General features: G+C 73.2%; 38 protein-coding genes and 1 pseudogene. 23 read left to right on the top strand and 16 right to left on the bottom strand.

Going from position 1 to position 49659, the window contains the following annotated elements; translation table 11 throughout:
• The first annotated feature begins 91 nt into the window (after window positions 1–91).
• On the top strand, window positions 92–964 hold the full coding sequence (locus IE182_RS28540) for a UbiA family prenyltransferase (protein WP_190112863.1): 873 nt from the start codon (window positions 92–94) through the stop codon (window positions 962–964).
• On the opposite strand, the gene IE182_RS28545 is transcribed toward IE182_RS28540, so the two are convergent.
• The 3 genes from IE182_RS28545 to IE182_RS28555 form a co-directional block, all read right to left on the bottom strand.
• On the bottom strand, window positions 957–2333 hold the full coding sequence (locus tag IE182_RS28545; RefSeq protein WP_190112864.1) for a cytochrome P450: 1377 nt from the start codon (window positions 2331–2333) through the stop codon (window positions 957–959). The two genes, IE182_RS28540 and IE182_RS28545, sit on opposite strands and share 8 nt — an antisense overlap.
• A 116-nt stretch (window positions 2334–2449) precedes the next feature.
• Complete coding sequence (locus tag IE182_RS28550) at window positions 2450–3910, bottom strand: glycoside hydrolase family 47 protein (RefSeq protein ID WP_190112865.1); 1461 nt, start codon at window positions 3908–3910, stop codon at window positions 2450–2452.
• A gap of 115 nt (window positions 3911–4025) precedes the next feature.
• Window positions 4026–4982 (bottom strand): LysR family transcriptional regulator, encoded by a 957-nt coding sequence (locus tag IE182_RS28555; protein WP_190112866.1) that lies wholly within the window; start codon window positions 4980–4982, stop codon window positions 4026–4028.
• A gap of 99 nt (window positions 4983–5081) precedes the next feature.
• Between IE182_RS28555 and IE182_RS28560 the strand changes: the two genes are divergently transcribed.
• From IE182_RS28560 to IE182_RS28570, 3 genes are read left to right on the top strand one after another with little or no spacing between them, the layout of a single operon-like run.
• Entirely contained in the window at window positions 5082–6059 is a 978-nt protein-coding gene (locus IE182_RS28560) for an L-tyrosine/L-tryptophan isonitrile synthase family protein (protein WP_190112867.1), read from the top strand.
• Window positions 6060–6085: 26 nt separating this feature from the next.
• A complete protein-coding gene (locus IE182_RS28565) occupies window positions 6086–6943 on the top strand; it encodes a TauD/TfdA dioxygenase family protein (protein WP_190112868.1) in 858 nt (285 codons plus the stop codon).
• Window positions 6940–8463, top strand: a complete 1524-nt coding sequence (locus IE182_RS28570) for a 4-hydroxyphenylacetate 3-hydroxylase family protein (RefSeq protein ID WP_190112869.1) — start codon at window positions 6940–6942, stop codon at window positions 8461–8463. The genes IE182_RS28565 and IE182_RS28570 overlap by 4 nt, the downstream gene beginning before the upstream one ends.
• A 62-nt stretch (window positions 8464–8525) precedes the next feature.
• Here the strand turns inward: IE182_RS28570 and IE182_RS28575 are convergent, their stop codons facing one another.
• Window positions 8526–8996 (bottom strand): VOC family protein, encoded by a 471-nt coding sequence (locus IE182_RS28575; RefSeq protein ID WP_190112870.1) that lies wholly within the window; start codon window positions 8994–8996, stop codon window positions 8526–8528.
• A 141-nt stretch (window positions 8997–9137) separates the two neighbouring features.
• Here IE182_RS28575 and IE182_RS28580 point away from each other — a divergent pair, with 141 nt between their 5' ends.
• On the top strand, window positions 9138–11018 hold the full coding sequence (locus IE182_RS28580; RefSeq protein ID WP_190112871.1) for an ABC transporter ATP-binding protein: 1881 nt from the start codon (window positions 9138–9140) through the stop codon (window positions 11016–11018).
• Between the two features lie 50 nt (window positions 11019–11068).
• Here IE182_RS28580 and IE182_RS28585 read toward each other — a convergent pair whose 3' ends face one another.
• Window positions 11069–11437 (bottom strand): arsenate reductase family protein, encoded by a 369-nt coding sequence (locus tag IE182_RS28585; protein ID WP_190112872.1) that lies wholly within the window; start codon window positions 11435–11437, stop codon window positions 11069–11071.
• 115 nt (window positions 11438–11552) lie between these two features.
• Here IE182_RS28585 and IE182_RS28590 point away from each other — a divergent pair, with 115 nt between their 5' ends.
• From IE182_RS28590 to IE182_RS28605, 4 genes are all read left to right on the top strand, one after another.
• Window positions 11553–11840 carry a hypothetical protein gene (locus IE182_RS28590; protein ID WP_190112873.1) on the top strand — a complete coding sequence of 96 codons (288 nt, stop codon included), beginning with the start codon at window positions 11553–11555 and terminating at the stop codon, window positions 11838–11840.
• A 357-nt stretch (window positions 11841–12197) separates the two neighbouring features.
• On the top strand, window positions 12198–12995 hold the full coding sequence (locus IE182_RS28595; protein WP_190112874.1) for a VOC family protein: 798 nt from the start codon (window positions 12198–12200) through the stop codon (window positions 12993–12995).
• 102 nt (window positions 12996–13097) lie between these two features.
• Entirely contained in the window at window positions 13098–14168 is a 1071-nt protein-coding gene (locus IE182_RS28600; RefSeq protein WP_190112875.1) for an aminotransferase class I/II-fold pyridoxal phosphate-dependent enzyme, read from the top strand.
• A gap of 84 nt (window positions 14169–14252) precedes the next feature.
• The gene (locus IE182_RS28605; RefSeq protein WP_190112876.1) at window positions 14253–16985 is read left to right on the top strand and encodes a helix-turn-helix transcriptional regulator; all 2733 of its coding nucleotides are present in this window, start codon (window positions 14253–14255) and stop codon (window positions 16983–16985) included.
• Window positions 16986–17027: 42 nt separating this feature from the next.
• Here the strand turns inward: IE182_RS28605 and IE182_RS28610 are convergent, their stop codons facing one another.
• Window positions 17028–17432 (bottom strand): rodlin, encoded by a 405-nt coding sequence (locus IE182_RS28610; RefSeq protein WP_190112877.1) that lies wholly within the window; start codon window positions 17430–17432, stop codon window positions 17028–17030.
• 224 nt (window positions 17433–17656) lie between these two features.
• Here IE182_RS28610 and IE182_RS28615 point away from each other — a divergent pair, with 224 nt between their 5' ends.
• The 5 genes from IE182_RS28615 to IE182_RS28635 all read left to right on the top strand — a co-directional run bounded on the left by IE182_RS28615 (window position 17657) and on the right by IE182_RS28635 (window position 25942).
• Entirely contained in the window at window positions 17657–19900 is a 2244-nt protein-coding gene (locus IE182_RS28615; protein WP_190112878.1) for an MMPL family transporter, read from the top strand.
• Window positions 19901–20133: 233 nt separating this feature from the next.
• Window positions 20134–21261: a L,D-transpeptidase family protein gene (locus IE182_RS28620; RefSeq protein ID WP_190112879.1), complete on the top strand. Its 1128-nt coding sequence runs from the start codon at window positions 20134–20136 to the stop codon at window positions 21259–21261.
• Between the two features lie 715 nt (window positions 21262–21976).
• Window positions 21977–23464: an amino acid permease gene (locus IE182_RS28625; RefSeq protein ID WP_190112880.1), complete on the top strand. Its 1488-nt coding sequence runs from the start codon at window positions 21977–21979 to the stop codon at window positions 23462–23464.
• 203 nt (window positions 23465–23667) lie between these two features.
• Complete coding sequence (locus IE182_RS28630; protein ID WP_190112881.1) at window positions 23668–25041, top strand: cryptochrome/photolyase family protein; 1374 nt, start codon at window positions 23668–23670, stop codon at window positions 25039–25041.
• Window positions 25042–25177: 136 nt separating this feature from the next.
• Window positions 25178–25942: a PLL family lectin gene (locus tag IE182_RS28635; RefSeq protein WP_190112882.1), complete on the top strand. Its 765-nt coding sequence runs from the start codon at window positions 25178–25180 to the stop codon at window positions 25940–25942.
• Window positions 25943–25967: 25 nt separating this feature from the next.
• Here IE182_RS28635 and IE182_RS28640 read toward each other — a convergent pair whose 3' ends face one another.
• Window positions 25968–27506, bottom strand: a complete 1539-nt coding sequence (locus IE182_RS28640) for an ABC transporter substrate-binding protein (protein ID WP_190112883.1) — start codon at window positions 27504–27506, stop codon at window positions 25968–25970.
• A 54-nt stretch (window positions 27507–27560) separates the two neighbouring features.
• Window positions 27561–29564 (bottom strand): hypothetical protein, encoded by a 2004-nt coding sequence (locus IE182_RS28645; RefSeq protein ID WP_190112884.1) that lies wholly within the window; start codon window positions 29562–29564, stop codon window positions 27561–27563.
• Between the two features lie 191 nt (window positions 29565–29755).
• On the opposite strand from IE182_RS28645, the pseudogene IE182_RS32565 reads away from it, so the two are divergent.
• Window positions 29756–30400 (top strand): annotated as a pseudogene (locus IE182_RS32565) (phosphatase PAP2 family protein); the annotation flags it as partial.
• Window positions 30401–30445: 45 nt separating this feature from the next.
• On the opposite strand, the gene IE182_RS28655 reads toward IE182_RS32565, so the two are convergent.
• The 3 genes from IE182_RS28655 to IE182_RS28665 form a co-directional block, all read right to left on the bottom strand.
• Complete coding sequence (locus tag IE182_RS28655; protein WP_190112885.1) at window positions 30446–31129, bottom strand: response regulator; 684 nt, start codon at window positions 31127–31129, stop codon at window positions 30446–30448.
• Between the two features lie 7 nt (window positions 31130–31136).
• Entirely contained in the window at window positions 31137–32594 is a 1458-nt protein-coding gene (locus IE182_RS28660) for a sensor histidine kinase (RefSeq protein WP_229845193.1), read from the bottom strand.
• Between the two features lie 70 nt (window positions 32595–32664).
• Entirely contained in the window at window positions 32665–33888 is a 1224-nt protein-coding gene (locus IE182_RS28665) for an MFS transporter (RefSeq protein WP_190112886.1), read from the bottom strand.
• Window positions 33889–34097: 209 nt separating this feature from the next.
• Between IE182_RS28665 and IE182_RS28670 the strand changes: the two genes are divergently transcribed.
• The 4 genes from IE182_RS28670 (at window position 34098) to IE182_RS28685 (ending at window position 38400) form a co-directional block, all read left to right on the top strand.
• Window positions 34098–35714 (top strand): APC family permease, encoded by a 1617-nt coding sequence (locus IE182_RS28670; RefSeq protein ID WP_190112887.1) that lies wholly within the window; start codon window positions 34098–34100, stop codon window positions 35712–35714.
• 34 nt (window positions 35715–35748) lie between these two features.
• Complete coding sequence (locus IE182_RS28675) at window positions 35749–36360, top strand: phosphoribosylanthranilate isomerase (protein ID WP_190112899.1); 612 nt, start codon at window positions 35749–35751, stop codon at window positions 36358–36360.
• 111 nt (window positions 36361–36471) lie between these two features.
• The gene (locus tag IE182_RS28680) at window positions 36472–37557 is read left to right on the top strand and encodes an alpha/beta hydrolase (protein WP_190112888.1); all 1086 of its coding nucleotides are present in this window, start codon (window positions 36472–36474) and stop codon (window positions 37555–37557) included.
• Window positions 37558–37587: 30 nt separating this feature from the next.
• Window positions 37588–38400, top strand: a complete 813-nt coding sequence (locus tag IE182_RS28685; RefSeq protein WP_190112889.1) for a maleylpyruvate isomerase N-terminal domain-containing protein — start codon at window positions 37588–37590, stop codon at window positions 38398–38400.
• A 22-nt stretch (window positions 38401–38422) separates the two neighbouring features.
• Here IE182_RS28685 and IE182_RS28690 read toward each other — a convergent pair whose 3' ends face one another.
• Window positions 38423–39790, bottom strand: a complete 1368-nt coding sequence (locus IE182_RS28690; protein ID WP_229845195.1) for an alkaline phosphatase — start codon at window positions 39788–39790, stop codon at window positions 38423–38425.
• An 85-nt stretch (window positions 39791–39875) separates the two neighbouring features.
• Entirely contained in the window at window positions 39876–40109 is a 234-nt protein-coding gene (locus tag IE182_RS28695; protein ID WP_190112890.1) for a hypothetical protein, read from the bottom strand.
• Between the two features lie 244 nt (window positions 40110–40353).
• On the opposite strand from IE182_RS28695, the gene IE182_RS28700 reads away from it, so the two are divergent.
• Complete coding sequence (locus tag IE182_RS28700) at window positions 40354–41616, top strand: serine hydrolase domain-containing protein (protein ID WP_190112891.1); 1263 nt, start codon at window positions 40354–40356, stop codon at window positions 41614–41616.
• A gap of 200 nt (window positions 41617–41816) precedes the next feature.
• A complete protein-coding gene (locus IE182_RS28705; protein ID WP_190112892.1) occupies window positions 41817–42923 on the top strand; it encodes a PP2C family protein-serine/threonine phosphatase in 1107 nt (368 codons plus the stop codon).
• Between the two features lie 31 nt (window positions 42924–42954).
• On the opposite strand, the gene IE182_RS28710 is transcribed toward IE182_RS28705, so the two are convergent.
• Window positions 42955–43926 (bottom strand): FG-GAP repeat domain-containing protein, encoded by a 972-nt coding sequence (locus tag IE182_RS28710; RefSeq protein ID WP_229845198.1) that lies wholly within the window; start codon window positions 43924–43926, stop codon window positions 42955–42957.
• A 275-nt stretch (window positions 43927–44201) separates the two neighbouring features.
• On the opposite strand from IE182_RS28710, the gene IE182_RS28715 reads away from it, so the two are divergent.
• Complete coding sequence (locus tag IE182_RS28715) at window positions 44202–46064, top strand: DNA/RNA non-specific endonuclease (RefSeq protein WP_190112894.1); 1863 nt, start codon at window positions 44202–44204, stop codon at window positions 46062–46064.
• An 85-nt stretch (window positions 46065–46149) separates the two neighbouring features.
• Here IE182_RS28715 and IE182_RS28720 read toward each other — a convergent pair whose 3' ends face one another.
• Both IE182_RS28720 and IE182_RS28725 read right to left on the bottom strand, forming a co-directional pair.
• Window positions 46150–47796, bottom strand: a complete 1647-nt coding sequence (locus IE182_RS28720; RefSeq protein WP_190112895.1) for an ABC transporter permease — start codon at window positions 47794–47796, stop codon at window positions 46150–46152.
• The gene (locus tag IE182_RS28725; RefSeq protein WP_190112896.1) at window positions 47793–48728 is read right to left on the bottom strand and encodes an ABC transporter ATP-binding protein; all 936 of its coding nucleotides are present in this window, start codon (window positions 48726–48728) and stop codon (window positions 47793–47795) included. Before IE182_RS28725 ends, IE182_RS28720 begins: the two co-directional genes overlap by 4 nt.
• A 116-nt stretch (window positions 48729–48844) precedes the next feature.
• Between IE182_RS28725 and IE182_RS28730 the strand changes: the two genes are divergently transcribed.
• A complete protein-coding gene (locus IE182_RS28730) occupies window positions 48845–49429 on the top strand; it encodes a GbsR/MarR family transcriptional regulator (RefSeq protein ID WP_190112897.1) in 585 nt (194 codons plus the stop codon).
• Window positions 49430–49659: the final 230 nt, after the last annotated feature.

Consider the following 49659-nt stretch of genomic DNA (forward strand, 5'->3'; position numbering starts at 1 on the left):
CTCGACACCTCCACCACACCGGAGGTCTTCGCCATGAACAAGACCCACGACTGTCAACAACGCTCGTGATCAATACACCTAGGCTCTCCCCGTGGAGACCTGCGAGCGGCCGGGCCCGGGCGAGGTGGTCCGGCGCGGGCCGGGACGGGCCGTCGCCGCCCTGGCCGGGGCGTGCCATCCGGGGCCGGCGGCCGCCGTCACGGGCCTGGCGACGGCCCTGGCCGCCGTCGCAGGGCAGAGCGGGGGCCGGTGCGTGCTGGCCGGGACGGCCGTGCTGGCGGGCCAGGTGTCGGTGGGCTGGTCCAACGACGCCTTCGATGCGCGCCGGGACGCCGCCGCCGGCCGGCGGGACAAGCCCGTCGCCTCCGGGGCGGTGGGGGAAGAGGTGGTGTGGGGCGCGGCGTTCACGGCGCTGGCGCTGTGCGTGCCGCTGTCGCTGGCCTGCGGTCCGCTCGCCGGTGCGGTGCACCTGGCGGGGGTGGCGGCGGCGTGGGCGTACAACCTGCGGTTGAAGGCGACGCTCTGGTCCTGGCTGCCCTACGCCGTGGGCTTCGCGAGCCTGCCGGCCTTCGTCGTCCTCGCTCTGCCCGGCCGGCCGTGGCCCGCCTGGTGGCTCGTTGCGGCCGGTGCGCTGCTGGGCGTCGGCGCCCACCTGGCCGACGTGCTGCCGGACATCGCCGCGGACGTGGCGACGGGGGTACGGGGCCTGCCGCACCGCCTGGGCGTGCGGCGCACCGGGCCGGCCCTGCCCGTTCCCCTGCTCGTGGCCACCGCGGTGCTGGCCTTCGGGCCGCCGGGCGCGCCGGACGCGGCGGGGCCCGCGGCGCTGGCGGTGGCGGCGTCGGCCACGGCCGCCGGGGTGCGGTGCGGCCGGTGGTGGGAGCGGGCGCCGTTCGCGGCGGCCGTCGTGGTGGCGGCCGTGGACGTGGCACTGCTGCTCGTCCGCGGAGCGGCCCTCACGTGACGGGGGCGGCGGTGCGGCTGACGGGCCGCAGGGTCGCGCGCAGCGGCACCGCCGGCTGGAGGAGGAGGCCGGCCTCGGGCTTCACCTCGCCCCCGTCGACGTCCACGTGGAAGCGCTGGGCCAGCGTGGCGAGGACCAGCGCGGCCTCGACGAGCGCGAAGCGCGCCCCGAGGCAGGTGCGCTGGCCGCCGCCGAAGGGGAACCACGCGTGGTCGGGGACGGGGTCGGGGGCGTCGGCGGCCCAGCGCTCGGGGCGGAAGGCGGCCGGGTCGCGGAACCAGCGGGCGTCGCGGTGGGTGGACCACTGGCTGCACCACACGATGGTGCCCTGCTCCAGCGGTCGTCCGGCGAGGGTGGCGCCCTCCCCGGCCACCGCGGGCATCAGCCAGGCGGGCGGGTAGAGCCGCATGGCCTCCTTGACGATCTGCTGGGTCCAGGTGAGCCGTTCGTAGTCCTCGTACACGGGGGGCCGGCTGCCCAGGACCCGGTCCAGTTCCTCGGTGAGCCGGGCCCGGGCGGCCGGGGACGCCGAGAGCAGGTACCAGGTCCACGTCAGGGTGGTGGAGGTGGTCTCGTGTCCCGCCGCCCACAGCGTCACCGCCTCGTCCCGCACCTCACGGGCCGACAGGGAGCGGCCCTGGTCGTCCCGGGCGGCCAGGAGCCTGCTGAGCAGGTCGTCGCGCTCCTCGTCGGCGGGCCCGGTCTGGCGGGCCCGGATCAGCCGGCCGACCTCGGCGTCGATGACGCCGACGGCGGCGAGGAGCCGGCGTCGGGAGGGCGTGCGCACCCAGGAGGGCAGGAACAGGTTGATGCCCCGCAGCTCGGTGCCGGTCTCGCGCTGGACCACGGCCATGGCGTTGGCCAGCAGGCTGCCCCGGCCCTGGAGGTCGTTGCCGAAGAGGGTGCGGACCACGATCCGCTGGGTGAGCCGGGCCATCTCGCGGCGCACGTCGATGCGCTGGCCCGTGCGCCAGCGCCCGGCGAGGACCTCCGCGCAGTCGACCATCGTCGCCGCGTACGAACGCACCTGGCGGGGACGGACGGTGGGCTGGACGAGGGCCCGCTTGCGGCGCCAGTCGGCGCCCCGGGCCAGCAGGACGCTGTTGCCGACGACCTGCTTGAGCGCCCAGCCGATCTCCAGGGTGTCGTAGGTCTGCTCGACGGCGCCGAGGACCTCGGCGATGTGCTCGGGGCGCGAGATGAACAGGCTCGGGCGCGGGCCGAGCTGCCAGGACACGACGTCCCCGAAGTCGTCGCGCAGCCGGACGAAGAAGGCGAGCGGATCCTTGCCGAAGGTGAGGAGGTTGCCGAGCAGCGGCAGGCCGCGGGGGCCGGCCACGGGCTGCACGGCGACTTCGGACGCGGCCATGAGGGGCGGACCTCCCGGCGTCGGCGACGGCTGGCGTGAGGGGCGGCGGAACCATTCTGTCCTACCCCGACGGGGCGAGAAATAATGCTTTCCGGTGATATCGGCGGCCGGGGCCGTCACGCCGGGGGCGGGCGCAGGCCCCGCAGGACCTTCCCCTCCGTGCTGAGGTAGCCGTGGGCGTAGTCGAAGCGCGGGGTGTCGGCGAAGGTGAGGTAGAGCCACTTGAAGTTCTCCGCGAAGACGTACGCGGGGCAGTGGTCGCCCCGGGGCATCGGCCGCCGGGTGACGTCGGTGACGACGGTGTAGCCGCCCGGCACCCGGTGGTGCTTGCGGAGGTTCTCGAAGTAGCGCCATGCGGTGGTCCGGTAGTACGGGTCACCGGTCTGCCAGTACAGCTGGAAGGCGCAATTGGCGTACTCGGGGCGCAGCTGGTTCCTGGCGTCCAGGACGGTGAGCCGCGCGTAGTCGATGGCCTCGGGGATGACGGCGTACTTGTCGAGGACGGCGGTCCAGGAGCGGTAGTAGTCCGCCGCCAGGGCGTTGTCGCCGCCGACCGGCAGGATGGCGACGGCCAGCGAGGACTGCCGCCGGTTGAGGAGCGCTCCGGTGCGGAAGTCGACGTGCTTGAACCACAGCAGGTCGCCGATGCGCTCGGCCTGGTGGCGGCGCAGCGCGGCGTCGAACATCCGGAACCAGTCCCGGCACTCCTCGTCCCCGAACATCACCCAGGCGCCCCACAGGTACTCGTAGAAGGAGTCCACCGGGGGGTCGACGGCACTGCCCTGCCGGTCGGTCCACTGGCCGCTCTCCACGTCGAGGGTGGTGGCGAGCAGGTCGAGCGACGAGCGGCGCTGCACCACGGCGCGCACCGCGCGCTTGGCGGCCCGCCCGTACCGGCGGTCTCCGGTGAGCTCGGACAGCAGCCCGAACTCCAGCATGTGGGTGCCGATCTCGGCGACCGGCAGCGTGGTGCCGGACACGCGGCCGGTGCGGAGGTTGACGTAGCGGTAGGGCATGCCCGTCGGCGACTTGGTGAAGGCCGGCAGCAGCCGGTCGGCCAGGTCCGTGCACCGGTTGAGCAGCCGTGTGCGGCCGGTGGCGAGGTAGCCGGCGAGCAGGCCGCCCACCAGGCGGATGGTGGTCTCGAACACCTGGAAGTCGGCGTCGATGTCGAAGTCCAGGCGCTCCGTGATCCATCCGGTGCACAGCTCGACCTCGTCGTCCAGCTCCATGACGTAGTGCGTGTCGAGCGCCTCGACGATGGACAGCCCCACCGGGTGGCCGCGGGCGAAGAACTCGCCGTGGCCGCCGGAGACCGGCAGCACCTCGTCGTGGCCCCAGGCGAACCGCTTGTAGCCCTCCCAGGCGTGCACGAACTCGGTACGGATCTCCCGCGCCTTCGCGGGGTCCGGCCGGTGCGTCGCAGGCGTCGCGGCCGGTGGCCGCGGAGCACGCGCCGGCTGCGGGACCGCCGCCCGCGCCGCCGGCCCGCGGCAGGTGGTGAGGCCGCCCGCCGCCGCGAGCGCGTAGAGCATGCGGCGCCGGGTCGTCCGCACGGAAAGCGATTCGTCGAGCATGACGGGCTGATCCTCCTGACCACCGGCTCCGGGCCGTGCTCGCAGTATGGAGCTGATCGGCCCCGGAGCCCGGCAGGCGCGGCGTCGCACGCCCCGGCCCGTGTGCGACGCGGCGTCAGGACTGCGGTGCCGGGTGGTCGGCCAGCCAGTCCAGGTAGTGCGGGCTGCGCCGCACGGCCGTGGCGTAGACGCGTTCGGCGCGGGTGGCGATGGCGGGGGCGTGGGCGTCGAGCGCTCCCTGGCGGTGCCACAGCAGCCGGTGGCGGATGAGCAGCGGGGTGCCCGCGAGCGGGCGGGGGACGATGCCGGGGGTCGCGCGGAAGGTGGCCTGGCCCAGGCCCACCGCCTGGCCGTCGGCGATGAGTTCACGGGCCGAGCCGGTCTCGGCGTCGTGGCGGACGGTCGCGGTGAAGCCCGCCTCGGCGCAGGCCGCCGCGAAGCATTCGAACAGACCGTTGCCCTGGCTCGCGGACAGGGTCCACTCGGCCTTGGCCAGTTCCGCGAGGCCGACGAGGGGTTGCCCGGCCAGCGGGTGGGTGGCCGGCAGCAGGACGAAGGCCGGTTCGGTGGCGACGGTCGCCGACCGCAGGTCTGCCGGCAGCCCGAAGCCGGGACGGATGTACTCCACCACGGCAGCCAGGTCCTGCTGTCCGCTGAGCACGAGGTCGGCGGCGGTGGACAGCTTCGTCTCCGTGCGCAGGGTCGGCAGCGCGCCGGGGAAGAGGCTCTTCAGCTCCCGGAGCAGGCCCACCGCCAGCGGGCCCGGCGTGGCGACGTAGCGCAGCGGCCGCCGGCCGTCGGTGGAGCCGGCGTGCAGCGCCGACTCGCGCTGGATCGCCTCGACGGTGGGCAGCACCGTGCGCGCCTTGGCGAGCACGAACTCGCCCAGTGCCGTGGGTGAGGCCCCCTGTAGGGACCGTACGAACAGGGCGCCGCCGAGCAGCCGCTCGATCCGTCGCAGCTGTGTGGTGAGCGTCGGCTGGGAGACGCCCAGCGCAGCCGCCGCTTTGGTGATGCTGCCCGCGTCCGCTATGGCGCAGACCGCTCTGAGGTGGCGAACTTCCAGGTCCATAGCTCGATACTATGAACGAATGGCATTACTTGAAAGTTCTAATTCTTTGTCAGAATGGCCCTAGTAGATCTTGAACGTCAGATCCTGGGAGGGCACCGAATGTCGGACTCCGACGTCACGCGCGTCGCACGTGGAGTCATGGAGCTGGTCCTGCGTCACCAGCGCAAGGGCCAGCGGACGGGCACCTGCGCCCTCACCCCCTGCCCGGACTGCCGGGACGCCCACGTCGCCCGGGTCGAGCGGTACGTCGCGGCAGGCGAGCCGGTGCGCTTCGTCCTCCCCGCCTTCCCCGGGAAGTCGCCCAACACCGCCAAGGTGCTCGGCTTCCTGCCCGACAAGGCCGAGCAGCTGGCGCTGGAGTTCCTCAGCGGCCTGACCGCGGACATCCGCGAGGTGTACGCGCCGGGCGCCGAGATCCTCATCTGCTCCGACGGCCGGGTCTTCAGCGACGCGGTCGGCATCCCCGACGAGCACATCACCGCCTACCAGCGCGAGATGCAGGCGCTGATCGACGCGCTGCCCCGGCCGAGCGGCATCGGCCTGTTCAACCTGGAGGACCTGCCCGAGCTGGCCGGCCTCGGCCACGACCGGATGCGGGAGATCCTCTCCGAACGCTACGCCGAGCCGCTGGAGCAGCTGCGCAAGCGCGTCCGGGCCGGTGAGGAGGCGCCGCTGTACCGGGCCATCACCCGCTTCCTCTTCGAGGACGGCAACACCCCCGAATACACCGGCAGCAGGGCCGCCCTCCAGCGCGACGCCCGCGCCCGCGCCTACGTCGTCATCCAGCGCAGCAAGGCGTGGGGCGACCTGCTCGCCGACCGGTTCCCCGGCGCGCTGCGGCTGTCCATCCACCCCCAGCCCTGCGGAGCGGAGAAGCTCGGCATCCACCTCGTCCGAACGCCGGACAACTGGCTGACGCCCTGGCACAGCGTCGCCCTCGACACCGGGGACGGCGACTACGTGCTCGTCAAGCGCAGCGAGGCCGAGGCCCGGGGCGCCCAGCTGGTGCGGGCCGGCGGCCGGCCGAGCCACTACGCGCTCACCGAGCCCCTCGCCCCCGCGACCGCCGCCGCCTGACCGGCCCTCCCCACCGAAGGACCCAGATGACCACCACCCCGGACACCACCCACCTGGCGGGCCACCCCCTCACCGCGCTGGAACCGTTCGGCGTCCGCGTCGACGCGGCCCGGCCCGGCGCGCCGGTCACCGACCTGCCCGTACCCCGGCTGCGCGAACTGGTGCGCGAGCACCACCTCCTGCTGCTGCGCGGCTTCACCGGCCCCGGCGGGCCCGGGGAGCTGACGGACTACAGCGCCCGCTGGGGCGAGATCGGCATGTGGCCGTACGGGGCCGTCCTGGAGCTCGTCGAGCACGACGACCCCGACGACCACATCTTCGACCACCGCTACGTGCCGCTGCACTGGGACGGCATGTACCGCGAGCAGGTCCCGGAGTTCCAGGTCTTCCACTGCGTCAGCGCACCCGGCGAGGGCAACGGCGGCCGGACCACCTTCACCCAGACCGAGGCCGTGCTGCGGGAGGCCGAGCCCGGCCGGCGCGCGCTGTGGGAGCAGGTCACCGGCCGCTACCGGCGCGAGGTCTCGCAGGTGTACGCAGGCGAGAGCGTCTCCCCGGTGGTGACCACCCACCCCGACGGCTTCCCGGTCATCCGCTACAACGAGCCGGTGCCGCCGGGCGAGGAGTTCCTCAACCACCCCGACCTGGAGTTCACCGGCGTTCCCGCGGAGCGGCTGGCCGAGTTCCACGCCACCCTGCAGGAGGCGCTGCACGACCCGCGCCACCTGTACGCGCACGAGTGGCGGACGGACGACGTGGTGGTCGCCGACAACTACACGCTGCTGCACGGACGGGAGGCGTTCGCCAGCCGCTCGCCGCGCCACCTGCGCCGCGTCCACGTGCTCGGCACGCCGCCGCTGACGAACCCGGCGCTGGTCCGATGAGCGGGCACGCCGCCCCCCGGTCGCTGATGACCGGCGAGGAGTACCTGGAGAGCCTGCGCGACGGACGCGCGGTGTACGTCGACGGCGAGCGCGTCAAGGACGTCACCACCCACCCCGCCTTCGCCAACTCCGCCCTGTCCGTCGCACGGCTCTACGACGCCCTGCACGCGCCCGCGACCCGGGACGTGCTCACCGCCACCGACGACTTCGGCCTGCGCACGCACCGCTTCTTCAAGCCCAGCCGGTCGGCCGGCGAGCTGCTGGCGGCGCGCGAGGCCATCGCCACCTGGTCGAGAATGGGGTACGGCTTCCTCGGCCGCACCCCCGACTACAAGGCCGCCTTCATGTCGGGACTGGCGGCCAACGCGGACTTCTACGGCGAGTTCGCGCCCAACGCGACCCGCTGGTACCAGGAGTTCGCCGGCCGGGGCCTCTACCTCAACCACGTGATCATCAACCCGCCGACCGACCGCAAGCAGGCCATCCACGACATGCGCGACGTCTTCGTGCACGTCGAGAAGGAGACCGACGAGGGCATCGTGGTCTCCGGCGCCAAGATGCTCGCCACCGGCTCGGCGATCACCAACGCGAGCTTCGTCGCGCCCGTCGCCTCCGCGGCCCTCACCCCCGGCCGGGGCGAGGACTTCGCCGTGGTCTTCTTCGCCCGCATGGACAACCCCGGCGTGAAGCTGATCTGCCGCACCCCCTACGCGCGACGGGACCGGGCCCCCTTCGACGCGCCCCTCTCCAGCCGCTTCGACGAGAACGACGCCGTGCTGGTGCTGGACCGGGCGCTCATCCCCTGGGAGGACGTCCTCGTCCACCGCGACATCCAGCGCTCCACCGGCTTCTACGCCAGGTCCGGCTTCGCCAACCTCTACAACTTCCAGTCCGGCGTGCGCCTGAGCGTCAAGCTGGAGATGATGGCCGGCCTGCTGTCGCTCGGCACGAAGGCGAACGGCACCGACGCCTTCCGCGGCGTCCAGGCCGCGGTCGGCGAGCTGGTGACGATGCGCAACATGGTCTGGGGCCTGACCACCGCCATGGCGATGGACCCCGAGCCGGGCACCGACGGCATCGCCCTGCCCAAGCTGGAGTACGCCTCGGCCGTGCGCATGTACAACGCGCAGGTCTGGGACCGGGTGCACGAGATCTTCGAGACCACCCTCGGCGGATCGCCGCTCGTGGTCCCCTCCAGCGCCCGCGACCTCGACCACCCCGAACTGCGCCCGCTCATCGACCGCTTCTACCGGGGCTCGGACACCACCGCCCAGGACCGGATCAAGCTGTTCAAGCTCATCTGGGACGCGATCGGCACCGAGTTCGGCGGACGGCACGAGCTGTACGAGCGCAACTACTCGGGCAACGGCGAGCAGGTGCGCCTCGACGCGCTGAAGTGGGCGACCGGACGCGGCGCCGTCGCCGCGTACGAGGAGTTCGTGCACACGTGCATGGCCGACTACGACACGACGGGCTGGACCCGGGGCCCCTGGCACACGGACCCGGCGGACGCCTGGTAGGCCGCGGAGCCACGGGTGCCGGGCCTTGCGCCCGGCACCCGCCGGGCCGGGCCCGTGCGGACTCATCCCCCGGCGGCGTCCACCAGCTCCTGGATGTCGATCTTCTTCATGCCGAGCATGGCCCGCATCACCCGGTTCGACCGGACCGGGTCGGGGTCGCCCAGCAGCTCGGTCAGCGCCCTGGGCACGATCTGCCACCACAGCCCGAACCTGTCCTTCAGCCAACCGCAGGCGCCCTCCTGGCCGCCGTCGCCCAGCTTCGCCCAGAGCTCGTCGACCTCTTCCTGCGTCCCGCAGTCCACGCTCAGCGAGACGGCCTCGTTGAACGTGAACTGCGGGCCGCCGTTGAGGGCAATGAACCGCTGCCCCGCGAGCTCGAAGGTGACCACCATGACCGTGCCCGCTTCCCCCGGACCCGCCTCGCCGTACCGCTGGACCTCCACGATGCGGGAGTCGTCGAAGACGGACGTGTAGAAGCCGGCGGCCTCCTCGGCCCGGTCGTCGAACCACAGAAACGTCGTGATCTTCTGCATGCCGTGTCCTCCTGGACCCACCTTCGGGTGGAATCGGGCCGTTCGCCACCCGGCCACGACGTCCGTGCGGCATGGTGCAAGCGCACACGCAGCACCGGAGCGCCCACCCCCACCACGGGAGGCGAGTTGTCAGCCGAGGCCATGAGGCCGCACCAGGAAGAATTACGGTATCGCTCCGCCACGTTGACCGTCTTCGAGAAGAACCCCCTCACTGCCCGGTCCATGGGACGCCGCCTGCCCCAGCTCGTCCGCAAGGCCCTCTCCCTGGGCTGGCGGGTGGACCGGCGCGCCGTGGTCCTGCTCCTGACGTGCCAGGTGCTGTCCGCGGCCTTCGAGGCGTTCGGACTGCTCGCCACCACCCGCACCATCACCGCCCTCATCACCTCCGGCCACATCCAGGACCGCCTCTGGGACGCGCTGCCCTCGCTCGTCCTCCTCGCCGGGGCCGCCGGGGCCCGCGCCCTCCTCGGCATCGTCATCCACAACATCTCCAGCCGCCTGGCCCCCCGCATCTCCCGCGAGGCGGAGATGCAGATGCTCGACGCCGCGATCCACACCGAGCTCGTGGCCTACGACAACCCCGGCTTCAACGACATGCGGGAGGCGGCGGACCGGGGCGCGGACGTCGCCCAGGACCTGCTCATCGAGTCGCAGGACCTCATGGCCTGTCTCGCCTCGCTGATCGCCGCGGCGGGCGTGGCGACGCTGCTGCACCCCGTCCTGCTGCCCCTGCTGCTGCTGGCCACCTTCCCGCAGGGCATCGCCAGCGTGCAGGGTGCACGCATCCACTACACGACCTCCCGCGCCCTGAGCGGCGAGCGCCGCGTCCTGAGCCTGCTGCGCTGGCACATGACCGACAAGGCCCCCGCCGACCAGCTCCGCTCCTGCACCATGGCCGACTTCCTCCTCGACCGCTACCGGGCGATCGGTCACCGCATCGACATCGCCACCGACAAGGCCGTGCACCGCGGCGCCCGCTACGCACTGCTCGGCGCCGTGGCCGGCGGGCTGGCCTCCGCCCTGGTGTGGGCGGCCCTCGTGCTGCTGCTGGCCACCGGGCACGTGTCCGTCGCCTCGGCGGGCACGGCGGTCTTCGCGCTGCGCACGGTCGGTTCGTCCCTGCGCGGCGTCGTCGCCTACGGCTCGCGCCTCTTCCGCACGGGGCTGTACCTCGACGACTGGGCCGAGTTCATCGACAAGGCCGGCGGCCACCGCATGGCACGGGGCACCATGAGCCCGCCCGCCCCGCTGTCCGTCAGGACCGAGGGCCTGACCTACCGCTACCCCGGCTCGGACCGCCCCGCGCTGGAGAAGGTCAGCCTCGAAGTGCGCCGCGGCGAGGTCCTGGCGCTGGTCGGCGAGAACGGCTCGGGCAAGACCACGCTCAGCAAGCTGCTGTCGGGCCTGTACCTGCCCACGGAGGGGAGCGTGAGCTGGGACGGCGTGCACACCTCCGACCTCGACCCGCAGGCGTTGTGGACCCATACGGCCGTCGTCCCGCAGGACTACGCCCACTGGCCCATGACCGTCCGCGAGAACATCACGCTCGGTCAGCCGCACGGCGGCGACGCCGCCGTCCTGCGGGCCGCCGGGCACTCGGGCGCCGACGAGGTGATCGAGGACCTGCGCAGCGGCCTGGACACCCTGCTGGCCCGCGAGTGGTTCGGCGGAGTGGAGCTCTCCGGAGGGCAGTGGCAGCGCGTCGCCATCGCCCGCGCCTTCCACCGGCCGGCCGGACTCCTCGTCATGGACGAACCCACCAGCGCCCTGGACGCCCGCGCGGAGCACCGCATCTTCACCGGACTGCGCAAGGTCGCCCAGGACCGGGCCGTCGTCCTCGTCACCCACCGCCTGGCCAACGTGGCCGTCGCCGACCGCATCGTCGTCCTCGACCACGGCCGCGTCATCCAGCAGGGCAGCTTCCCCGAACTCGTCCGGGCCCCGGGGCTCTTCCGGGAGCTGTGGGAGCTGCAGAACGACCGCGGTGCCAAAGCGCCCCGCGACGGCGCCCACCGGTCCTGACCCCGGCGCCCCGCACCCGCCGGCCCGGCGGGCGCGGGGCGCGGGCCGGGTCAGCGCGCGGAGCGGGAGAGGGCCTCCTGGACCGCTTCGTCCGTACGGCCCACCACGGCCGAGCCGTCGTCCGCGGTGATGATCGGACGCTGGATCAGCTTCGGGTGCTCCGAGAGCGCAGTGATCCACCGCTCGCGGGCGCCCGCCTCGCGCGGCCAGTCCCCCAGCCCGAGCTCCTTCGCCACCGCCTCCTGGGTCCGGGTGATGTCCCACGGCTCCAGCCCGAGCCGGTCGAGCACGGCGCGGATCTCCTCGCCGCTGGGGACGTCCTCCAGGTAGCGGCGGACGGTGTAGTCGGCACCTTCCGCGTCGAGCAGGCTGATGGCGCTGCGGCACTTCGAGCAGGCCGGGTTGATCCAGATCTCCATGGCCCCCACCGTACCGCGAGCCCCTGGAGGTGGCGTCTGACCAGGGCCGTTGTCAGTGCCCGGCAGTAAAATGGGGGGAGTTGAAACAGTGCAGGACCGCGTCAGGAGGATGCCGATGGCCGTAGCCGCAACACCCTGCCCCCTTCCCGACCTGCCGACCCTTCCGACCTTGCCGAGGAAGCGCCTGCCGGCGGGGCGCCCGCGCGACTGGTACGAGTCGCACAACCGCCGGCTGAAGGCCATGCGCCTGGCGATCGCCCTGCTCCACTCCGGCGTCAACCGTCCCCGGACGGCGACGAACCGCCGGATACGCCTGGTGGCCACGCAGATCGGCGTGCACCGCCCGTCCGACACCACGTGCCGGATGGTGCGCACGCTCATTCACCACGACAGCGGTCGCTGACCGCCGTCGACCCCTGCTCGGTGCAGCGGTCCCCTTCTCGCCGGCGGGGCGGGAGGGGGACCGGCCGGCAACGGTTCCTGGCCGGGGTGTTGAGCAAACCGAGCACTGCGGCGGTTCCGAGGGTCATGACGGCGGCACGGCGCATGAAGTACCTCTTATCCGGTCATCGGTTTTGACATATCACGCTTGCCCCGCCCGTGTCCCGCCAAGCGTGATGTCGCCCGTACGGGGCATGGCGAAACGGTGGCCCGGCCGCATGTTCGGCAATCGTTGCCTGCGGCACCCGCCTCGCGGTCCGGTGGACGCGTGACTAGCGTGAAAACCGGACCACCCCGTCGAGTGGAAGGGGCCGGAGCCATGCCCGTGCAACCGGAAGGCATGCCGTGCTGGGCCGACGCGATGTTCACCGACCTGGAGGACGCCAAGCGCTTCTACGGTGACGTGCTGGGCTGGACGTTCGGCGAGAGCGCCGCGGAGTACGGCAACTACACGCAGGCGTACTGCGACGGCAAGGCGGTGGCCGCCATCGTCCCCCCGATGCCCGGGCAGGAGGGCGAGACCCGGTCGGCCTGGTGCCTGTACCTCGCTTCGCCAAACGCCGCCGCCACCGCGGGCGCGATCCGCGACAACGGCGGCACGCTCCTCATGGAGCCCCTGCAGGTCGGGGCCTTCGGTTCGATGCTGCTCGCCAGGGACCCGGGCGGAGTGGCCTTCGGCGTCTGGCAGGCCGGCAGCCACGAGGGCTTCGAGCTGCGCGGCGTGCCGGGGGCCTACTGCTGGGCCGAGGTCTTCACCCGCCACCCGGCGAAGGCCGACGCCTTCTTCCCCGCCGTCTTCCCGTACACGGTCAGGCGGATGGAGGACGACGCCGTCGACTTCACGCTCTTCGGCCTGGGCGACGACACCGCCCTGGGCCGGATGGCCATGACCGACGAGTTCCCCGACGACATCCCGCCCTGCATCAACGTGTACTTCGGCGTCGGCGACTGCGACGCCGCCGTGGCGAAGGCGACCGAGCGCGGCGGCACCCTGCGGTTCGGACCGATGGACAGCCCGTTCGGCCGGTTCGCGGCGCTGACCGACTCGCAGGGGGCCGCCTTCTCCGTCATCGACCCGGGCACGACGAAGGGCGACATGCCCCGCATCACCGGCTAGCGGCCCCGGGCCCTCACCCCACCGGGCCGGGTGCTCGGGCGGGCGGGAGCCCCAGGGTTCCTCCCGTAGTGCCGCCGGCCCGGCGACCGGCAGCCTGAGGGCATGACGTCGCAGCCGTACGGAAAGACCACGGCGCTGGTGATGAACACCGGCGACTACCTCGGGCTCGCCGGACACCCGGAGATCACCCGGGCCATGCGCGCGGCCCTGGACCGCTTCGGTTCCGCCGCCCGCGCCGCCGGCCCCAGGCCACCGCACCGCGAGCTGGAGGAGAGGCTCGCCCGCTGGCTGGGCGCCGAGGCGGCGCTGACCTTCGGCTCCGGCTATCTGGCCTGCCTCGGCGCGCTGCCCGCGCTGTGCGACTCCGCCACGGTCGTGGCCGCCGACCAGTACAGCCACCCGGGCGTCGTCGACGGCTGCCGGCTGGCGGAGGGCCGCATCAGGATCTTCTCCCACAACAGCATGGCCAAGCTGGAGTGCGTCCTGGAACGCAACGCCTCGGCGGAGAAGCGGTTCATCGCCGTCGACGGCGTCTACGCGGCCGACGGCGAACCGGCCCCGCTGGCCGCGATCGCCGCACTGGCACGCCGTCACGACGCGATGACCGTGGTCGGCGAGGCCCACGGGCTCGGTGTCCTCGGACCGGGGGGCCGCGGCGCCTGCGCGGGTGCCGGCATCGTCCCGGACCTGCTCACCGGCACGTTCGCCACCGCACTCGCCGGAACCGGCGGGTTCGTCGCGGGCCGTCGCGAGGTCGTCGGCCGGCTGCACGGCACCGCACACCCCGCCGCCTTCGGCAGGGGCCTGCCCCCCGTCGCCGCGGCCGGTGCGCTCGCGGCCCTGGACCTGCTGCAGCGCGAACCGTGGCGCCCCCTGCGGCTGCGGGAGAACGCCGCACGGCTCCGCGCCGGGCTGCGCGCCCTCGGGTTCGACGTCACCGACACCCCCGCCCCCGTCGTCACCGTCCCCGCCGGTGACGCCGCGACCGCCCTGCGCCTGGCCGGGGACCTGCGCGCACGCGGCGTGGACGTGGTCGTGCCGCGGCACCCCGCCGTCCTCGCCCGCTGCGCCCGCCTGCGGCTGACGGTCACCGCCACCCTGCGGCCCCAGGACATCGACCACGTGCTGGAGGCGCTGCACGACGTCGCCGCGGCCGACGGCCTCGTCGGCTGACGCACCACCCGCCCCCACCCGCAGGTGTCGCTTTCCCGCGGGACGCCCTCCCCGGGGGCCGGCGGCTCCGTTAGCCTCGGTGACGTGCTGTGGGGGAGGAAGCCCGAGTGCGAACGGCTGGGCCGGCTGCTGGACGCCGCCCGCGGCCTGCGCAGCGGCGTCCTGGTGCTCGGCGGTGAACCGGGCGTCGGCAAGAGCGCGTTGGTGGACCACGCCGTCAGCACCGCCCACGGCCTGCAGGTCCGTCAGGTCAGGGCGGCCGAGACCGAACAGGGCCTGCCCTTCGCCGGCCTCTCCGCGCTGCTGCGCCCCTGGGAGCGCGAGATCGGGCGGCTGCCGACGGTGCAGGCGGCCGCCCTGAGGGGCGCGCTCGCGCTGGGGCCGCCGGTGGGCGGTGACCGCTTCGCGGTGGCCGCCGCCACCCTCGGCCTGCTGACCGCGGCCGCCGAGGGGCAGCCGATGCTGCTGGCGCTCGACGACTTCCACCGGATGGACGAGGCGTCGGCGGAGGCCGTCCTCTTCGCCGCCCGCAGGCTCGACCGCGAAGGCATCGCCGTCCTCATCGGCACCCGCGTACCGCCCCCGGAGTGGGAGACCCTCCACCTCGCGGGGCTCGACACGGCCGCCGCCACCGAGCTCCTGACGGCCCACGGGGGCACCGTCGCCGCCGACGTGGCCGAACGGCTGGTGCGGGACACCGGCGGCAACCCCCTGGCCCTCATCGAGCTCGCCCGCCTGCTGGGCCCCGACCACCTGGCCGGCCGGGCCGCGCTGCCCGTGCCGCTGCCCGTCGGGCGGGCCACCACGGCGCTGTTCGCGCCCCGGCTGGCGGGCCTCGGCCCCGGCCGGCGCTCGGCGCTGCTGCTCGCCGCGCTGACCGACACCGACGTGGACACCGTGGCCGCCGCGGCCCGCGAACTGGGCCTGCCGGCGGAGGCGGTGACCGAGCTGGACGACGGCGGGCTGGTGACCTTCGACGGCGGGCGGATCGTCTTCGCCCACCCACTGGTCCGCTCGGCCGTCGTCGACGTGGCGGGCCCGGCCCGGCTGCGGGCCGCCCACGGGGCCCTCGCCCGCGTCCTGACCGGGCCCGCCCACGCCGACCGCCGGGCCTGGCACCTGTCCGCGTCGGTCGTCGGCCGCGACGAGGAGGCCGCCGCCGAGCTGGAGCGGATGGCCGACCGCATGCGGGACAAGCGCGCCTATCGCGTCGCGTCGGTCAGCTACGAGCGTGCCGCCGGCCTCACCGCGGACCGTGACCGGTACGGCCGGTGCCGGTTCCAGGCGGCGGCCGCCGCCTGGTTCGCCGGGCAGTTCCACCGCGCCCGCGACCTGGTGGCCGAGGCGACGGCCGACGAGCCGGACGGCGACTGGGCGGCGGAGGCGCAGTACGTCCTCGGCGGCATAGAGCTCTTCCTCGGCCACCCCGGGCACGCGGTGCGGCGCCTGGCCGACTCCGCCGCGCGCCACCGCGCGACGGCGGTGGAGGTGGCGGTGCGGCGCCAGCTCGACGCCGTGCTCGCGGCCTACGTCGGCAACGACTTCCCCGTCGCCGCCGAACTGGCCACGGCCGCCGCGGCGTGGGGCTCCACCGACCGGGCCCTGACCGGGCTCGCCCACCTCCTGGCCGGTGTCAGCGTGCTCGCCTGCGGCGACCCGGCGCGGGGCGCGCGCCTGCTGCAGGCGGCCGTGGACGTCCCGGAGCTGGTCCGCGGGCACGGCCTGGACGGCCAGCACGCCGTGCACGCCGCCCACGAACTCGTCCGCGTGGGCCTGCCGACGGCCGCGAAGCGGATCCTCGACCCGCTCGTCGAGGGGCTGCGCGCCGACGCCGAGCTCGGCATGCTGCCCTACGCCCTGCACATCGCCGCCGTGGCCGAGGTGGGCTCGGGGCAGCTGAACGCGGCCTTCGCAGCGGCCTCGGAGTCGGCGCGGCTGGGCCACGAGACCGGGAACCCGCTCTGGCACTACCGGGGCACGGCGGTCCTGGCGTACGTGCAGGCTGTCCGCGGCGAGGAGGACGACTGCCGGCGGCGGGCCGCCGAGGCCCGGCGGCTCGGCGAGCAGCTGGGCACCACCTCGGCGCGGTACGTCGACGAGGCGCTCGCGGCCCTGGAGTTCGCGCTGGGGCACACGGAGGCCGCCCTGGCCCACACGGCGGACGTCGGCTACTTCCGCGTGTGCTCCTCCGCCCTCCTGCTGACCTGGCCGGGCGCCATGGACGTCGCCGAGGCACACGTCCGCAGCGGGCACCGCCTGCCCCACGCCCTGGCCGGAGCGCTGGAGCGCACCCTGGCCGGGGACGTCGCGGCCGCACTGCCGGGCCAGGCCGCGGGGCTGGCCCGGCTGCGGGCCCTGACGACGGCCGACGGCGACGAGGCCGAGGAATGGTTCGGCCGGGCGGTGGCGGGTTACACCGGCGCCGGGCTGCGTCTGGAGGCCGCCCGCACCCAGCTGTCGTGGGGGCAGCGGCTGCGCCGGCAGGGCGGGCGCACCGCGGCCCGCGCCCGGCTGCGGGCGGCGCACGCGAGCCTGGAGGCGATGGGCGCCCGGCTGTGGGCCGGGCGCGCGCTGGCCGAGCTGCGGGCCACGGGGGTCAAGCACCTGCCCGCGGCCGGGCGGCCGGCGCAGCCGCTGACCCCGCAGGAGATGCAGGTGGCGCTCGCCGTGTCGGGCGGCGCCACCAACCGGGAGGCGGCCGCGGCCTTGTTCCTGAGCACCAAGACGGTGGAGATGCACCTGACCCAGGTCTACCGCAAGCTCGGCCTGCGCTCGCGGACCGAGTTGGCCCGCCGCTTCGCCGACGAGCACGACTGAGCTCTGCCCGTGCCCGACGGGCCGCGCCGGCCCGGTGCCGGCTCAGTGGTGGCCGTCTGCGTTCCCGGAGCCGTTCCCGGAGGCGACCGGGATGTCGTCGAGCAGGTGGCTCAACGGGTCGTCACCGTCCTGGAGCGTGGAGATGTCGGTGCACTGCTGCTGTTGCTGCGAGGTGAGCACCGGGATGTCCTGCAGGTTGACGCCGCCCAGCAGCAGCGACTGCAGGTTCACCTTGCCGATGCCGATGCACAGCTTGTCGAGCGACCCCTGAACGGCGCTCAGCTGGGGGCTCTCCGTGCCGCCCGTCTCGGTCAGGCCGTGCGTGGTGCGGGCGCCGTTGCCGTTGGCGGTGCTCCGCCCGTCGTCGCCGCTCGCCGCGGCGGGACCGGCGATGCACCCCACTGCGGACGCCGTGAGAACAGCCGTCGCGAAAACCTTCTTGAGCACGTCCCGGCCTTTCGATGGGTGATGTCTTCTGCAGGGAAGTCACCTGGGTAACCCGGGGAGGACGGGGAAGTTTCGGACGCTCACTCACTTGCCGCAAGGGGCCGTCCGGACCAGGCCGTCACGGCCGCCGCGCCGGATATCACGCTCAATACTGGCATTTTTACGCTTAGTCCTATTCTATGGATGCGCGCGGCCCGGTCCGACCCTGCGAAGGACGCCATGTGATGCTCCTCCATCAGCCCCGCCGAAGGTTCTGGGCGACAGCGGTCTACGGAACGTCCCGCCGCGCCGTCGTCTCCCTCCTCGTCCTGTGCCTGGTGGCCACGGCCGCCGCGGTGGGCGCGTACGGGGTGGGGGAGCGCCTGGCCCCCGGCGGCTGGACCCCGGCCGACGCGCAGTCCACCCGGGCCGACGCCTTCCTCGCCGACCGCTTCGGCGCCGGACAGCCGCACCTGGTGCTGCTCGCCACCGCCAAGGAGCCCGTCGACTCCCCCCGCGCACAGCAGGCGGGCCAGGAACTGACCAGCCGTCTCGCCACCGATCCGCGCACCGCCTGGGTGCACGGCTACTGGCCGCACCGCACCCCGCACCTGCGCAGCCGCGACGGCCGCAGCGCCCTCGTCGCGGTCCGCTTCAGCGGCGAGGAGAAGGACGTCCTGGCGGCCGGCAAGGACATCGCCGCCCGCGAGACGCAGCGGGCCGGAGCGCTCACCGTGTCGGTCGCCGGCGAAGCCGCGCTCTTCTCGGAAATGGAACGCCTGAGCACCGACGGAGCGATGGTCGCCGAGATCATCGTCGCCCCGCTCGTCCTGCTGATCCTCCTGTGGGCCTTCGGCAGCCTCGTCGCCGCCCTCCTGCCCGTCGCCGTCGGCGCCTTCGCCGTCCTCACCACCACCGCACTGCTGCGCCTGCTGAGCGAGACGATGACCGTCTCGGTGTTCGTCCTGAACATCGCCTCCGCACTGGGCTTCGGACTCGCCGTCGACTACAGCCTCCTGCTGGTCAGCCGCTTCCGCGAGGAACTGGCCCGCGGCGCCCGGACCGTCGAGGCGGTCGAGTGCGCGGTGCGCACCGCCGGCCGGGCCGTCGCCTTCTCCGCGACGACCATCGCCGCGGTCCTGGGCACGCTCATGGTCTTCCCGCTGACGCTGACCCGCTCCCTCGCCGCCGGCGGCGCCGCCGTCGCCCTGTGCTCGGCCGGCGGGGCGCTGCTCGTCCTGCCCGTGCTGCTGGCCCTGCTGGGCAAGCGCGTCAACTCCCTGGACCTCTTCGCCCGCTGGCGCACCCGCCCCGACCGGCCGGTGAGCGAGGGCCGCTGGTACCGGCTGGCGGTCTGGGTGACGCGGCGGCCCGTGCTCGTCACCCTCGGCACCCTGCTCCTGCTGGGCCTGCTGGCCGCCCCGGGCGCGGGCGCGCGGTTCGGCATGTACGACGACCGCATCCTGCCGTCCTCCTCACCGGTGGCCCAGGCATCGCAACGCCTGCGCACCGACTTCGCCGCCGAGAGCGGCAGCGCGGCCACCGTCGTGCTCCCCGACGTCCACGTCGCGCCCCCCGTACCGGCCGTGGCGGCCGCAGCCCTGCCCGGCCCGGCCCCCCACCCGGTCTCCTCCTCCACGGTCCACACCTATGCGGCCCGGCTGTCCCGGCTGCCGGGCGTGCGCCAGGTGCAGACCGCCACCGGCATCTATCGCGACGGACGGCGCACGGCCGCCGCCGGTCCCTGGGCGGCCGGCTTCACCGGGCCGGCCGGCACCTGGCTGAGCGTCACGCCCACCACCGACTCCCCCCTCTCGCCGGACGGACGGCAGCTCACCGAGCGGCTGCGCGAGGAGCCCGCCCCCACCGCGGCGGCCCTGGTCGGCGGCCCCGGGGCCCGGCTGACGGACACCGAGAAGGCCCTGAGCGACCGGCTGCCCCTCGCCATGGTGCTCACCGTGGCCGCCACGCTCCTGCTGATGTTCGCCTACACGCGCAGCCTGCTCGTGCCCGTCAAGGCCGTCGTCCTCAACGCGTTGAGCCTGGCGGCGACCTTCGGCATCATCGTCGCCGTCTTCCAGCAGGGCCGCCCGGAGGCACTGCTCGGGACCGTGAACAGCCCCGCCACCACCGACGTCGTCATCCCCGCCGTCATGTTCTGCACGGCCTTCGGCCTCTCCATGGACTACGAGGTCTTCCTCCTCTCCCGCATCCTGGAGGAGCACCGCCGGGGCACCCCCACCACGCTCGCCGTCGCCGTGGGCCTGCAGCGCACCGGACGGCTGTTCACCTCCGCCGCCCTGGTCTTCGCCGTCGTCATGGCCTCGCTCGCCGCCTGCGACCTCGTGCTGCTGCAGCTCATCGGATTCGGCCTCGCGGTCGCCGTCGCCCTCGACTGCACGCTGGTGCGCGCCCTGCTCGTCCCCGCGGTCATGTCGCTGGCCGGCCGCGCCAACTGGTGGCCTGCGGGCCGCCGCCGGGCCCGCTGACCCGCCCTCACCGGCACGGACGGCGGGTCAAGGGCCTTTGGTCAGTACAAATGCTTCTTTCTCCGTGCAACCGTACAAGCGTGCAGATCATCTGTAGTGGTGTGGTGGGGGGCGTCGCCGGTCGTACCGGCGGCGGAGGCTGTGACCCGCCGCGACGTTTCGTCACTGCAAGAAAGGTCACTCACGTGCACGTCGGATCGGGCCGTCGCTCCGTCCTGTTGGCATCCGCCCTCATGGGTTCCTTCGTCCTCACCGCCTGCTCGGGGGGCTCCGGCAGCGCCGATGCGGGCCCGGAGGCCCGCATCTCGGTCACTCCCGCCGACGGCAAGGAGGTCGCGCTCGGCTCGCCGATATCCGTGAAGGCCGACGGCGGACGGCTCACCGGTGTGGAGGTGAAGGACGACAAGGGCCAGAAGGTCACCGGGCAGCTGGCGGCCGACGGTTCGTCCTGGACCTCGGACGGCAAGGTGGGGCCGAAGACGACCTACACCGTCCGCTCCACGGCGAAGGGCGGCAAGAACGGCAAGGGCAAGGAGTCCTCCTCCACGGCCACCTTCACCACCCGGCAGGCCCCGAAGGTCAACAAGCTCACCAACCAGCCCGGCAACGGCCAGACCGTCGGCACGGGCATGCCGGTCTCGATCCTCTTCGACCACAAGGTCGACCAGGGCAAGCGCGCGGAGATAGAGAAGGCCCTCAAGGTCACCACCGAGCCGAAGGTGGAGGGGGCCTGGGGCTGGGTGACCGACTACTCCGGCCAGGACCGCATCGACTGGCGGCCGAAGGACCCCTGGCCCACCGGGACCAAGGTCTCCGTCAACGGCAACCTGACCGGCATCGACTCCGGCGAGGGCGGCTGGTTCGCGCGCAACTACGACTTCGGCTTCACCATAGGCGCCGACCGCAAGGCCGTCATCGACGTGCCGGCCCACGCCCTGACCATGTACGAGAACGGCAAGGCCGTCGGCACCATCAAGGGCTCCGCGGGCTCGCCCGTCGACCCCACCCGCGGCGGCATCCACACGGTGCGCAGCAAGAACGCGGACGAGGTCATGGACTCGGCCACCATCGGCCACGGCAATGAGTGGATGCTGGCCTCGAAGTGGGTCACGCACCTGACCGCGTCCGGCACCTTCCTGCACTCGGCGCCCTGGAACAACTCCGTCGGCGTGGAGAACAACAGCCACGGCTGCTTCGGCATGACCACCGCCGACGCCAAGAAGGTCTACGACTTCCTGCTGATCGGCTCCACCGTCGAGGTCAAGAACACCACCAGCACCAAGAAGACCGACGTCGGCAACGGTCTGGAGGTCTGGCAGGAGACCTGGCAGCAGTGGCAGAAGCGCTCCGCCGTGAAGTGAGCGCCTCCGGCACCGCCTGACCGCCTTCTCGTGCCCCCGCTCCCGCCGACGCCCCGACCGGCGCCGGGAGGAGCGGGGGCACGGTGCTGTCGTTGATCTTCACAGGGGCTTTTCAGGCCCCGACGAGGCCCGCTGTGGTCTATGTCACCCCAGGTCAGAGGGGTGGTTACCGCTCGTTACCCGAGGTCCGGCGCGTCAGGCGCCGACGGCCCCGTGGTCACTGGGCAGTCGGCCCGTGTGCAGGATGAACGGGGTAAGACCCGACCTCCCCCCTAGCCCCTGACCAGCGCGTATCCAGCGCGTACGCAGGGCAAAGTCAAATTCCCGTGAACTCTTGACGCCGCCCTTACGCGCCTCACACCATTCACGGCATGGACTCAACCGACCGGCGACCGCGCTTAGCTCCGAGGAGCTGACCCGCACTCCCGCCCCTTCCCCGGTCGGCCAGGCTTCGGGGCCTGGCCTCCCCCAAGACCGTTCCCAGGGGAAACGGGGCACCGCCCGTCACAGCTGAATCCACATTCCCCCGAAACCCGCCCGGGAGCAGGCGTCGCCAGCCGGATCCCGGGTACCGGGCCCTCGTCGAACGGCCTCCCGTGCCCGCGGGTGACGATCACGCATGCCGTGACCCGTCCGCCGCGCGCGCAGGAAGCCACCAGGCACCACCGACACGCGGCCCGGTCCTGCACCCCCTCCAAAGAAGGCGAAGACACACATGAGTGACCGCACCCTTACTGCGGCCGACACCGAGACCGGCGTCTCCGCTCCGGCATCGACGTCCACGCACGTCGACGCCGGTGACGCCGGCTACAGCAAGGACCTCAAGTCCCGCCACGTCAACATGATCGCCATCGGTGGAGCGATCGGCACCGGCCTCTTCCTCGGCGCCGGTGGGCGCCTCGCGAACGCGGGCCCCTCGCTCTTCATCGCCTACGCGGTCTGCGGCCTCTTCGCCTTCTTCGTCGTCCGGGCGCTCGGCGAGCTCGTGCTGTACCGCCCCTCCTCCGGCGCGTTCGTCTCGTACGCACGTGAGTTCATGGGGGAGAAGGGCGCCTACACGGCCGGCTGGCTGTACTTCCTGAACTGGGCCACCACCGGCATCGCCGACATCACGGCCGTCGCCACGTACACCCACTACTGGGGCATGTTCAGCGACATCCCGCAGTGGATCCTCGCCCTGATCGCCCTCGCGGTCGTCCTCACCGTGAACCTCATCTCGGTGAAGTACTTCGGCGAGATGGAGTTCTGGTTCGCGATCATCAAGGTCGCCGCGATCACCATCTTCATGGTCGTCGGCATCTTCCTGCTGGCCAGCCAGCACAAGATCGGTGACAGCACCCCGGGCCTGGCCAACATCATGGACCACGGCGGTATCTTCCCGACCGGTGTCGTGCCGATGCTGATGGTCATCCAGGGTGTCGTCTTCGCCTACGCCTCGGTCGAGCTGTGCGGCGTCGCCGCGGGTGAGACCAAGAACCCCGAGAAGATCATGCCGAAGGCGATCAACTCGATCATGTGGCGCGTGGGCCTCTTCTACGTCGGCTCGGTCATCCTGCTGGCGCTGCTGCTGCCCTACACCTCCTTCATCGCCGGCGAGAGCCCGTTCGTCACCGTCCTGTCGAAGATCGGCGTGCCGTACGCGGCCGGCGTGATGAACCTCGTGGTCCTCACCGCGGCGCTGTCCAGCCTGAACTCGGGTCTGTACTCCACCGGCCGCATCCTGCGCTCGATGGCCATGTCGGGCTCGGCGCCGAAGTTCACCGGCCTGATGAACAAGGGCCAGGTCCCCTACGGCGGCATCCTGCTCACCGCGTTCTTCTGCGTCCTCGGTGTCGGTCTGAACTTCGTCGTCCCGGCGGACGCCTTCGAGATCGTGCTGAACTTCGCCGCGATCGGCATCATCGGCACCTGGGGCATGATCATGGTCTGCTCCCTGCTCTTCTGGAAGCGCTCGCAGGACGGCCGGGTCACCCGCCCCGGCTACAAGCTGCCCTGGGCCCCGTACACCCAGATCATCACCCTGGTCTTCCTGGCCGGCGTGCTGGGCATCATGGCCTCCGACGAGGGCGCGAGCCGCACCACCGTGCTGTGCCTGCCGCTGATCGTGGCGGCGCTGGTCGGCGGCTGGTTCCTGGTCCGCGGCAAGGTCGCCCGCATCCAGGGTGAGGCCGCGCTGCAGCAGGCCGGGGCCGACAAGGAGTAACCCCCGCCGCACCGCAACCCCCAACGAAGGCGCCCACCCGGCACGACCGGGTGGGCGCCTTCGTGCTGCCCGCCCCGCCCCGGCCGGGCCCGCCGCCGCGCCGGGCTCACAGGCCCCGGCCGCGGGTAGCGCATCGGTTACGCTACGTACCCCCTGCCCGTCCCCGCGCGACCCGGAGCCGCCATGCCCCCGCGTCAGCACCGGTGAGCGCCGCGGTCGCGCTGTTCACCGCGGACCTGCGGGTGCACGACAATCCCGTGCTGCGGTCGGCGCTCGCCACGGCCGAGCAGGTCGTGCCCCTGTTCGTCGTGGACAGCGGGGTGGCCGCCGCCGGCTTCCTCGTGCCCAACAGGGCCGCCTTCCTCGCCGACGCCCTCGCAGCTCTGGACGCCGCCCTGCGGGCCCGCGGCGGACGGCTGGTCGTCCGGCACGGCGAGGTGGTCGAGGAGACCTGCCGGGTCGCCGAGGAGACCGGCGCCCCCACGGTCCACGTCGCCGCCGGGCCCAGCGGCTACGCCGCCCGTCGCGAGAGCCGCCTGCGGGCGGCCCTGTGCCGCGCCGGGCGCGAGCTGCGCGTGCACGACGGCGTCGTCACCGCGGTGGCCCCCGGGGCGGTCGTCCCCTCCGGCAAGGACCACTACGCGGTCTTCACCCCGTACTTCCGCCGCTGGCAGGCCGAGCCCGTCCGGGACGTGCTCCCGGCACCCCGCGCGCTCACCGTCCCCCCGGTACGCTCCGACGCGCTGCCCTCCGCGGCGTCGCTGGCCCCCGGCACGGCGTCACCGGGCCTCCCCGAGGGCGGGGAGGAAGCCGGCCGCGAGCGGCTGCGCCGCTGGGAGGCAGGGCCCCTGGACGCCTACGCCCGGCAGCACGACGACCTCCCCGCGGACGGCACCTCGCGGCTCTCCCCGTACCTGCACTTCGGCTGCCTGTCACCGGTCGAGGTGCTGCACCGGGCCCGCCGGCACGGCGGCGCGGGCGCCGACGCCTTCGTGCGCCAGCTCGCCTGGCGCGAGTTCCACCACCAGATGCTGGCCGCACGCCCCGACGCCGGCCGCCACGACTACCGCCCCCGCGGCGACCACTGGCGGGACGCCCCGGAGGAGGTCGCGGCCTGGCGCGAGGGACGGACCGGCTATCCGATCGTCGACGCGGGCATGCGACAGCTCCTGCACGAGGGCTGGATGCCCGGTCGTGCCCGGCTGCTCGCCGCCAGCTTCCTGACCAAGACCCTCTACGTGGACTGGCGGGTCGGCGCCGCACACTTCCTGGACCTGCTGGTCGACGGAGACGTGGCCAACAACCAGCTCAACTGGCAGTGGGCCGCCGGCACCGGCAGCGACACCCGCCCCCAGCGCGTCCTCAACCCCCTCACCCAGGCCCGCCGCTTCGACCCGCAGGGCGACTACGTACGCCGCTGGGTGCCCGAACTCGCCGGCATCGAGGGCGCCGCCGTCCACCGCCCGTGGCTGCTCCCGGCGGCCGCACGCGACGGCCTCGGCTACCCCGGACCCGTCGTCGACCTGGCCGAGGGCCTGGCCCGCTTCCGGCGGGCCCGCGGCGAGCCGACGCCCTGACGCGGGGGCCCGGAGGCCGGCAGCGGAACGCGGCGCTCTGGTCAGTCCCGATCCCGTGGGCAAGGATGTGCACCGCCCGTCAGGATCGATCGATTGGGGAGGTTCGGCGATCGTGTACCGAAGACCGTTACGAGCAGTGCTGAACAGCGTGATCACGGTGGTGCTGGCGTGCGGGGGAGCGGCCGTGACCGCCCCCGCCGCCCGGGCCGCCACCCCGTGCACGGCCGACAGCAGCGCCCCCGGCAGTCCCGCCCGGGCCTCGGGCGACATGCTGTCGGTGTCGCGGGGCGACGGCCGCATCGACCAGTTCCAGCAGTTCTACGACGAGCCCGGCCCCGCCTCGTACCTGCCCTTCCTCTGGCACCGGCAGCAGGACGAGCCGGGCGGCGCGTACGGCGCGTGGGAACGCGTCAGCGGCACCGCCGTCGGCCCGAAGCTCTACCAGGTGATCCCCGTCGCGAACGGCAGCGGCCGCCTTGAGGTGTTCTTCTCCTCCCGCGGCGGCTTCTGCCACACCGTCCAGGACCCCGACGGCGAGGGCTGGAGCCCCGCCGAGGGCTTCGGGCTGAGCCCGGCCCCCTACCACGGCGGCCTCTACCTCTTCCGGGAGCGCGACGGCAGGCTGCACGCCTTCGCCTCCGCCACGGGGGCCGACGCGATGCAGGTGCGCACCGAGGACGCCACCGGCTCCGACGGGTGGGGACCCGTACGCGGCATGGGCAGGCTGCCCGACCCCTACGCGGGGCTCGGCTCGCCCACCTCGGTCACCCAGCTCACCGACGGGCGGCTGAGCATCGTCGCCCGCGAGTGGAACCGCGACCGCTCCTGGCAGATCACCGAGGACGAACACGCCGGGTCGTGGGGCCCGTGGGAGCTGTGCGCCCGCAAGGACTGCGCCTGAGCCGCTCCCGCAGGCCCGGCCCGGCTCAGGGCGTCCGGTACGGAGGTTCCGGGCGCCCGTCGGCCGGGGGAACCTGGATCATGGGCACGGGTTTGTTGTGCGGCCAGCCCGCCGAGTGGTCGTCGAAGCTCAGGTCACCGCTGGCGAGGGTGACCCGCCCCGCGTCGTGCAGGTTGGTGATCTGCAGGTACACGGTCTCGACGTCGGGGGTCGCCCGGCCGGTCTGGGCGGTGACCATGCGCGTCGCCAGGACCGCGACCTGCACGGCGTCGTGGTGCATGATCGCGTAGCCGTCGTGGAGCGCCGAGTCGGGGAACTTGAGCTCCTTGAAGCTCTGGTAGAAGGGCTTGAAGCCGGTCGGCGCCTCGGCGCCCTTGATCCACTGCTCGGCGGCGGCCGAGGAGGCTTCGAGGATGGTGATGTCGCTCTGCTTGAGCAGGTTGACCACCTGGTGGGCCTGCTGCACGGCGCCCGTCGAGCCCGTCGCGATGGTGATGGGCCTGGTGTGGCCGCACTGGCCGCGCGTCGAGAGGGCCTTCACCAGACCGGGCAGGTCGCGGCCGCGGCCGGCGTACAGGACCAGCTCCGACTTGGTGTGGCAGATGTTGTTGAGGGCGTTGACGAAGAGCCCCGGCTCGCCCTCCGTGTTGTTGCCGGTCGTTCCGACGAAGGAGACGCTGCGGTTCTCGATGTACTCCGGGAACGTCTCGTCGAAGGACTTGCGCATCGTCTGCACGTAGTTGTCGTTCCGGCTGTCGAACACCAGGTAGGCGTGGCGCTGGTCGGCGGGCAGCTTGTCCAGGCGCTGCCGCAGCGCCCTGGTGTAGTCGGAGTTGGACGGCGAGACCTTGAACAGGCGCTTGGCGTCGAGGTCGGTGGCGGTCAGGACGGCGCCGATCGCCGGGATCCTCCGCTTGCTGAGCTCCTCCGCGGCGGCCTGGGTGTCGGGGACGCTGATGCCCAGGCCGGCCACGGCGACCAGGGGATGGCTGCCGCCGGTCAGCCCGGCCAGCTGCTCGACCACCGGCTGCCACCGGTCCTGGTGCTTGCCCTCGCTGGCGAGGAGCAGCTGGATCTGGGGCGTCGTCCCGTGGATGCCGGGGGAGTCCTGCGACAGGCCGGGGCACACGTTGGCCCGGCACTGGGCGGTGTAGGCGCCCTCCAGACTGCTCTTGATCTCCTCGATGGGCAGGGCGCTGGTGTCACTCGTCGTCATGGGCGTCAGCAGGGCGACCTTGACGTACGGGACCGGGCGTTTGCCGGCCTCCGGCTTCTCCCACTGGTCGCGGACCCGCTGGTTCTCCTTGGCGATCCGCTCGGTGATGTCCCTCAGCTGGGGGGCGAAGGCGAAGTGCGTCTCGTCCATGACGCCGATGCACTCCCGCTCCGCCCCCGAACCGTTCCAGACCAGGTTCGGCTCCCCGTCCGTGCACCGCTCGGCCTCGTCGGCCCGTTGCACCAGCCACAGGGAGACCCCGGCGACGAGGGCGGCGACGACGACGAGCACGCCGATCCCCAGCCACCCCTTCCACCACGGGCGCAGTTCGTCGGGTCGTGGGCTCACGGGCATGATCGGGGCTCCTTGCTGACCGGACAGGCGTGGGATGCGGTGCGGTGCTCACATGTACTTCGCGGCCTCGTGCCGGAGCCCGACCCTGCGCGGGTCGGAACGCATGGCCAGGTCCTGGAACATCGAGCTGATGGTGAGGTTGAGCTCGGGCCGCGCCCGCGGCAGCCGGTTGCGCGGGTCGGTCGCCAGCCACAGCGAGGTCACGAGGACGGTCAGGGCCCGCCGCCCGGCGAACGAGCGCGGGGCGAGCGCGGCGGCGAGCCGGTCCGCCCGCAGGGTCGCCGTCAGCCCGGCCACCACCGGTTCGCGCAGCGGCGCGGCGGTGATCGCGTACAGCTCGTACAACCACGCCTCGGTGCTGTCGAGTTCGACCAGCTGCCCGGCGAGGTGGTCGACGACGTCGTCCAGCCGGCCGAGGGCGAGGGCGTGGTGGAGCACGTCGAGCGGATGGCCGTGCTGCAGGTGCCAGACCCTTAATCGTTCGTGCACCGCCTCCCACTGCTGCGGCGAGCGGGCCAGCTCCTGGCAGAGCAGCAGCCGCAGCCACGGATGCAGGACCGGACCACCGGGCAGCGGCCTGGGGTGGGAGCCGTTCAGATAGCCCGAGCCGCGGCCGCCGCGCACCCCGGCGTCCTGCGGAACGGGGTCCACCAGCCACAGCCGGGTGCCCATGGCGCGGGCCAGGGTGCTGCTCGTGTGCAGGGAGAAGGTGTCCAGCAGGCCCGCGTCGCACGCGGAGTCGAACGCGCGGGCCGCGCAGCACGTCACCAGCGCGGCCCGCTGGTCGTCGGTCAGCTCCTGGAGGACGTCCGTCAGCACCGCGCTGTCGACGGGCGGCCCCTGTGGTGCGCCGTCGGCCGAGGCGCTCGCGGAGAGCAGCCCGCGCAGCAGCGCCTCGGGGTCCTCGCGCCCCACGGCGCGTGCTGCCGCGTCGAGCAGCCGGTGCGCGCTCCAGGGGTGACCGCGCGTCAGGTGGTGGACGAGCCCGGGCGCCTCCGGCAGGCGCTGGGCCACGGACGCGCCGAGCTGGGAGACCTCGCCGGCGGTCAGGTCGCGCAGCTCCACGCAGTACCAGCGCCACGACGTGTCCGGAGGAGGGTCCGGTACGGCCTGCGCCCAGCCGGCGTACGAGGTCTCTTCCGGCGCGTGGATCACCACCCCTGCCGGGCCGGGTGCGAAGGGGCCGGGAATCTTCCCGGTGTCCGACGCGGTGGCCACGACCAGGAGCGGGTCGGGCCCGTCGGCGACGTCGCGGAGCTGCATCAGCAGGTCGAGGAACTCACGGCCGCCGTCGGCGTCGATGTTGTCCAGCAGCACCACGCAGTTGCGGTCGCGCCTGCGGCGCGCGTACTCGCCGCGCAGGTCCGCCAGGAACGCCGCGCACAGCCGCCGGTCCACCGCGGCCCGGTCGATGGGGGCGTTGCTCTTGCTGAGCCGGTTGAGGGCCACGAGTTCGTGCAGGGCGGTGTGCGGTCCGGCGTACCACGCGAGCGCGGTGCGCCGGGCCAGGCCGAGCGGCAGGCGCGGTGGATGCCGGATCAGGCCGGCCAGCAGGCCGACCCCCGGTATCTGCAGCAGGTTGAGGTCCTGCAGCAGCTCCGCCATCCCGGCGGCGTGGTCGGCGACCGCCGAGCTGGCGCGGGCCTCCTGCAGCGAGCGGCGGAGCTGACGGCCGGCCCTCCGGGAGTCGTTGGGGTCCAGGGAGAGCGCGGGGTCCACCGCGACCAGGCCGAGGGTGAGCCGCGGGAAGAGCAGCGCGGGCTGCCGGGCGAAGCGGTGCGAGAGGCCGTAGGCCAGCAGGCCGGCGATCTCGTGGGGCCGGCGGGGCGCGGCCGAGCCGAAGTCGTAGAGGGCGTGCGGCCGGTGGGAGCCGAGGTAGCCCAGCCACTCCAGGGCCGTGCTCTTGCCGCTGCCCCGCTTGCCGACCAGCACCAGGACGGGCAGCCCGGGGCCGCCCTGATCGCCGCGCCCTCCCTGCACCCGGGTGCGGCATTCCTGGTACAGCGCCTCGATGCCCTGGATCCCCACGGGCCGTGTGAATGGTTCCGGCACGCCGTTCGCCCCCCTTGCGCCGGCGCACGGCACGGCGCCGACGGTTACAGAATGCTGGCACGCGAGTGCGCTCCGCGCGACGGTCAGGACGAGATCCAGTGGCTCGTTCCGGGTCAACCCCGACGAACGTCAGGGGCGGGGGTTGCCCTTCGGGTCGGGTGTCGTCGATTCCCCGTCCATAGGTTCGACGCATGGAACACAGAACGATTCGTGAAAGCCGCCACCAGGAGCCCCGGTGGCGCCTGCCGGCCGCCGCCGGAGTGCTGGCCGTGGCGGCCGGGGTGCTGTGGTGGGCGGCACCGGACGGTACCGCCGGGAAGGGCGCGGTGCGGGTGACCGCCGGGGCCTCGGCGTCGGCGTACCGCTCCGTCGCGGGAACCGCGGCGGACGCACCGGGCTGGGCGGGCGCGTTGCTCGGCCTGGCCACCGAGGGCACGCTGGTGGTGCTCGGCCTACTGCTGGTGTGGACGGGCTGGACGGCCCTGCGCCGCCGCGACGAGCGCACCGTGGCCGGGGTGCTGCTGGCCGGAGTGGGCATGGTGGCGGCCTACGCGGTCAGCGAGGCCCTGAAGGTGACGGTCGACGAGGAGCGCCCCTGCCGCGCGCTGCGCGGCGTCACGGCGCTCGACCCGTGCCCGGAGGTGGGGGACTGGTCGTTCCCCAGCAACCACGCGACCCTTGCCGCCGCGCTCGCCGTGGGCCTGGCCATGGTGCGCCCACGGCTCGCCGCCGTCACCCTGCCCGTGGCCGGCCTCGCCGCGCTGCTGCGCGTCGCGGTGGGCGTGCACTACCCGCACGACGTGCTGGCCGGTGCTGTGCTCGGCGGGGCGGTGGCGGCCGCAGCCCTGCTGGCCCTGCTGCCGCTCGCCGTCCGCCTGGTCTCAGGGCCCGGATGGCTCCGGCGGGGGAGTCATGCCCGCTTCGTGCGCGACGACGGCGGCCGCGGCCCGGTTGTCGACGCCCAGGCGCGCCAGGATCGAGCTGACGTGGGCCTTGACCGTTCCTTCCACCACGTGCAGCCGCCGCGCGATCTGACCGTTGGTCAGGCCGGCCCCCAGGTGACACAGCACGTCCCGTTCCCGGGCGGTCAGGGCGGCGACCCGCTCGCGGGCGGTGGCACGCCGCCCGGCGGCGCTGCCGGCCCCGGTGGCCGCCAGATGGGCCACCACCCGGGCGGCGACCTTCGGTGACAGGTAGGCGGCGCCCTGGGCCACCGCACGGACGCCTGCGATCAGCTCCTCGGGCGCACCGGACTTGACGAGGAAGCCGGCCGCACCGCCCGCCAGCGCCCGGAGGATGTAGTCGTCCTCGCCGAACGTCGTCAGCATCACGACCCCGGTCCCCGGCGCGAGGTCGCGGATGCGGGCGGCCGCCTCGATGCCGCCCGTCCGCGGCATCCGGACGTCCAGCACGGCGACCTCCGGGCGGTGGCGCAGGACCAGCTCCACCGCCTCGTGCCCGTCCGCGGCCTCCGCGACCACGTCCAGTTCCGGGTCGGTGGACAGCACGGCGCGCACCCCGGCCCGGATCATCGGTTCGTCGTCGGCGACCAGTACGCGGATCATCGGGGGCTCACTCCTTGAGCACGGCGAGGGTGAGCAGCCGGCCGTGCTGGAAGCAGAGCTGGTACGCGTCCCCGGAGGCGTCCACGAACCGGTCGGCCGTCACCGCGTAGTACGCGCACTCGACCCCCCGCCCCTTCGGCTCGGCCGCCCGTGGCCGGTACGGCAGCTGACGGGCCGGCAGCAGTCCCGTCACTTCCGAGCGATTCTGCCCCACGTGCAGCGCCGCGTAGTGGGCAGGGTCGAGGACCGACTGCGAGAGCGTCAGCGACCCCCACACCGTCAGGGCGCCGGTGAGCACCACGGTGGCCAGCAACGGCACGACGACCGCCGCCACCAGCGCCCGTCCGGCCCGGCGGCGCGCCCGGCGGTGCTCCGGCGGCAGGGCCGCGGGGGCGGCCGGCAGGCCCGGAGGGGCGGGGGGCAGGCCCGGAGGGGCGGGGGGCAGCAGGGCCGGGGTGTGCGGCAGCCGTGCGGTGACGGTGAAGCCGCCGTCGGCGCGCGGGGCGTGGCTGAACGTTCCGCCGGCCAGCCGCACCCGCTCGTCCAGGCCGACCAGGCCGCGGCCGCCCCCGGGCAGCGGGCCCGCGGGGACGGGGCCCGCCGGCGGGGGAGCGTTCTCCACCGTCACCACCGTCTCGGTGGCCGTGTGCGCCACGTGGACCCGTGCGCCCGCCCCCGGCGCGTGCTTGGCGACGTTGGTCAGCGCCTCCTGCACGACGCGGTGCGCCGCCCGCTCGACCACCGCCGGCACCTCGCCCGCCTCCCCGTCGGTGTGCAACGCCGTCTCCAGACCGGAGGCGTTGGCGCCCTCGACCAGCCGCGCGATGCTGAAGTCCGCGGGTCCCGCGGGCGCCTCCTGGGTCTCCTCCCGGAGGATGCCGATCACTTCGCCCAGCCGCTCGACCGCGGTGGCCGCCCGCGCCCGCACGTCCTCGGCGGCCGCCCGGTGGGCGTCCGCCAGCCCGGGCGCGAGCTTGAGCGCCCCGGCCGAGAGCGCGATCAGGCTGAGGTCGTGGCCGAGCGCGTCGTGCATGTCCTGCGCGATGCGGGCCCGCTCGCGCAGCCGGGCCTGCTCGGCCACCAGCCGCTGCTCGCGTTCGAGTTGCTCCGCCCGGGACCAGCCGGCCCGCACCAGCTCCTGGTACTGGCGCCAGACGCGACCCGCGAACCAGGGCAGCAGGGCGGCGCCGACCACCATCGCCACGAAGCGGGTGCCCAGCCCCAGCAGGGTCGGGAGGTTCACCACCGCGGCCGCCCCCGCCGCGACCAGGACGCTCAGCGCGGCCGCCATCGGCCAGGTCCGCCCCGAGCGATGGCCGGCGAAGAAGGCGGCGGCCATGGCCGGCAGGGCCCACCACAGGCTCGTCAGGCTCAGCCCGGCCGCCGTCGCCGCGGCCACCGCGAGCAGGACTCCCGGGTCGCGCCGCGCCGCGGGCCCGCTGTCTGTCGTCGTCGTTCCGTGCACGGGTGCACGGTATGCGCCCCGCCCGGGGCCCCGCGGCGGGGGCCCGGGCGGGGCGCGGGGCGACGCGTCGTCAGGAGCCCGCGGGCGCCCCGCGCAGGGCACGGGCGCGGCCGGTCGCCGCGGTGAGCAGGGCCAGGGAAGCGGCCGTGGCCGGGACGACGAAGCCGACGGCCGCTCCGAGGTGCTCCACGCTCCAGCCGCCCGCGGCCGAACCGGCCGCGATGCCGGCCAGCAACCCGGTCACCGCCAGGGTCATGCCTTCGTTCAGCCGGTCCGGCGGCGTCGTGCTCTGGACCAGGCCCATGCCGGTGACCATGGTCGGCGCGGTCGCCATGCCGGCGACGAGGAGGGCGCCGGCCAGGGCGAGGAGGCTGCCGGTGCCCGCCACGACGAGGGGCAGGAGGGCCAGGGCGGCCATGAGGGCCAGGCAGCGCCGGAAGCGCTCCCCGGCCGGGCCCGCCGGGCGGGCCAGCCCGTACAGCAGCCCCGCCGCACAGGAGCCGGCCGCCTGCAGGGCCAGCACCGCGCCCGCCGCCCCCCGGTGCCCCTGCTCGTCGGCGAAGCCGATGGTCGCCACCTCCAGCGAGCCGAAGAGGGCGCCGGTGCAGACGAAGACGGCCAGCAGCAGGGCCAGGGCCGCATTGCCGCGCAGCAGGGAGCCCGAGGAGGACGGGCGGGGGGAGAGCGGGGGTTCGGTGCGACGCTGGGCGGCGAAGAGGACCGTGCCGGTCAGGAACATGCAGGCGCCGACGAGGGTGCCCGCCTCCGGGAAGAAGGTCGTGCACAGGAAGGCGGCCAGCACCGGACCGAGCATGAAGCACGCCTCGTCGACGGCCTGTTCGAAGGAGTTCGCGGTGTGCCGGGCCGCCGCGTCGTCACGGAAGAGGTGCGCCCAGCGGGCGCGCGACATGCCACCGGTGTTGGGCGTGGTCGCGGTGGCGGCGTACGCGGCGAACAGCGTCCACGCGGGCGCGTCGTACCGCACGCACACCACCAGGCCCAGCGACCCGAGCACGCCGACCGAGGCGGCGGGCACCGCCACGCGGGCCTGCCCGTAGCGGTCCACCATCCGGGCCGTCCACGGCCCGACGACCGCGGTCGCCGCGAGCCCGGTCGCCGTGACGGCCCCGGCGAGCGCGTACGACCCCCGGGCGGCCGAGATCATCAGCACCGCACTGACGCCGAACATCCCCATGGGCAGCCGTGCGAGCACGTTCCAGGCGGTGAAGGCGGCCGCACCGGGGACGGCGAAGAGAGCGGTGTAAGGGCTGCGCGAGGGAGGAGCGGAAGACATGCCCCCACCCTCGTCGCGGCCGGGTCCCGCGGTCCAACACCTGATGAGCAGCCATTGACGCACTCTCGTTGTCAATTCGCAGGCATCGTCTCCCGCAGGCGGGGGTACGGCCCTGCGCGCCGCACCCCGCGACGGGCGGGGGCGCCGACCCGGACGGAATACGTTGGTCCGAGCGTCGGCCGGGAACGGGACACCAGGAGGACCACCTCATGTCGGACCATCACACTCCGGTGGAGGCCGGGGCCCCCGAGGAGGCCGTGCAGGAACGACGGCTCCACCGCGACCTCGGGTTCTGGGGCCTGACGGCGATCGGCTTCTCCAACATCGTCGGATCCGGCTGGCTCTTCGCCGCCATGTACGCCTCCCGGACGGCCGGGCCCGCCTCCCTGCTCACCTGGGTCGGCGCCGGAGTGCTCTGCGGCCTGGTGGCGCTCGTCATGGTCGAACTCGGCGCCTCCCGCCCCGAGGGCGGCGGGACGGTCCGCTGGCCGCTGTACACCGGCGGCCGGCTGGTCGGCACGCTCATCGGCTGGTCCGTGCTGCTCTCGGTCGGCGGCACCGCGGCCGAGATCAGCGCGATCATGCAGTACGCCGACCACTACCTGCCCGGCATCTACGACGGCGGCACGCTCAGCGCCACCGGCCTCGGCCTCGCCGTCGCGCTCAGCGTGCTGCTGACGGCCCTCAACTGGTTCGCGGTACGGACGTTCGCCCGGCTGAACACCCTCGTGGCCGTCTTCAAGATCGTGGTGCCGGTGGTCACCGTCATCGCCCTGTTCGCCTCCGGGTGGCATGCGGGGCGCCTGACCGACCACGGCGGATTCGCCCCGTACGGCTACGCGGCCTGCCTGTCCGCGCTCGCGGGCGGCGGCATCGTCTACTCGGTCAACGGCTTCCAGGCCCCGCTCGACTTCTCCGGCGAGACCCGCAACCCCCGTCGCACCATCCCCGCCTCCGTCCTCACCGGCATCGGCCTCGCCCTGCTGATGTACCTGGCCCTGCAACTGGCCTTCCTGTTCACCGTCCCCGAGGACCTGCTCGGCCACGGCTGGCAGGGCGTGCACTTCGACTCCCCGTTCGGCCAGCTGGCGCTCGTCCTCAACCTGCACTGGCTCTCCAGCCTGCTCTACGCCGACGCGGTCGTCTCACCCGGCGGCTCCGCCTACGTCGGTGTGGCGCTCAACGCCCGTCACACCTACGCCCTGGCCAAGAACCACACGCTGCCCCGGACCTTCATGCAGGTCGACCGCCGCTCCGGCATCCCCCACCGGGCCCTCGTCCTGAACCTGGCCGTCATCGTGGTCTTCCTCCTGCCCTTCGGCGGATGGCAGAGCATCGTCAGCATCATGGGCGACATGTACCTGCTGATCTACGCGGCCTCGGCCGTGGCCGTCGCCGTCTTCCGCGCCGACCCCGGCACGGACATGGCCGGCTGGGTCCCCGGCCTGGGCTGGATCGCCCCCGTCAGCTTCGTCGTCTCCAGCGAGTTCGTGTACTGGTCGGGCTGGCACGACCTGCGCCTGGCCCTGCCCCTCGTCCTCGCCGGCCTGCTGCTCTTCCTCGTCATGCGGCGCTCCGGCCACGACGGCCGTCCCCTTGCCACCGAGGTGCGCGAGGGGCTGTGGCTGGTCGTCTACCTCGCGGTGCTGACGCTGCTGTCCTGGCTCGGCACGTTCGAGGGCTCCGGCAGGCTGCCCGCGCCCTACGACTCGCTCACCGTGGCCGCCGTGACCGCGGCGATCTTCTTCTGGGCGGTCAGGTCGGGTGTCCGGCAGATGAGACGGACGGCACTGCTCGACGGACGGGCCGGCGCGCCCCTGACGTAGGCTTCCCTCACGCTGCGACGAGGAGGCGAGTGAGCTGTTCATCAAGATCTGCGGGCTGCGGACGGCTGTCGACGTGGACGCCGCGGTGACCGCCGGGGCCGATGCGGTCGGGTTCGTCTTCGCCGACAGCCCCCGGCGCATCGACGCGGCCCCGGCCCGCGCACTCGCCGCCCGCGTACCCTCCCACGTCCTGACCGTCGGAGTCTTCCGGCACCAGCCCCTGGACGAGGTCGCGGCCCTGGCCGCCGCCGCGGGGCTGAGGGCCGTCCAGCTGCACGGGGACGAGGGCCCCGAGTACTACACGGCGCTGGGCGAGGAGGGCTACACCCTGGTGCGGGCCACCGCCCCCGACCCGCAGCGGCCCGAGCGCTGCGGCGCGCTCGGTGAGGACCTCCTGCTGCTGGACGCCCCCGCCCCGGGCTCGGGCAAGGCGTGGGACTGGACCGACCCGCGCTTCGTCCCGCCGCAGGGCCGCTGGATCCTCGCCGGCGGCCTCGACGCCGGCAACGTCGCCCACGCCGTCCGTACGCTCTCCCCCTGGGGCGTGGACGTCTCCAGCGGCGTCGAGGCGAGCCGCGGAGTGAAGGACGCCGGTCTCATCTCCCGGTTCGTCGCCGCGGCACGGAGCGCGAGCGACCCCGCCTGACCTCCCCGGCAGCCGGACCGGGCCGTTCTTACAAGGCTCTTAGAGCGCCGCGTCACGCTGCGGTGTCATGGCTACAGCACACGACACCCTCCCCCGACGGGGAGGCGACGGATGACGCACATACCCGACGGGACGCCCCGTCCTCCGGGGCCCCGGCCCGCCGGCCGCCGCTCCCTCGGCGGCAGGAGGTGGGTGGTCGTGGTGACGCTCGCGGTCGCCCTCGGCCTGATCGCCTGGCCGGTCCTCACCTCCTGCGACGTCTTCTCCGACAAGGGCGACCCGCTCAGCTTCGGACAGGACGACACCGTCACCGGCCGGACGGACGGCGGCGGCTCCGGGCCGCTGATGCCGACCGGCCCCAAGGCCGACTTCCGCGTCGCCAACACCCTGACCGACGGCACGAAGATCGGCGTCGTGACGCTGGACGGCAAGAAGTCCGGCTTCAAGGGCAAGGTGTGGGTGTGGGCGCCGAAGCAGTACGACGACCCCCGGTACGCCAAGAGCGGTTTCCCGGTCCTCATCGCGCTCCCGGGCGGCAACGGTTATCCCGTCAACTACTGGATGGGCACCGACCTCAAGCTGCAGTCCTCGATCGCCGAGTGGTCCAAGGAGGGCAAGAGCCTGCCCTTCATCGTCGCCATGCCGGTCCTGAACGCGGACGACAAGAACTACTACGACGGCAGCGACATCCCCGGCCGGCCCAAGATGGGCACCTGGCTGACCGAGGACGTCCCGGATCTGATCAAGCAGAACTTCCGGACCCTGAAGTCCCGTGACGGCTGGGCCTTCATGGGCTCCTCCTCCGGCGCCTTCGCGGGGCTCAAGGCCGTGCTCAAGCAGCCCGGGAAGTTCAAGGCCGTCATCGCCTCCGGCCCCGACATCGTCCCCGACTCCCCGCTGTGGGCCGGTCACGACAAGGAGAAGCAGGAGAACAACCCCGAGCTGCTGGCCCAGCACCTGATCGACGTCAAGGGACCGGACGTCTACCTCGCCTTCCAGGTGGGCACCAAGGAGAAGACGTCCATGGCCAACACGAAGGAGTTCCTCTCCGCGTACGGCAACAAGGGCCCGGTCCACACCATGCTCCGGGAGATCCCCGACGGCGAGCACAACGCCAAAACGTACGTGCCCAGCATGGGCCAGGGACCCATCGAGTGGATCAGCAAGCACATGGAAGGCCCCACGCCCTCCGGCTGACCCGGGCGCCGGGTCCGCTACCGTGGCGGCATGGTTCAGCTGAGCTACGAGCGCTACTGCACCGAAATCGTCGCGCAGACCGACCTGCTGAGGGCCTCCGTCGGGGGCGCCGACCCGGCGGCCCCCGTGCCCACCTGCCCCGGCTGGAACCTCGGCCAGCTGCTGCGGCACCTCGGCGGCGCCCACCGGTGGGCCGCCGAGGTGGTTCGGGCCCGCGGGACAGGCCCCGTCCCCGACGACCTGGTCAACGACGTCCCCGAGCGCGCCGACGAGGACCCCGGCGAGCTGGACGCCTACCTCGCCGAGGGGGCCGGCCGGCTGGCCGGGGCCCTGCGGGCCGCGGGGCCCGCGGCCCGGGTGTGGACGCCCGTTCCGGGGAAGAGCGAGGCCAGCCCCCTGTTCTGGGCCCGGCGCATGACGCACGAGACCGCCGTCCACCGGGCCGACGCCACCTGGGCGGCCGGCGGGGAGTTCACCGTCGCCGAGGACGTGGCCGTCGACGCCCTCGACGAATGGATGGAGTTCGGCACGCTCCCGGAGGTCTTCGAGGCCGCCCCCGGACTGCGGCAGCTGCTCGGGGACGGCCGCCGCCTGCACTTCCGCGCCACCGACACGGCGGTGGAGGCGGACGCGCAGTGGCTGGCCGGCCTCAGCGGCGAGCACCTCGTCTGGAGCCGCGGCCGGGGACCGGCCGCCACCGTCGTGCGCGGCCCGCTCACCGGCCTGCTGCTGACCGTCTACGGGCGGGGGCGGCACGGCAGCGGCAGGGGCGTGGAAGTCGGCGGCGACACCGAGCTGTTCACGGCGTGGCAGGCGGGGACGGGCTTCTGGCTCCACGAGTGAGCGCCGCCCCCGCCGGCCGCCGTCAGCGCAGGGCGAGCGCGGTGCGCAGGGTGGTGAACAACCCGGTCTGGTCGGTGACCCCGAGGACGCGGTGGGCCTGCGGGCCCTGGGCCGCGATGCGGACCTGCACCCCGGTGTGCTCCTGGCCCCCGCCGCCCGCGTTGGTGCCGTAGCCGACCTTCATCAGGCCGCCCTCGTCGGTGACGAGCGTCGCCGACTTCCCGGCCGGCCGGGAGTCGACCGGCACGATCTGACTGCTGTGGCCGTGGTCGGCGGTGGTGACGACCAGGGTGTCGGGGTGTGCGGCCGCGTACGCCCGGGCGACCCGCACCGCGCGGTCGAACGCGGCGGTCTCGCCGATCTGGCCGCAGGGGTTCGCCTCGTGGTCCTCCTTGTCGATGGAGGCGCCCTCGACCTGGAGGAAGAATCCCTTGCCCGTGCGGTCGCGGCCCTTGTCCCGTTTCCCTTCGAGGAGTTCGAGCGCCTTGCGCGTCTGGGCCTCCAGGCTCGGTGTGCCGGCCGGGCGCCCGGGAGGGGAGGTGACGCACCGCTGGGGTGGGGTGCCGGTGGTGGTGGCCGGCTTGCCGGTCCACTCCGAGGGCTGGGCGTCCGGTGCGAACAGCCCGAGCACGGGCCGGCCCGGCCGGGCCGCCCGCAGCCCGGCGGCGTCGGTCACCACCTGGTAGCCGAGCCGCCGGGCCTGCTGGGTGACGGTCCGGCCCCGGTCCGGCCCCTCGGTGATGGTCTGGTCGAAGACCCGCTTCCCTCCGCCGAGCAGGACGTCGACGCGGTGCGCGACGCTCTGTTCGGCGATGGAACCCGGACCGCCACGGCCCCGGGTGTCGCCGGGGCACCGCTTCATGTCCGCGGGGCCCTGGCAACTGCGGTCGGTGGCGTGCGCCGCGATCGCGGCGGGTGTGGCGTCGGTGAGCTCCGCGGTGGTGACGCTGCCGGTGGCGAGCCCGTTGCGCTGGGCGAGCTCCAGGATCGTGGGCAGCGGCCGGTCGGTGTCCCAGGTCTTGGACAGGCGGCGGTTGACGGTCTTGTGGCCGGTGGCCCAGCCGGTGGCGCTGGCCGCGGAGTCGGTGACGTAGTCGGGCCGTCCGTGGCCGTCGACGGCGTACGTGGTGTAGGCGCCGGTCATCGGTAACCGGTCCATGTGCAGCCGTCCCCCGGCGCCCACCGTGTAGTTGCGGGCGAGGGTGATCTCGGAGTCGCCCATGCCGTCGCCGATCAACAGGATCACGTTGCGTGCGGTGCCACCGGTGGCCGTCCGGGACACCGGATCGGAGGCGGCGGCCCCGGCCGGCACCACGACACCGGCGACGAGCAGGGCCGCCGCCCCGAGGGCGCGGCGGCGGGGACGTCTTCCAACTGCCCACATGGTCATGACGCTGAACCTCCCGTGGCCGGTGGTGCAGAAGCAGTTGCAAGCAGTGTGCAACCGCTGTCAAGTGGGCCCGGGGTGACGCCGGTTACTGCCGGGCCCTCGCCCGTTCCCGGTGGCCGAGCACGGTCGCCAGCACGCCGATCAGCGTCAGGGCCTCGGGGCTGAGCCCCGGTGAGCAGACGGCGACGACGACGATGACGACCACGATGGTCAGTGCGTCACAGATCTGGTCGGCGAGGGGGTGCCGGTCCCTGCGGCGCGCGGAGCTCCGCCGCTTCCCCCGGCCCGTCCCCAGTCCGTTCTTCTGTCCACCCTTCACGATCACTCCCCTAACCGTCGTGACTGGGATCCCAACGGAATATGAGCTTCCGCTTAGTCGAACTCTGCAGGTAGTGAAGCGACTAATCAAATACAAAACGGATGTATCACCCGGGTGATGCAACGGCATTACGAGACCGGGTCGGTGAGAAATCTCCTTTTCCCGGCATATACGATCATGGTTGGCTGTGGGTCGACAGGGACCGACGGCGAGGCAAGTCATCAGGGAAGAAGGAGACTTCACCATGGCAGGGAACCGGTTTCTGCGGTCCGTGGCGGTCGTCGCGGCCTCTGCGGCGTTAGTCGCGGGAGGGGCGGCGAACGCCTCCGCCGACGAGGCGTCGTCCGCCCCCGATGCGGCACAGGTGCGCGCGGCGCTGCAGCGCACGGTGAACGCGGGCGCGCCCGGGGCGTTCGCGGTGATCAGGGATCACGACAACCCCGGCCTCGACCAGTCGCTGACCGTGGGCAAGGCCGATCTGAGCGGCACCCCCATGAACGCCGACTGGCGCTTCAGAGTGGGCAGCAACACCAAGATGTTCACGTCGGTCCTGGTGATGCGCCTCGTCGACGAAGGCCGTCTCGACCTGGACAAGCCGCTGCGCGACTACCTGCCGGAGGGCACGCTGCCGCTGGACTGGCAGATGACCGCACGCCAGGTGATGCAGCACCGTGCCGGGGTGTACGACCACACCAACGACCTCCTGGAGCAGTCCGGTGAGGAGACCACGGACGTCTACGAGAAGCGCATCCGCAACAACGTCTACGATCCCAAGGACCTCGTGGCGATGTCCGTGAAGCACGGCGTCCAGTACACGCCGGGCTCCAAGTACGCCTATTCCAACACCGACTTCGTGCTGATGGGCCTCGCCGTCGAGCACCTCACCGGGCGCCCCTACGGCGACGTGCTGCGCGAGCAGATCATCGAGCCGCTGAAGCTGAAGCGCACGTCCTACGTCGTGCCCGAGAAGGCCATCGCGGGCCCGCACGTCACCGGCTACCTGACCAACGACGACCGTTCCAAGCCGCTGCTGGACTCCACCGAGCAGACGGCCTCCTGGGTCGGCGCCGCGGGAGCGGTCATCTCCACCGCCGACGACCTCGACCGCTTCCTCACCGCCCTGGTCGCCGGAAGCTCCGGCGGGCTGGTCTCGGACGCGTCGCTGCGGCAGATGGAGAGCGTGCTGCCCACCCCCACGGCGAAGATCGGCTACGGGCTGGGGCTGCGGGAGATCTCCCTCTCCTGCGGCAAGGTGCTCGGCCACGGCGGCATCGTCCAGGGCTACCAGACGCAGTCGTTCACCACGGCCGACGGCAAGCGGACGGTCATCGTCTTCGCCAACGCCTCCAACAACGGCTCCGTCACCCAGGGCCTGATGGGCGCGCTGGAACCCGCCTTCTGCGGCAAGCGGCCCGCCCCCGCCGCGAGCCGGTCCCTGACCAACGGCGGCAGCCGCCACCACGCACCCGCCGACACCGTCCCGGCCGTCGAGGACCCGCGCATCTGAGCCCGCCCGGTCCCGGGAGCGCCCCACCCGCCCTGCCGGAGGCACCCCCCGGGACCGTGCGGAGGCGCCCCTGCGGGTATAGCTTTAATTCAAGGGTAAATCTTCGGGTTTCGGCCGGGGACGCCTCCGGCCCGGGAAGCAGGCAGCGAGCCGGACGTGTCGGGCGGGCACCTGGAGCGCCGGGAAGGTAAGCAGGGAGCATGCGCCTTCAGCACCGTCCGCCGGGCCCCGGTCAGCCGTGGCGTCATCGCAGAGCGCTGATCGCGGTGCCCCTCGGGATCATTGCGGTGATCATGGCGCTCGACCTGGTGACCGGCCCGGACATCCACCTGGGACCGTTGCTCGTCGCAGCGCCGGCGCTCACCGCGGCCATCGGCGGCGCCCGGCTGACCGCCCTCGTCGGCGCGCTCGCCGTCGCCGCCCAGATCACCCTCGGCTTCCTGTTCGGCCGGGCGACGACGGCCGACCACCAGGCGCAGACCGTCGCCCTCTTCCTGGCCACCGTCTTCATCGTGGCCTTCCGCATCGTCCACGAACGCCACGAGCAGGCCATGGACCAGGTCCGTTCCGTCGCCGACGCCGCGCAGAAGGTCCTGCTCAGACCGCTGCCGCCGCGCATCGGGGAGCTGTGCCTCGCGTCGGTGTACGTCGCCGCCGAGGCGGAGGCCAAGATCGGCGGCGACCTCTTCGCGGCGGTACGGGCCCGGAAGGGGACCCGCGTTCTGATCGGCGACGTGCGCGGCAAGGGACTGGACGCCATCGGCGACGCCGCACTGCTCCTCGGCGCCTTCCGCGCGGCCGCCCACCGTTTCCCGCCGCTGCCCCGGCTGGTCGCCCACCTGCACAACACCGTCTACTGGGACGCGGACGGACCCCCCGGCGACCCGGCGGTAGGGGAGGGCTTCGTCACCGCCGCGGTGCTGGAGATCCACGACGACGAACCCCTGCTGGAGCTGATCAGCTGCGGTCATCCGCCGCCGCTGATCCTGCGGGAGGGCGGGGTCATCCCCCTGGCGGTGAGCGACCCCTCCCTCCCGCTCGGCGTGGGCGGCGAGCAGTCGGAGGGCGACTACACGGCCGAGTCGTTCACGTACCGTGACGACGACCTGCTGCTGCTCTACACGGACGGAGTCATCGAGGCCCGCAGCCCCGGGGGAGCCTTCTACCCGCTCGCCGAGCGGCTCGCCCTCTGGCGGGAGACCGAGCCCGGCCGGCTCGTCCGGCGTGTCCACGAGGACCTGCTCGCCCACACCGGCGGTTCCCTCGACGACGACGTGGCCCTGCTCGCCATCAAGCGTTGCCCCTGACCGGGGCGGCCCGGCGCGGACCGGCCGGACGTCACCCCAGGATGTGGACCTCGGTGCTGTTGGTGCCCGTCCGGCTCTTCTTCACGGCCACCAGGTCGGGACGCCCGTCCCGGTTCCAGTCGGCTACGGCGAAGTCGAAGGTGTCGTCGGTTTCGTGCAGGGCGGTGCCGGTCTGCAGGATGAACCGCTGGAAGTTGTTCGCGCCGGAGAGGATGTGGACTTCGGTGCTGTTGGTTCCGGTGCGGCTCTTTTTGATGGCGACGAGGTCGGGGCGGCCGTCGCGGTCCCAGTCGGTGGCGGCGAAGTCGAAGGTGTCGTCGGTTTCGTGCAGGGCGGTGCCGGTCTGCAGGACGAAGCGCCGGAAGTTGTTCGCGCCGGAGAGGATGTGGACTTCGGTGCTGTTGGTTCCGGTGCGGCTCTTTTTGATGGCGACGAGGTCGGGGCGGCCGTCGCGGTCCCAGTCGGTGGCGGCGAAGTCGAAGGTGTCGTCGGTTTCGTGCAGGGCGGTGCCGGTCTGCAGGATGAACCGCTGGAAATTGCTCGCGCCGGAGAGGATGTGGACCTCGGTGCTGTTGGTGCCCGTCCGGCTCTTCTTCACGGCCACCAGGTCCGGTCGCCCGTCACGGTCCCAGTCGGCCAGGGTGAAGGCGAACGTGCCGTCCGTCTCGTGCAGGGCGGTGCCGGTCTGCAGGACGAATCTCTGGAAGTTGCCGGCACCCGACAGGATGTGGACTTCCGTGCTGTTGGTGCCCGTCCGGCTCTTCTTCACGGCGACGAGGTCGGGGCGCCCGTCGCGGTCCCAGTCGGCGGTCGTCGTGGCGAAGGTGTCGTCGGTCTCGTGGAGTGCCGTGCCGGTCTGCAGGATGAAGTTGCGGAACGCCGCGGCGCCGGCCTGCGGAGCGCGCTCGGGCGTCTGATGCTTCCCGGCGGCCACCGCGCCGCCCGGAGCGACGAGGACGGCGCCCAGAACGACCGGGGCGAGTGCGGCAACGGCTGCCTTCATGGTGCGCACAGGAATGCCTCCCTGACCCATGCTCCCGGGAAGCTCCCGGGAGGCGCGACCGATGCTAGGGGCCCCCTCGGATCCTGCTCCCGGAGCGTCGCGCCGACGACCGGAAGCCATGGGTGAAGGGCCGATTCCGGCTGCCGTGACGGGCCTGACCGGGCGCGATTCCTCCCGGCATGCCGTACGGCAGGCCCCGTGCCAGGCTGGAAACGGAGGCCGCCGGCCGGGCAGCTCCGGTCAGCGACGACGCTTCTGACGCAAGGGAGCCCGTCATGGCGCCCAAGAAGAAGACGGCTCCCGGCAAGCCGGCAGCCGACCGGGACAAACTGATCGCCTCTCTCCGGCAGTTCATCAGAACCAAGGGACCGGCCTACCTCGACGACCCCAACGTGTCGTCGATCGGCATCGGCTACCGGGTGAAGAACGGCAAGCGGGGTAAAGAACTCGCCGTCCAGTTCACGGTCGACAAGAAGGTGCAGCCCGAAGCGCTGACGGCGCTGGGCACCACGGCGCTTCCCTCGTCCGTCACGGTCGACGGCGTCGAGGTGCCGACCGACGTCATCGAACGCAGCTACCAGCCGCACCTGCGCGTCGTCCCGGAGGTGGCGAGCCCCGACCGCAAGACGCGTCTCGACCCGGTCGTGCCCGGCGTGAGCGTCGCGCACGTCAAGGTGTCGGCGGGCACCATCGGCTGCATCGTCTTCGACCGCAAGGACGGCACGCCCTACGTGCTGAGCAACTGGCACGTCCTGCACGGGCCCGACGGCAGGCTGGGCGAGGACGTCGTGCAGCCCGGCCCGCACGACGACAACCGCATCGCCCGCAACCACCTGGGCACCCTGGCCCGTTCCCACCTCGGGCTGGCCGGCGACTGCGCCGTGGCGAGGATCAACGACCGGGGTTTCCTGCCGGAGATCTCCGAACTCGGTGTCGTCCCGGAGGAACTGGGCGAGCCGGAACTCGGCGACAAGGTGGTCAAGAGCGGGCGGACCACCGGCGTCACGCACGGCGTGGTGCGGCGCATCGACACGATCGCGAAGATCAACTACGGGGGTCCGGTGGGGGAGCAGGCCATCGGCTGCTTCGAAATAGGCCCCGACCCCGACAACCTTCCCGCCGACGGAGAGATCAGCCAGGGCGGTGACTCGGGGTCCGCGTGGATGTTCAAGACGGCCCGCGGCAAGCCCGGCAAGATCCTGGCCGGACTGCACTTCGGCGGTGAGGGCGGCGGCGACCCGGACGAGCACGCCCTGGCCTGCCTGCCCGGCTCCGTCTTCGAGAAGCTGGAGATCAGCCTGCAGCCGCCCCCGGTCCAGGAGGCGGAGGTCCTCGACGGATACGACCCCCTGTTCCTGGGCGAGCGGATCGACACCCCCAAGCTCAACCCGACGGTCCTCGGCGACGCGGCCCTGTTCAACGGCTCCGAGGTCATCCCCTACACCCACTTCTCGCTGGCGCTCAGCTCCACCCGGGGCTTCGCCTTCTGGGTCGCCTGGAACGACGACGGCGGCTCGCTCAAGAAGCTCAGCCGCACGGGCATCGCATTCGTCAAGGACCCGCGCATTCCCGCCGACTTCCAGGTCGGCAACGAGCTCTACGAGGGCAACCGGCTCGACCGGGGGCACATCGCACGCCGGGCCGATCTGCTGTGGGGAAGCCCGACCGAGGCCGACAAGGCCAACGTCGACTCGTTCTTCTACACCAACATCACGCCCCAGATGGACGACTTCAACCAGAGCAGCAAGAACGGACTGTGGGGCGATCTCGAAGAGGCCGTCTTCGCCGACGTCGACGTCGACGACCTGAAGGTCAGCATTTTCGGCGGACCGGTCTTCCAGGACGACGACCGTCTCTACCGGGGCATCCAGATACCGCGCGAATTCTGGAAGGTCATCGCCTTTTCCGAAGGCGGCACCCTCAAGAGCAAGGCGTTCCTGCTGACGCAGAACCTCAATCAGCTCGAAGCGCTGGAGCTCGACGAGTTCCGCGTCTACCAGGTCACCGTGGCCGAGGTCGAGGAACGCGGACACCTCCGCTTCCCCGACGTCCTGCGCAAGGCGGACACCCTGGAGGTGCCGGAGTCGCTGGGCGACCGCCGGCCCCTGGCGAGACCGTCCGACATCCAGTGGCACTGAGCGGGCCCGGACGGGCCGCCGACGACACGCCCTCGCGGCACCGTGCGGTGGTGCGGCCGTGCGGGCCACCGGTGGCCCGCACGGCTCAGCCCAGGTCCCGGCGGCGGAGCGCCACCAGGCCCGCACAGGTCAGTGCGGCCGCCAGGGCCGTCAGCCACACGAACGGCACGGCGGACGCCACCGCACCCGGCAGCTTGGGCAGGTGCCCGAAGGGGGAGAGGCCCATGACCCACCCGGGCAGCTTCAGCACGGGGCCGAGCCAGCCGATGGCCAGGCACACCCCCGCCGCCGCCCAGGCGCCCGCCGACACCTGCGGCACGGCACCGAAGACCAGCACCGCGAGGCCGGCCGGCACCCAGGCGGCCGGCGCCTGGGCGAGCACCGCACCGAGCACGCGCGGCAGCTGTCCCCCGACGTCCCCCGCCGCGAGCCCGTAGCCCAGGCCCATCCCGAGGCCGCCGGCCGCCAGCACGGCCGCCGTGCCCAGGAACGCGAAGGCCAGGTGCCCGGCCGCCCACCGCAGCCGGCTCACCGCACCGGCGAGCACGGGCTCCGCCCGCCCGCCGGTCTCCTCCGCCCGCAGTCGCAGCACGCTCCCCACCGCGTACAGGGCCGCGACCATGCCCAGCACACCCGCGATCGAGGACAGGAACGCCTCGGTGATGCCCTGGTGACCTCCCATGCGCGCGAAGATCTCACGGGTGCCGTCGTTGTCCCCGACGAGCTCGGTGGCACCGTCGGTGATGGCGCCGAAGACCCCGCCCGCCACGGCGAAGGCCAGCGCCCAGCCCAGCAGCGAGCCGCGCTGCAGGCGCCACGCGAGCCCGTACGCGCCGGCCAGGCGGCGGGAGGCCGCCGCCGCTCCCGGCCGGTCGGCCAGCAGACCGGCACCCAGGTCGCGCCGCCCGGCGAGCGCGTAGGCGGCCGCCGCCGTGACCGCCGCTGCCGCACACGGCAGCAGCAGCACCCACCAGCGGTTCCCGGCGAACGCCCGCACCTCCTCGCCCCAGCCGACGGGGGAGACCCACACCAGGGGCGAGGACGCCCCGCCGCGCGCGGCGTCCCCCGCCGCCCGCAGGACGAACGCGGCGCCCAGCACCGCGCCCGCGATGCCCTTGGCCGCCCGTGCGCTCTCCGTGAGCTGGGCCGCGACGGCCGCGACGCCCGCGAAGCACAGCCCCGCACCGCCGATGGCCAGCCCCAGGGCCAGCGCGCCCCCGCCCGGCAGCCCCAGGCCGGCCAGGCCGGCCGCGACGAGGAGCGCCACCAGGACGTTCGCCGCCAGCGCCGTCAGCAGGGCCGCGGTGAGCGGTGCCCGGCGGCCCACGACGGCCGAGGACAGCAGCTCCTGGCGGCCGCTCTCCTCCTCTTCCCGGGTGTGCCGCACCACCACGACCACGCTCATGACTGCGGCGAACACGCCCCCCAGCGCCACCATGCGCCAGGCGACCAGACCGCCGGGCGCGTCGTCGAGCACCGGCCCGTACAGCGCGCGCAACGAGCCGCTGGCGTTCGTCGACCGTGCCAGCCCCGCGCGACCGGACGCCGTGTCGTAGAGCGTGCGGAACGCGCTCGCGGTACTCATGACGGTCAGGCCCAGGGCCACGACCCACACCGGCAGCATCACCCGGTCGCGGCGCACCGCCAGCCGCAGCAGCGTGCCCGTACCCGCCAGCTGCCACGAGCGGCTCGCATGCCGCCGGGCGGTGCCCGGCGCGGCGACGGCGGTCATCTCGCCACCGTCCCCGCCGCGCCCGCGGGCACCTCGCCCTGGTAGTGGCGCAGGAACAGCTCCTCCAAGGTGGGCGGCGTACTCGTCAGGCCGAGCACCCCGCACGCGGCGAGCCGGTGCAGCACCGCGTCCAGCCCACCGGGGTCGACCTGCAGCCTGACCTGCTGCGCCCGCCCCTCGTGCAGGGGCCGGACGGTCACGTCGTGGACGCCGGGCAGCTGCGTGAGACCGTCGGGAGCGCCCGACAGCTCGGCGGTCACGGACGTACGGGTCAGGTGGCGTAGCTCCGCGAGCGAGCCCGTCTCGACGGTCACTCCCCGGCGGACGATGCTGACCCGGTCGCACAGCGCCTCCACCTCGCTGAGCACGTGGCTCGACAGCAGGACCGTGCGGCCGCGCTCGCGCTCCTCGGCCACGCACTGCTGGAAGACCTCCTCCATCAGCGGGTCGAGTCCGGAGGTCGGCTCGTCCAGCACGAGCAGATCGCCGTCGGAGGCGAAGGCCGCCACCAGGGCGACCTTCTGGCGGTTGCCCTTGGAGTAGGCGCGCCCCTTCTTCGTCGGATCGAGCTCGAAGCGCTCCAGGAGCCCGGCTCGCCGTGCCCGGTCACCGCCCCCGCGCAGCCGCAGGAAGAGGTCGATGACCTCGCCGCCCGAGAGGTTGCGCCACAGGGTGACGTCGCCGGGCACGTACGCGACGCGGCGGTGCAGTTCCACCGCGTCGCGCCAGGGGTCCCTGCCGAGGACCTGGGCGGCCCCGCCGTCCGGGCGCAGCAGGCCGAGGAGGATCCGGATGGTGGTGGACTTCCCGGCGCCGTTGGGGCCGAGGAAGCCGTGCACCTCACCTGCCTCGACAGCGAGATCGAGGCCGTCCAGCGCACGGGTCCGGCCGAAGACCTTGCGCAGGCCGGACACGGAGATTGCCTTCGTCATGCCTCGAACGTACGCTTCTTTCAGAAATTTGTGAAGATTGGAAAGGGTGTAAATTGACCGCGAGAGCGTCCCCGGTCCGGCGGGCCGCACCAGCGATGCAGGGGAGAGGGCGCGCGATGAGAGAGACGGCCGCGACGGCGGACCGCGACGGCGGGGACGGCACCGAGCGCGCCGCCGTGGTCCGCGACCGGCAGCGCGACACGGAAGCCGTGTCCCGCTTCGTCGAGCGGTTCGCCGGGGAGCTGACCGACGCCGGCATGCAGCGCATGGCGGCCCGCGTCTTCGCGGCGCTCCTGGCCTCCGACTCCGGCACGATGACCTCCGCCGAGCTGGCCGAGCAGCTGCAGATCAGCCCGGCGGCGGTTTCGGGGGCGGTCCGCTACCTCACCCAGGTCGAGATGGTGGGCCGCGAACGCGAACCGGGCTCCCGGCGCGACCGCTACCGCCTCCACGGCGACGTCTGGTACGAGACCCTCACCCGCCGCGACCAGCTCCTGTCGCGATGGGAGGGCGTGATGCGCGAGGGCGCGAGGACGCTGGGCCCGGACACCCCGGCGGGCGTGCGGGTGGCGGAGACCGCGGAGTTCTTCGAGTTCATCCAGAAGGAGTTCCAGCAGGTCCTGGTCCGCTGGCGCGACCACAAGGCGGCGCGGCGCGAGGCCGCCTCGTCGGAGGGTGGGACACCCGGCCCCGTGGCGTAGCGCTCGGTTGCGGAGGGTGCGGAAATCGGGTCCGGTGGGGGCTCCGGGTGTGAGGCCGCCCATAGGGGCCAGGTCACCTTCCCTGTTCTTTAGTGGAAGGTGGCCCTTTTCTTTGCGGCCGGATTCGGTGTGCGTGGGTGTTCTTACGGTGTGGGGTCGTAGGTCACATGATTGCCAGGGGTTTCGGGCGCCGCTAACAATTACGGGGTCGCTGGGCGCCGTCGATCGAG

The sequence above is a fragment of the Streptomyces cinnamoneus genome (genome assembly GCF_014650495.1).
Classification (GTDB): Bacteria; Actinomycetota; Actinomycetes; order Streptomycetales; family Streptomycetaceae; genus Streptomyces; species Streptomyces cinnamoneus.

Excerpts from the sequence above, each read along its gene's own strand:
- IE182_RS28545 (WP_190112864.1), bottom strand. The coding sequence starts at position 2,333 with ATGGCCGCGTCCGAAGTCGCCGTGCAGCCCGTGGCCGGCCCCCGCGGC.
- IE182_RS28550 (WP_190112865.1), bottom strand. The coding sequence starts at position 3,910 with ATGCTCGACGAATCGCTTTCCGTGCGGACGACCCGGCGCCGCATGCTC.
- IE182_RS28555 (WP_190112866.1), bottom strand. The coding sequence starts at position 4,982 with ATGGACCTGGAAGTTCGCCACCTCAGAGCGGTCTGCGCCATAGCGGAC.
- IE182_RS28560 (WP_190112867.1), top strand. The coding sequence starts at position 5,082 with ATGTCGGACTCCGACGTCACGCGCGTCGCACGTGGAGTCATGGAGCTG.
- IE182_RS28565 (WP_190112868.1), top strand. The coding sequence starts at position 6,086 with ATGACCACCACCCCGGACACCACCCACCTGGCGGGCCACCCCCTCACC.
- IE182_RS28570 (WP_190112869.1), top strand. The coding sequence starts at position 6,940 with ATGAGCGGGCACGCCGCCCCCCGGTCGCTGATGACCGGCGAGGAGTAC.
- IE182_RS28575 (WP_190112870.1), bottom strand. The coding sequence starts at position 8,996 with ATGCAGAAGATCACGACGTTTCTGTGGTTCGACGACCGGGCCGAGGAG.
- IE182_RS28580 (WP_190112871.1), top strand. The coding sequence starts at position 9,138 with ATGAGGCCGCACCAGGAAGAATTACGGTATCGCTCCGCCACGTTGACC.
- IE182_RS28585 (WP_190112872.1), bottom strand. The coding sequence starts at position 11,437 with ATGGAGATCTGGATCAACCCGGCCTGCTCGAAGTGCCGCAGCGCCATC.
- IE182_RS28590 (WP_190112873.1), top strand. The coding sequence starts at position 11,553 with ATGGCCGTAGCCGCAACACCCTGCCCCCTTCCCGACCTGCCGACCCTT.
- IE182_RS28595 (WP_190112874.1), top strand. The coding sequence starts at position 12,198 with ATGCCCGTGCAACCGGAAGGCATGCCGTGCTGGGCCGACGCGATGTTC.
- IE182_RS28600 (WP_190112875.1), top strand. The coding sequence starts at position 13,098 with ATGACGTCGCAGCCGTACGGAAAGACCACGGCGCTGGTGATGAACACC.
- IE182_RS28615 (WP_190112878.1), top strand. The coding sequence starts at position 17,657 with ATGCTCCTCCATCAGCCCCGCCGAAGGTTCTGGGCGACAGCGGTCTAC.
- IE182_RS28620 (WP_190112879.1), top strand. The coding sequence starts at position 20,134 with ATGGGTTCCTTCGTCCTCACCGCCTGCTCGGGGGGCTCCGGCAGCGCC.
- IE182_RS28625 (WP_190112880.1), top strand. The coding sequence starts at position 21,977 with ATGAGTGACCGCACCCTTACTGCGGCCGACACCGAGACCGGCGTCTCC.
- IE182_RS28655 (WP_190112885.1), bottom strand. The coding sequence starts at position 31,129 with ATGATCCGCGTACTGGTCGCCGACGACGAACCGATGATCCGGGCCGGG.
- IE182_RS28665 (WP_190112886.1), bottom strand. The coding sequence starts at position 33,888 with ATGTCTTCCGCTCCTCCCTCGCGCAGCCCTTACACCGCTCTCTTCGCC.
- IE182_RS28670 (WP_190112887.1), top strand. The coding sequence starts at position 34,098 with ATGTCGGACCATCACACTCCGGTGGAGGCCGGGGCCCCCGAGGAGGCC.
- IE182_RS28680 (WP_190112888.1), top strand. The coding sequence starts at position 36,472 with ATGACGCACATACCCGACGGGACGCCCCGTCCTCCGGGGCCCCGGCCC.
- IE182_RS28685 (WP_190112889.1), top strand. The coding sequence starts at position 37,588 with ATGGTTCAGCTGAGCTACGAGCGCTACTGCACCGAAATCGTCGCGCAG.
- IE182_RS28690 (WP_229845195.1), bottom strand. The coding sequence starts at position 39,790 with ATGACCATGTGGGCAGTTGGAAGACGTCCCCGCCGCCGCGCCCTCGGG.
- IE182_RS28700 (WP_190112891.1), top strand. The coding sequence starts at position 40,354 with ATGGCAGGGAACCGGTTTCTGCGGTCCGTGGCGGTCGTCGCGGCCTCT.
- IE182_RS28705 (WP_190112892.1), top strand. The coding sequence starts at position 41,817 with ATGCGCCTTCAGCACCGTCCGCCGGGCCCCGGTCAGCCGTGGCGTCAT.
- IE182_RS28710 (WP_229845198.1), bottom strand. The coding sequence starts at position 43,926 with ATGAAGGCAGCCGTTGCCGCACTCGCCCCGGTCGTTCTGGGCGCCGTC.
- IE182_RS28715 (WP_190112894.1), top strand. The coding sequence starts at position 44,202 with ATGGCGCCCAAGAAGAAGACGGCTCCCGGCAAGCCGGCAGCCGACCGG.
- IE182_RS28720 (WP_190112895.1), bottom strand. The coding sequence starts at position 47,796 with ATGACCGCCGTCGCCGCGCCGGGCACCGCCCGGCGGCATGCGAGCCGC.
- IE182_RS28725 (WP_190112896.1), bottom strand. The coding sequence starts at position 48,728 with ATGACGAAGGCAATCTCCGTGTCCGGCCTGCGCAAGGTCTTCGGCCGG.
- IE182_RS28730 (WP_190112897.1), top strand. The coding sequence starts at position 48,845 with ATGAGAGAGACGGCCGCGACGGCGGACCGCGACGGCGGGGACGGCACC.